The 57671-nt window shown below is 58.9% G+C and carries 39 protein-coding genes and 2 pseudogenes (1 of these 41 running past the window's edge); 5 read left to right on the forward strand and 36 right to left on the reverse strand.

From position 1 onward, the window contains the following. Positions 1-319: 319 nt before the first annotated feature. Positions 320-883: pseudogene (locus tag K359_RS0132440) on the forward strand (IS66 family transposase); the annotation flags it as partial. A gap of 269 nt (positions 884-1152) precedes the next feature. On the opposite strand, the gene K359_RS0132445 reads toward K359_RS0132440, so the two are convergent. From K359_RS0132445 to K359_RS0132525, 18 genes are all read right to left on the reverse strand, one after another. Next, complete coding sequence (locus tag K359_RS0132445) at positions 1153-1974, reverse strand: cyclic nucleotide-binding domain-containing protein (protein WP_165128393.1); 822 nt, start codon at positions 1972-1974, stop codon at positions 1153-1155. A gap of 151 nt (positions 1975-2125) precedes the next feature. After that, positions 2126-2728, reverse strand: coding sequence for a helix-turn-helix domain-containing protein (locus K359_RS59265; RefSeq protein ID WP_084518569.1), 603 nt, complete (start codon positions 2726-2728; stop codon positions 2126-2128). Between the two features lie 608 nt (positions 2729-3336). Beyond that, entirely contained in the window at positions 3337-3834 is a 498-nt protein-coding gene (locus K359_RS0132455; RefSeq protein ID WP_198031212.1) for a chromate transporter, read from the reverse strand. A 23-nt stretch (positions 3835-3857) separates the two neighbouring features. After that, positions 3858-4460, reverse strand: coding sequence for a chromate transporter (locus K359_RS53570; RefSeq protein ID WP_051346529.1), 603 nt, complete (start codon positions 4458-4460; stop codon positions 3858-3860). Further along, positions 4453-5355 (reverse strand): hypothetical protein, encoded by a 903-nt coding sequence (locus K359_RS0132465; RefSeq protein WP_063618970.1) that lies wholly within the window; start codon positions 5353-5355, stop codon positions 4453-4455. Before K359_RS0132465 ends, K359_RS53570 begins: the two co-directional genes overlap by 8 nt. A 145-nt stretch (positions 5356-5500) precedes the next feature. Next, entirely contained in the window at positions 5501-7213 is a 1713-nt protein-coding gene (locus K359_RS0132470) for a thiamine pyrophosphate-dependent enzyme (RefSeq protein ID WP_029083058.1), read from the reverse strand. A 245-nt stretch (positions 7214-7458) separates the two neighbouring features. Next, positions 7459-8745 carry an efflux RND transporter periplasmic adaptor subunit gene (locus K359_RS53575; protein ID WP_371261210.1) on the reverse strand — a complete coding sequence of 429 codons (1287 nt, stop codon included), beginning with the start codon at positions 8743-8745 and terminating at the stop codon, positions 7459-7461. 11 nt (positions 8746-8756) lie between these two features. Next, a complete protein-coding gene (locus K359_RS0132480) occupies positions 8757-8960 on the reverse strand; it encodes a DUF1656 domain-containing protein (RefSeq protein ID WP_029083059.1) in 204 nt (67 codons plus the stop codon). Beyond that, the gene (locus tag K359_RS0132485) at positions 8957-10915 is read right to left on the reverse strand and encodes an FUSC family protein (protein ID WP_029083060.1); all 1959 of its coding nucleotides are present in this window, start codon (positions 10913-10915) and stop codon (positions 8957-8959) included. Before K359_RS0132485 ends, K359_RS0132480 begins: the two co-directional genes overlap by 4 nt. A 128-nt stretch (positions 10916-11043) precedes the next feature. Next, positions 11044-12024 carry a cytochrome d ubiquinol oxidase subunit II gene (gene cydB / locus K359_RS0132490; RefSeq protein ID WP_029083061.1) on the reverse strand — a complete coding sequence of 327 codons (981 nt, stop codon included), beginning with the start codon at positions 12022-12024 and terminating at the stop codon, positions 11044-11046. After that, positions 12021-13424, reverse strand: coding sequence for a cytochrome ubiquinol oxidase subunit I (locus K359_RS0132495; RefSeq protein ID WP_029083062.1), 1404 nt, complete (start codon positions 13422-13424; stop codon positions 12021-12023). The genes cydB and K359_RS0132495 overlap by 4 nt, the downstream gene beginning before the upstream one ends. A 26-nt stretch (positions 13425-13450) precedes the next feature. Continuing rightward, positions 13451-15172 (reverse strand): ubiquinone-dependent pyruvate dehydrogenase, encoded by a 1722-nt coding sequence (gene poxB / locus K359_RS0132500; RefSeq protein WP_029083063.1) that lies wholly within the window; start codon positions 15170-15172, stop codon positions 13451-13453. Between the two features lie 91 nt (positions 15173-15263). Next, complete coding sequence (locus tag K359_RS0132505; protein ID WP_029083064.1) at positions 15264-15875, reverse strand: LUD domain-containing protein; 612 nt, start codon at positions 15873-15875, stop codon at positions 15264-15266. Further along, complete coding sequence (locus K359_RS0132510) at positions 15872-17392, reverse strand: lactate utilization protein B (RefSeq protein ID WP_371261212.1); 1521 nt, start codon at positions 17390-17392, stop codon at positions 15872-15874. Before K359_RS0132510 ends, K359_RS0132505 begins: the two co-directional genes overlap by 4 nt. Positions 17393-17415: 23 nt before the next feature. Next, on the reverse strand, positions 17416-18156 hold the full coding sequence (locus K359_RS0132515) for a (Fe-S)-binding protein (protein WP_029083066.1): 741 nt from the start codon (positions 18154-18156) through the stop codon (positions 17416-17418). 151 nt (positions 18157-18307) lie between these two features. Further along, positions 18308-19018 (reverse strand): AraC family transcriptional regulator, encoded by a 711-nt coding sequence (locus tag K359_RS66280; RefSeq protein ID WP_156928769.1) that lies wholly within the window; start codon positions 19016-19018, stop codon positions 18308-18310. Between the two features lie 342 nt (positions 19019-19360). Next, entirely contained in the window at positions 19361-24838 is a 5478-nt protein-coding gene (locus K359_RS0132520) for a trifunctional serine/threonine-protein kinase/ATP-binding protein/sensor histidine kinase (protein ID WP_029083067.1), read from the reverse strand. Between the two features lie 315 nt (positions 24839-25153). Further along, complete coding sequence (locus K359_RS0132525; RefSeq protein WP_029083068.1) at positions 25154-25789, reverse strand: response regulator transcription factor; 636 nt, start codon at positions 25787-25789, stop codon at positions 25154-25156. 400 nt (positions 25790-26189) lie between these two features. On the opposite strand from K359_RS0132525, the gene K359_RS59275 reads away from it, so the two are divergent. Continuing rightward, a complete protein-coding gene (locus K359_RS59275) occupies positions 26190-26507 on the forward strand; it encodes a response regulator transcription factor (protein WP_245284793.1) in 318 nt (105 codons plus the stop codon). On the opposite strand, the gene K359_RS0132530 is transcribed toward K359_RS59275, so the two are convergent. Then, positions 26454-29213 carry a PAS domain-containing protein gene (locus K359_RS0132530; RefSeq protein WP_029083069.1) on the reverse strand — a complete coding sequence of 920 codons (2760 nt, stop codon included), beginning with the start codon at positions 29211-29213 and terminating at the stop codon, positions 26454-26456. The two genes, K359_RS59275 and K359_RS0132530, sit on opposite strands and share 54 nt — an antisense overlap. A gap of 2767 nt (positions 29214-31980) precedes the next feature. Continuing rightward, entirely contained in the window at positions 31981-32274 is a 294-nt protein-coding gene (locus K359_RS59285; RefSeq protein WP_084518575.1) for a DUF2934 domain-containing protein, read from the reverse strand. 566 nt (positions 32275-32840) lie between these two features. Here K359_RS59285 and K359_RS0132550 point away from each other — a divergent pair. Further along, complete coding sequence (locus tag K359_RS0132550; protein ID WP_029083073.1) at positions 32841-33767, forward strand: LysR family transcriptional regulator; 927 nt, start codon at positions 32841-32843, stop codon at positions 33765-33767. 64 nt (positions 33768-33831) lie between these two features. Here the strand turns inward: K359_RS0132550 and K359_RS0132555 are convergent, their stop codons facing one another. Continuing rightward, on the reverse strand, positions 33832-34827 hold the full coding sequence (locus K359_RS0132555; protein WP_029083074.1) for an aldo/keto reductase: 996 nt from the start codon (positions 34825-34827) through the stop codon (positions 33832-33834). 419 nt (positions 34828-35246) lie between these two features. Between K359_RS0132555 and K359_RS53580 the strand changes: the two genes are divergently transcribed. Further along, a complete protein-coding gene (locus K359_RS53580; RefSeq protein WP_198031213.1) occupies positions 35247-35543 on the forward strand; it encodes an ATP-binding protein in 297 nt (98 codons plus the stop codon). Positions 35544-35657: 114 nt separating this feature from the next. Here the strand turns inward: K359_RS53580 and K359_RS53585 are convergent, their stop codons facing one another. The 15 genes and pseudogenes from K359_RS53585 to K359_RS0132650 form a co-directional block, all read right to left on the reverse strand. Further along, a complete protein-coding gene (locus K359_RS53585; protein WP_084518576.1) occupies positions 35658-36788 on the reverse strand; it encodes an alpha/beta hydrolase in 1131 nt (376 codons plus the stop codon). 47 nt (positions 36789-36835) lie between these two features. Further along, positions 36836-37012 carry a hypothetical protein gene (locus K359_RS61765; protein ID WP_156928770.1) on the reverse strand — a complete coding sequence of 59 codons (177 nt, stop codon included), beginning with the start codon at positions 37010-37012 and terminating at the stop codon, positions 36836-36838. A gap of 296 nt (positions 37013-37308) precedes the next feature. Then, the gene (locus K359_RS0132570) at positions 37309-37911 is read right to left on the reverse strand and encodes a PepSY domain-containing protein (RefSeq protein ID WP_029083075.1); all 603 of its coding nucleotides are present in this window, start codon (positions 37909-37911) and stop codon (positions 37309-37311) included. A gap of 255 nt (positions 37912-38166) precedes the next feature. Beyond that, the gene (locus tag K359_RS53590) at positions 38167-39054 is read right to left on the reverse strand and encodes a thiamine pyrophosphate-dependent enzyme (RefSeq protein WP_051346536.1); all 888 of its coding nucleotides are present in this window, start codon (positions 39052-39054) and stop codon (positions 38167-38169) included. After that, positions 39051-40898, reverse strand: a complete 1848-nt coding sequence (locus K359_RS0132580; protein ID WP_029083076.1) for a 2-oxoacid:acceptor oxidoreductase subunit alpha — start codon at positions 40896-40898, stop codon at positions 39051-39053. The genes K359_RS53590 and K359_RS0132580 overlap by 4 nt, the downstream gene beginning before the upstream one ends. Before the next feature lie 3 nt (positions 40899-40901). Next, the gene (locus K359_RS0132585) at positions 40902-41426 is read right to left on the reverse strand and encodes a flavodoxin domain-containing protein (RefSeq protein ID WP_029083077.1); all 525 of its coding nucleotides are present in this window, start codon (positions 41424-41426) and stop codon (positions 40902-40904) included. 36 nt (positions 41427-41462) lie between these two features. Further along, positions 41463-42170 carry a sensor histidine kinase gene (locus K359_RS0132590; RefSeq protein WP_156928771.1) on the reverse strand — a complete coding sequence of 236 codons (708 nt, stop codon included), beginning with the start codon at positions 42168-42170 and terminating at the stop codon, positions 41463-41465. 112 nt (positions 42171-42282) lie between these two features. Further along, on the reverse strand, positions 42283-42408 hold the full coding sequence (locus K359_RS65875; protein ID WP_256375184.1) for a hypothetical protein: 126 nt from the start codon (positions 42406-42408) through the stop codon (positions 42283-42285). Positions 42409-43489: 1081 nt separating this feature from the next. Beyond that, a pseudogene (locus tag K359_RS53595) lies at positions 43490-44926 on the reverse strand (catalase). A 368-nt stretch (positions 44927-45294) separates the two neighbouring features. Further along, complete coding sequence (locus tag K359_RS0132620; protein WP_029083081.1) at positions 45295-45999, reverse strand: hypothetical protein; 705 nt, start codon at positions 45997-45999, stop codon at positions 45295-45297. A 427-nt stretch (positions 46000-46426) separates the two neighbouring features. Further along, on the reverse strand, positions 46427-47359 hold the full coding sequence (locus K359_RS0132630; RefSeq protein WP_029083082.1) for a ring-cleaving dioxygenase: 933 nt from the start codon (positions 47357-47359) through the stop codon (positions 46427-46429). Between the two features lie 63 nt (positions 47360-47422). Continuing rightward, positions 47423-48250 (reverse strand): enoyl-CoA hydratase, encoded by an 828-nt coding sequence (locus tag K359_RS53600; protein ID WP_051346537.1) that lies wholly within the window; start codon positions 48248-48250, stop codon positions 47423-47425. Between the two features lie 206 nt (positions 48251-48456). Next, complete coding sequence (locus K359_RS53605; RefSeq protein ID WP_051346538.1) at positions 48457-53967, reverse strand: trifunctional serine/threonine-protein kinase/ATP-binding protein/sensor histidine kinase; 5511 nt, start codon at positions 53965-53967, stop codon at positions 48457-48459. A gap of 70 nt (positions 53968-54037) precedes the next feature. Further along, entirely contained in the window at positions 54038-55738 is a 1701-nt protein-coding gene (locus K359_RS53610; RefSeq protein WP_051346539.1) for a winged helix-turn-helix domain-containing protein, read from the reverse strand. Between the two features lie 407 nt (positions 55739-56145). Further along, a complete protein-coding gene (locus K359_RS0132650) occupies positions 56146-56607 on the reverse strand; it encodes a response regulator transcription factor (RefSeq protein WP_371261211.1) in 462 nt (153 codons plus the stop codon). A gap of 500 nt (positions 56608-57107) precedes the next feature. On the opposite strand from K359_RS0132650, the gene K359_RS0132655 reads away from it, so the two are divergent. Continuing rightward, positions 57108-57671, forward strand: partial view of a response regulator transcription factor gene (locus K359_RS0132655; protein ID WP_029083084.1) — the 5' portion only. 84 nt of this gene lie beyond the right edge of the window; 564 of the gene's 648 nt are visible here — the first part of the coding sequence; the start codon lies at positions 57108-57110; its stop codon lies beyond the right edge, outside the window.

The raw sequence follows: 57671 nt of genomic DNA on the forward strand, positions 1-57671 counted from the left end.
CTCAGGTTTCCTGGTGGCCCATCCCGTACCTTTGCCCTGCTCTGAGACCCCGGCCGAACCGGTAAGCCTGACCATAGCGGCTTTCCCAGTGCTGCCCCCGGATCCAACACGGCGAAGGCTTCAGCACGACCATGATTTCGAGGCTGCCACAGGGCTTCAGTACCCGCTGTCTACGCTTCACGAATGACGTTGCCGTCACCCATGCAAGACTCGCTTCCGGCTGGCGGGCTCCGCCTTTGCCGCGAGGGCGTCGAACCCTCTGGGTCACGTTGAAAGGTTTCAGGTCACATTCTTCCTCCTTTCCAGGACTTATCCTGACGCAAGTTGGGCTCACGCCAGACGCAAGTTCTATGAGGTGCAGCAGGCTACCCGCTCGCCTGTCGCGGCAGAAGCGCTGCGGCGCATCGCCGAGTTCTACGCGATCGAGAATGCCATCCGCGGCCATGCCGCCGATGCACGACGGAGCGTGCGTCAATCCAGATCGCTGCCTCTGGTCACAGCGATGAAGGCTTGGCTTGAGCGGCAGCTTGCTCAAATCCCGCCCCGCGGCAGCCTCGCCGACGCTATCCGCTACTCCTTAAGCCGCTGGGAGGTTCTCTGCTGCTTCCTCGTTGATGGCCGCGTCGAACTCGACACCAACACCGTCGAGCGCGCAATCCGTCCCATCACGCTCGGCCGCAAAAACCACCTGTTTGCCGGATCCGACGGCGGCGCCGACCGCTGGGCAACCATCTGTTCCCTCATTACCACCGCCAAGCTCAACGACGTCGAGCCCTTCGCCTATCTCCAGGACGTGCTCGAGCGCATGTCCAACGGACATCCCATGAGCCAGCTCAACGAGCTTCTGCCCTGGAACTGGCGGCCAGCAACCGTTGTCAATTAATTCGACGTGTCAGAAATGAACGCTTACGATCTGCCAACAGGGTCGGCCGTCATCAGTAGGCGAGTCTGCCAGCTGCGAAAATCGGGAATGGCCACGCCACGCCAAGGTGCCGACGCCGGGCGGCCGCTTTGCGCGAAAGCGCCCCGTTCCAAAAGCGCGCCATTCAGCGAACCTAGATAGCCAGCCGATCGCTGGCGACCCGTCAATGCTCCGTCGTCTGACATAGCTCCCCTCCCCTACGCGCCGCCGTCGAACCACTTCGGCACAAGCTACTCCGCAGCTAGGCTGGGACTGGCGATATCGCGCAATTTGGCGGCAAGATCCATGCTTACAATCCGCAGAAGGTTGGCGCGGAGTTCGGGTCTGCTCGCAGTGAACTCGCGCACGTGCTGCAGGTCCCACTTTGCGAGAATGCTAGGACCGAGAGCCACTATTTCCACCGGACTGGCCAATCCGCTGTAGGCGCTTACATCCCCGATCAGTTGACCAGGTCGAAGAGCCATTCTGGAGCTGCCGCTAATAATGGCTTCGAGGTCCCCGGCAATGACGACGATGGCCTCGGATATGTGCTGCCCTTTTTCGAGAATAATCTCCCCGGGCGAGCAGTCCACCCACCGAGCAAGACTGACTAGCCTTAAGAATTCGCGCTTGTCGATCGAGCTGAATGCGACGCGGTAGAGCTGCTCTTCTTTGTCGCTGAGAACCACCGGCCGCCGCTCCAAAGCGATCGCCACGATGCGAATCGCGTTGACGATCATGAACGCAGCTCCCCAGATAATCGGCGGCCACAGTTTTTCGTCCTGGAAATAGTAATATGGCAAGGTCAGCCCCTCACCGACGATCGCCAATATGCGCAGCTTAAGCACGTCTCGCACCGAGAACGCCACGAGAAACACAATGTTCGATAGGTTAATCAGCCCGTTGATTCCGACAACCTGACCAGCGACGAACTCGTACATCAAAACTCCAACGACGTTTTCTGCGCAACCAAGCCAGGCATCAGGAATTCGAACAGCCAAAGGCCGCGACGGCGGGGCCGACGACATCAGCAATGTCGACGGCGAATGTCCGAGATGCAGACGATCGACCATCCGATACTGCAGCGGTCGACTCCGGACTGGCGCGGCGACCACATCATTGCTTATTCGGCGTACGAATCCGATGGGAAAGTCGACCCATTGGTATAATGACGACATAAAGTCGGTTGAGGACCTGCGTGCAGTTAAGAGCTTTTTTCGCCCGTCATCGCGCTGATTGCTGATGGGATATTCTGGGCCATGCCGGTCCCTGAGGTGACCGGTCGGGCGTTTCACGCTCGCGTCGCCAGTTGGCCGGACTTTGACCAAAGACCCGTCTAAAGAGCCTGCATAGATGTGACTGGTCCGAAAAGCCTACACTCAAGGCAATTTCACTCAGTGATGCCGCCCCGGTGATCATCAGGTGGCAGGCTTTTTCGAGACGCCTTCTCACCACATAGGCGTGTGGCGACTCGCCAACAGCCAGTTTGAATTTCCGGGAGAAGTGCGCCGGGCTTCGACGCGCGATCGCACTGAGATCCTGGATGTGAATGGAACAGTGCAGGTTTTCGTCAATGTAAGCGCGCACGCGAAGGATTTGCCAGGCCGCTAGGCCGCCCCGCGAGGGGCCGTTAGCGCCGGAACAACGTTCGATCTCAGCTTGCAGGATGTGCGATGCCGTGACCAGCGACGCCTTGGCCGCCTTTTGGTCACGCCCCAACTCTCGCCTTGCCGTTTCGACCAGCCTAGCCACCCTGTTAGCAATCAGGTGAAACTCTTGATCGGTTGCAGAGGAAGACTCTGATGCGCTGGCTTGAAACCCTTCCATGGTCACTCCCTTGCCGAACTATCCGAAGCTTCGGATCGACAGGAACGTGCAGTAGGGGGGGACTTTTGGCTCGTTAATCAACGTTATGGAAGGTTAGTTCCTCAGCCGCGGATTGAGTGTTGAATATTATACCTTGCAGCCGAACCTGAGCTCGCGACAGTTCAGAACACCGCCAGGTCACTGAAATCCAAAATGGTACCTGAGACACGAGGACAACTTTCCTCGCCTGTCGCGAAAACATCTCCCACGAAAGCTTTCCACGCGACATGGAGCCCCGGAGACCCTCTCGGCCAAGCGCGGGAACTGTACGCTTCGCCGTTACGACGGGGTTCTTATCGCCCGCCCTGGTCATCGCTCAGACCAAATCTTCCGCGCAGCAGTCACCCGGCATGCGCGCAACATCACCGCTTGCCATGGGATCGGCAGGGCCGGCAGGAATTCCGCTCGGGGCAACCGAAATTGCAACGCCCGGCATAAGTCCGATCAGTCCCTCGCTCGGCGTGGGCATGGGAACCTGCGCTGGCTCCAACGCTGCTGCATTGTCCGGAGCTCCGTTCTCAGAAATTGATCCTCCACCGTCTCTTGTTTCCGTTGAAAACCGCAAGGTCTCATCGGTCGAACGAAAGCACCCCGACCACTGCCGCACTCAGAACCAGCAGTGCCGGATTGAATTTGGTTTGCAGCAGGATCAGCAGAACGCCAGCAGCGATCGCTGCGGTTTCATGCCCGACGATCGCGCCTTTCGCCATGGTGAAGCATCCGGCCAAAAGAAGCCCGATCGAGACTGGTGCAAGCCCCTGTTGGATGGACGTCCGCCATGGCCACCTCTCCAGCTTTATCCAGCAGCGGCCGACCGCGAACGTTAGCAGCGCCGACGGTCCGAAAAACGCGATCAGCACGAGGATCGAGCCCAGCGGGCCACCCGCCCAGTCCCCTATGGGAACGATCATCATCATGTTGGGACCGGGCGCCAACTGCCCCACGCTGTACAAATGGATCAACTGCGGGAAGGTTAGCCACTCGTGCACATCGACGGTCAAGGTCTTCATTTCTGGAAATGCCGCCATCCCCCCGCCAACAGTCAGCAGGGACAGATACGCGAACACGCGAAAAAGTGCCGGAAGCTCGCTTATTGTACCGCCTCCGCCTTCCCCTCGTTGCGAGGCCGATGCCAGAGAATTGCCATGAGACCTACGACGATCAGCGTCCGCAGCACGGATTGATGCAAGAGATCAACCGCAATCACGGTCAACGCGACGAAGACGAAGTCAATCCGCTGCGCAAACGACCTCCTGCTCAGCTGCACCACGGTGGAGAGAATCAATCCGACCGACGCTGCTGCCACCCCTTTTAACGCGGCCGTCGCCCACATATGGTCACCGTGCGCCCGGTAGACGATACCGGCGATGAACATCAGCACACCGCCCGGCAGACACATCCCGAGAACAGCAACGATTGCGCCCAACGCTCCCCTTAATTTCTGCCCGACCAGAATTGCCATATTCGTAGCGTTCAAGCCGGGAAGGCTCTGGCTGATCGACAAAAGCTCGACGAACTCCTTGTCTCGCAGCCATTGCAACTTGGTCACAAGACGGCCGCGTAGATAGGGCACGACACCGCCGAAGCTGCTCGCGCCGATGATCAGAAATTCAAGGAATACTCGGCCGAGCGAAACGCTGCCGGACGTTGCCTCGTCGCCAGTTACCTGCGGCTTCTCGTCAATCTCACTCATGGCTCTGTGGCGCAGCTCCCTTGAGCCGATAGACCATGGCAGTCTTTGTCACGCCGAGTGCAAGCCATCCCGCCACCTCGCGCTGCAACGTGACGTAAAGCTGAGCCGCGAGCTTTTTCTGCTTCGCTGCGATGGCTTCCTTTCGATCGAACTTGAGCTGATACGCAAACTCCCCCACTAGCGGCAACTGTTCACCACGAGTGCGCCACACTGCGACGTCGCATTTGGCTACCAACCCCTTCCCGAAATCCAGGCTTCCCAGCGGAAGGAGAACTTCCTCGACAATTCCTTCATTCACCAGGCCGACCCATTCCCTGTGAGGCCGCTTCAACCTGGTCAACGGTGGGAAGACCTTGTCCAGCGTGGCGATGGATATCTTGTCTTGTGCATGTGTTTGGCTCAGGGCGAACTGGCAATTGTGTGAATAGAGGATCCGATAGCCCCCGATCTCATCCTTCAAAGGCAGCGCCTCCGCCTTGAACTTGATCCGGTACTTGCCGTCGATCCGGGGGCGGACATCCAGGGCCGCCGCTTTCTGCTCATCGGGATGACGAAACTTGAACACGATCTCAGGATCGCCCACGGGAAAGCCGTCCACGTAGGAGACCCGCCGACGCAGAATGAACGCGTTGGTGTAGAGCGCAAAGTCGGGTGTATCGAGGAAGACAATTTCTCTGATTTGCGGTCGAAGGTCGGCTTTTTTGTCCTCGATGAAGCCGACGCCGACTTGCTTCGCCGTTCGCCGAACGATCTTGCTGAAATCGCGGAAGCCTTGCACCGACGTGAAGCCGTCCGGCTTCAGGATGAGCTTCGCTTCCAGATACTGGACCCGGTCGAATGGCGCACGATCGGCATAGGTCGTCACCGCTCCAGACGTATCCGGCGCTGAAGTCATTCTGGCCCACATCCTCTTCTTGGTGCCCGTTTGCACGATGCATGGACGGAAAGACGAACGGTCTTTGGCTAGGCGTTCTCTCAGAACGCCTAGATGCGATTTCCGGCCCTGGAAGCGTACTCCAGGCAGACAAGAGACGCCTCGATCAGAGGAAGTTCTCCTTCACCATTTCCCAGACGTCTCCGCCCCGTCCGTGCAAGACCGCGCGTGTGGTATAGAGCGCCATGCCGATTGCCGGTTCGACGGCCGTGAAAGGTGGCATGACCAGTTGCATGGGATTGACGTGGACGTGCAGCAGCGCCGGCCCCGGCTCCGCGAGCCACACCTTGACGGCGTCTTCAAGCTGCTCGCCCTTGGAAACGGTCTGGCCCCACAGACCCAAAGCCCGTGCCACCTCTGCAAAGTTCGGATTCTTCAATTTCGTGAAGGTATCGAGCATGCCCTCGGCTTTTTGCTCTATCTCCACGAAACCAAGCTTACCGTTGTCAAAGACCGCGATCTTGATAGGTAACGCCTGTTGGACAATAGTCATAAGATCGCCGAAAAGCATTGAGATGCCGCCATCTCCCGCCAGGCAGATAACCTGACGATCGGGCTGCGATTTCTGGAGGCCAATGGACGACGGCATTCCATTCGCCATGGTCCCGTGAAGAAGGCTCGCAAAGATACGACGCTGGCCGTTCGTTTCGATGTGGCGATAGGCCCAGGCGGCCGGGGTACCATCATCAGCCGTGAAAAGCGCATCTTTGGCGGCATGCTGACTGATCACCTTTGTCAAATAGCTGCCGGGAATGCTGCCGTCGCGACCTGCTGCGATCTTGACCTCGTTCGCTTCCTTGTATTTTGCGTAGCGCCTCAGGTACGCATCGCGGAATGACGAATCACTTCGCTCGTTGAGGTTGGGCAGCAATGCCTCGAGTGTTTCCTTGACGCCACCGACAACTCCCTTCGTGACCGGATGGCGTCGCCCGAGATGCGTGGGGTCGATATCAACCTGCACGATCTTCGCTTTGTCGGGATAGAACTGGCGCCAGGCAAAATCCGCGCCCAGCATCAAGAGTGTGTCGCAATTCAGCAGGGCATGGTAGCCGGCCTCGTTCCCAAGCATGCCGGTCATCCCGATGTTGTAGGGATTGTCATGCTCAAGGAAATCCTTGGCGCGCGACGTATGAGCGATCGGCGCCTTTAGCTTCTCGGCAACGGCCAGAATTTCCGTATGCGCTCCATGACAGCCGGACCCGCCATACACGGCGATATTTTCGCCTTTGTTGAGGATTTCTGCAATTTCCGCGAGATCACCCTTGCTCGGCTGGACCACCGGATCCGAGACATGCACTGCATAGGGAACGTCGTTGTGTACGGTTGACGGGGAAACGTCCGCGGGCACGATAAGAACGGCAACACCTCGTTTCGCCAAAGCTGTTTGGCAGGCAATGACGGTCTTGCGACGCGCCTGCTCCGCCGTATAGATCATGTCGCAGAAGACGCTGCAGCTTTGGTAGACTTGCTTGAAGTCGACCTCTTGGATGAAGTCAAAGCCCAGTTCGTCGCGAATGATCTGGCTTGCGATCAGAACTACAGGCGCACGATTTCGATTCGCCTCGAAGATTCCGTTGATGAAGTGCAAGCTGCCGGGACCGCAGCGTCCGGCAACGGCGGTCAAGTGACCGGTCACCTGCGCTTCGGCTTGCGCAGCGAACGCGCCCGCTTCTTCATGTCGGACTGACACCCACTCGATCGTGCTCCGTTCGAGCGAGCGAGCGATCAGATTGAGGGTGTCTCCTACGACGCCGTAACAATGCCTGACACCCGCGCTTTGCAGGGTTTCAACAATGATATCCGCGACCTGCTTGCTCATGACATTCCCTTGCTTGGACTATTCCCGATCGCAGCATGCGCTTTCGCGCGGACACAAGCTTGGATGTGGTTGCAAAGATTTGCATCCAACTGCGCCGACAAATGACATCCGCCTTGGGGATAGGATCAGAAACTGAAAGACTTGCTCGGCCTTCGACGAAACCCTCGGTACCAAACATCGCCGAGTGAAAGCGTCGCTCATGTGGCGCGCAAGCCGGTATGAAATCTGGACTGCATGGCGCGACATCAGCGATTGCGCGGTGACAAATCCATGCCGGGCGCTAGCCCGGGATTAATCTGCTCGGGCGACGTGGCCCCCGGCACCGTTTCGGCAGGAATTGATTCCGTCGGGACGCGCTGGATGGTCATCACGGGCAGACAATTTGGACGCGGCAGCGGGTCGTTGAAGAGATCGGTGAGCCGATCCACGACATCCCTGCGCATGCGCTCGAACCAGTTGGGACGAGCGACTTCTGCTGCCGGTCGCACCGTTACCGTTGCAGTCATCCCGGAAACCAGTGGCACGCCAGACGGGACTGTATCGATCGAAATACGAACCGGCACGCGTTGCGCGAGCCGCACCCAGGTATAGACCGGGTCGACATTGGGCAGCCCTTGCGCACCCGCGGCGGCGTTCGACACGCTGATGCCACGGGTCACCGTGCCCACGCGTCCGGTGACCGGCTGGCCATAGCCCATCAGTTTTGCTTCGACGCGATCGCCGACACAGATCCGCGCCAGCTTCGTCTCTTCGAAATAGCCGTCGATCCAGAAGCTGTCGGTATCGATGACCGAAATATTGCTCGTCCCGGCATGCGCAAAATCGCCAACGCGCATCAGCAAATTGGTGACGTAACCATTAACGGGACTGACAACGCTCGTCCTCTTCAGGTTGATCTCTGCTTGCGCGAGCTGCTGTTGCGCGGCGTCGAGCGCGGCCTTTGCCTGAACGGCGTTGCCGGCAAAGATTTGCTGCTCTTCGGCCGTGGTGGCCAAGTTGGTCAAGTGCTGACGGCGTTCGGACTCGACTTGCTTAACCTGGAGATCGGCGGCCCGCTGCTGGACCGTCGCAACGCCCGTCTGCTGGGCTACTTCAAAATCAAACGGCTCGATGGTGTAGAGTACTTCGCCCTTGTGGACATATTGGTTGTCGACGACCCGTATATCGTTGATCTGACCCGATATCTGAGGTGCGACGTTCGCAACCTGTACACGTACGGTGCCATCCCGCGTCCAGGGAGCCATCACATATTGCTGCCACGTGAGAAGGGCAATCAAAAGCGCGACGAGCGCGATGGCAAGGGTGGCGAGGCGCTTGCCAAGCGAAGCGAGGAAACTCGCGGCGCCACGGCGGGCCCCCGGAGAAACGGGAGCCGACGAACTCTGCTGTCGATCATGGTCGATGTCGGGCTCGCTGCGTGCCACGGGCTTTTGCACCGGTGCCGGATTCGGGCTATCGCTTCCAAGATCCTGCGTTGTAGCGAGTTGCGCATCATGCGTTGCGGCTCGATCTTCAGAAACAGACATTCCCAAGGCTCTCTCCTTTAGAACGATAGCGCCAGCAGCCCGACGATCGCGACATAGAGGCTGAGCTCCGCGATCGATGGATTGCTGAAAAAACTGGAAAATCGAATGAGATGCAGAAGCGGACGCAGCACTATGATGATCGCGACCGCCGCCACGGCATAGGAAAGGATGGGAGCGACCAACACGCCGCCAATGATCAGTTCCCGAAAGGTCTGCGTCATGATGATGTCTCCGCAAGGGATTCCACACCGGAACGCGGCGGAGTGAACGCAACGCTTGCGAGGACGAGCGCCGCGCTGGCACCGGCCACGGAAACATCCCGGAGGGACGCGGCTTCGCGCAGCGCCTGGGCAGCCGCAATCATGGATGCGGGATCCCGCCCCCCGATCGCTGCGTACGCGGCGCGGACCTCCGTCCGCAACGGACCCCGCATCAGGCGGTCCAGCTCAAGCTGGCCGAGGCGAAGGGCAGCAGCCTGGTCAAAAGCAGCCATCGCCTCTTCCACGGCCGCCTGATGCTCATGCGTACTGCCGCCAACGGCCAGAATTTCCGCGATCCGGCCCGCGTCGCGAAACATCGCCTCCTCCGGGGCAAGCTCCTGGTTTTGCCAAGACGGTAAGTGCCTGAGATCCCGACGTGCCGACGCCAGCAGCCGCTGGCGGTGGCGGTCAGGTGATACCGGAGGAATAAGAAAGTCCGCCGCGACCAGAAGGCTGGTCGCGAGCACGAGGAAGAGAACAGAAAACAGAAATGTCTGCGGATTGTAGGTTTCCGGATTGCTGGGCGCGAGAAGAACCAGGATGAAGACGAGATTGAGCCGGCCAAGCGCCGATACGATCCGATTCGGCGCGGTCATCAGGAGCGCGGCACCGATCATGAAGGGGGCCAGCGCGATCGCCAGCAGGGGAAACGCCGTGGCGCCGTCAAGAACGACGAACTCCAGTATGCCGGCCATCAGTGATGCGAGGGGCGCAACCACAACCGCGATCGTCGTGAAGGCCCGCGGATCTGGGGTCGTGGCACGCAACCCGATGATGATCGCGACGAACGACAGCGACACCTCGGTCGTGGACCAGCCGCTGAGCGCGAAGAAGGTTGCCACCAGCAGGAAGCAGGCGGCTGCTCGTACGCCGGACTCGGCCGCAATACGACGGGAACGATACAGAGGCGCGCGCCAGGCTCTTGACGGGCGCGTGCCGGCGACGAGCGCCGTGAGGCTTCCCCGCACTTCACCATCAATTCGGAGCATACGTTCGGTGAACCAAAGCGACGCTGAAGCCAACAGGTCGCGCGAATCCGTGTTGCGCTCGATTGAAACCGCTCCGTGCGGCGGTGCGACTATGCCGTTGGAATTCACCTCCAGTTGTGCAACGACCCGCTCGCACTCCCCAGGCGGAGCGGATACCGGCAACAGCTCCCGGGCACGTATTGCGAACAACTCGGCTACCATCCCTACCATCGCATCACGGGCGGCAGCGCTCCTCGCCGGACCATTGCTCGACTCCGCAGCGAGACTGTTGATCTCGGGGCGCTGCGCGGCGATTTCACGCAACAATCCCGCGGTTGTCATTGCAGGCACGGGTTCTCCGCGCAGAACGCGTTCTGCGTAGCCGGCTAGGCGGCGCCGAAGGGCTTCGAGTTGAGCCGCCAGGCGTGGATGCTGATCCGGCGCAACCAGGAGATCGTTGACGACCGTGACGGCGAGGACGCCGACGGCGATGGCGGCGCCGCGCGCTATGCCGGATTCGAAGACGTGCTGAGGGTTATCGATCTGCTGAACGGCGATGATTGCCACCGTGTAACCGCTGAGCGCCGCGGCGTAGGCACGATTGCCGTCCAGCAGACCCACCGCATAGACACAAATTCCCAACCACGCCGCGAATGCGCTGAGAAGCAGGGCTCCGGTCTGAACGAACATGCCAACGATGGCGACCGATGCCGCCACACCGATGACGGTCGCAATTAGCCGAAACGCCGCCTTTTCCAGCGCCTGACCGCGTGTCGGCAAAGCGAGGACGGCGACGGTTACCGCTGCAGAAGACGGTGCCTCCAATTCGAGCCAGAAGGCTGCGTAGAGCGCCACAACGATAGCCAGCCAGATCCTGATCGCGAAGGCCCACGAGCTTGCCGGAAACCCCGCAAAAGTCATTGGGCGACTGTCTACGGTAGTGCTCAAAGTGCTCTCCGACCTTCATATGGATTGCAGTGTTGAGCCGTGCGTGGCGCGCAGGCTGACATGGAAAGCATGGCCATCATTTTGCGATCTTCGATGCTGGTTAAAACGTAACGGCCCGAGTTGCCGTTTTATTCGTAACCCACATCCGCCACTTTTCCGCGAAAGAGCCTGTAGACCACGAACGTGTATATGAGCGTGAGCGGCATGACGAAGAGACCGGCCCCCCAAAAGATGAAGTTCAGACTTGCCGGAGGTGACGCTGCTTGCTCGACCGTGAGCGCGAACGGAATCATGAATGGCCAGAACGAGCAGGCCAAGGTGCCGAAGGCTGCGAGGAAGATCAGCGTGGAGAATCCGAACGGCGCCAAGTCTTTGCGCTGCTGTACGCTCTTCAGCAAGCAAACCGAAGATATCGCTCCGATCAGAGGGAAGATCAGGAGATACGGACGCTCGAGCCAGCGGCTCATCAAATGGAGATGCATGGTGAGCGCCAGCACAAAGGCCGTGGCCAGAAAAGCAAGGACGGCAACGGTCATCACAGGCAGCAACTGGTAGGCGCGCTCCCTTATCTCTCCCTCGCACTTCCGGACAAGCCAACTGGCGCCGAGAAGGGTGTAGCCAAGCACCAGCCCAAATCCGCAAAGCGCTGCGAAAGGGCTGAACCAGCCCAATGTCCCGCCGATATAGTGACCATCCTTCATCGGTAGGCCTTCGACCAAAGCGCCTACCGTCATGCCCTGGATGAATGTCGCGACGAACGATCCGCCGGCGAAGCCCAGATCCCAGAACCACCGAAATCCGAGCGATTTGTATCGAAACTCGAACGCCACGCCGCGCAATATCAACGCACACAGCATCAACACGAGCGGGAGGTAAAACGCCGACAGAAGCGCGGCATAGGCTGCCGGAAAGGCGCCGAACAGCACCGTGCCGGTGATGACCAGCCAGGTCTCGTTGCCGTCCCAGACCGGCGAGATGGCGCCGAGCATCTTGCGTCGATTGGGTTCGTCAGCAAACGCAAACAGGATGCCGACACCAAGATCAAAGCCATCCAGCAACACGTAGAGCAATGTGGTTGCCGCCAGCAGGCTTGCCCAGAACAGAATCATGCCCGGTTCCCTCCTTCTGTGGTCTCCGGAATCGGGGCGCCGATCACCGCAAGCGGACGCTTGGAATTGGTGCCAAAGATGGGCCCCGGTTCGACAGGCCCGGCCCTCAAGAGGCGATAGACATAGAGAGTTCCGAAGCTGAAGATGATCAGATAAACAGTGACGAACATGGCCAAGGAAACCATTACGGCTTCGACCGTCAGTGTCGGAGTGACGGCGTCGGCCGTGCGAAGCGCGCCGTAAACGCTCCAGGGCTGGCGCCCCACTTCTGCGGTGAACCATCCCGTTAGCGTCGCGACGAACGGAAGCGGAAAGCTCAGGAAGGTCGCCCACAGCAGGAGCCGCTCTCCCTTCCTGCGATCGACCACAAGCTGGAAAGAGCCCAGCCAAGCGACTGCCATCATCAAAAGACCACAGCCAACCATCAACCGAAAGGCAAAGAATGGGATCGCAACAGGCGGCCGATCTTCCTTCGAAAAGCTGGTCAGCCCGACCTCCTTGGAGTCGAGCCGCATCGAGGCGATGAGGCTGCCGAGATATGGAATCTTCAGCTCGAAATGATTTTCTTCCTTCGCTTCATCCGGAATGGCGATGAGGACCTCGCTGGCAGGCTGTTCGTCATGCCAGCGGCCTTCGATGGCTGCGAATTTCGCGGGTTGTTTCTCGTGAACGTAATCCCCGTTCAGGTGCCCCAGAAACAGTTGTGTCGGAACCAGAACCGCCGCCAGGAACAGACCCATTCGCAGCATCAGTCCGCCTTCCACCGCGTATGTGCCGCGCAAGCGATACCATGCGCCGGTCGCAGCAACACAGAAAGCCCCGGTCAGATAGGCCGCGACCAGCATGTGAGGGAAGCGGACCCACACGACCGGACTGAAGATGATCGCCTTCCAATCGGTCGGGACGAAGATTCCGTTCTCAATCGCGTAGCCTACCGGAGCCTGCATCCAACTGTTGTTCACCATGATCCAGAAGGCGCTGAAGGTTGTGCCAAGCGCCACCATCATGGTCGAGAACAGGTACACCAGCGGCGGCACCCGGTTTCGCCCGAAGATCAGCACGCCAAAGAACGAGGCCTCCAGGGCAAATGCCGTGAAGCTCTCGTAGACCAGCAACGGTCCCTGAATGGGGCCTGTCACCTCCGATAGCCGGCTCCAGTTCATCCCGAATTCGAACGCGAGCACGATCCCGGAGACGACACCGAGCCCAAACGTCACGCCGAATATCCTGAGCCAGAATTCGAAGAGACGACGATACACCGGCTTACCCGTGGACAGGTGGAACGCCTCGAGCACAACCAGCCACGCGGCAAGCCCGATCGTGAATGACGGGAAGATGATGTGAAACGACACCGTGAAGGCAAATTGCACGCGAGACAGCAGAAGCGCGGTCCACATCATGTCGTTGCTCCCGTCCCTGCCGAAGCTCAGCGAGTTAGATTGACCTTTGCAAGGTCGATGAGTTGAGCCGCGCGGCCGTCAAGAACCGCCTTCATCGTGAACATCCCGAAGTGGTAGGCCTCATCGATGGTCGTCTTGGGCGGCATGGCGAGCTCCTGCCGCGCACTCACCACGTCCAGCAAGACCGGCCCCTTGTGTGCGAGCCCGGCCTCGATGGCCCCCTTCAACTCCTGCGGCTTTTCGACCCGGATGCCGCGGACGCCCATCGCGTCTGCCATCAGAGCAAAATTCGGATTCTTGAGGTCACAGCCCGTGTCAAGGAAGCCGTTGGCCTTCATCTCCATTTCGACGAAGCCGAGCGTGCCGTTGTTGAGGACGATCACCTTTACCGGCAGCCCCATCTGGGTCAGGGTGAGAAAATCTCCCATCATCATGCTGAAGCCGCCATCGCCCGACATCGAGATGACCTGGCGATCCGGATAGGTCGCTTGCGCACCGATCGCCTGCAGCATCGCATTCGCCATCGATCCGTGATTGAACGAACCGATGATGCGCCGCCTGCCGTTGACTTTCAGATAGCGCGCCATCCAGATGATCGGGGTTCCGACGTCGCAGGTGAATACGGCATCGTCGGCGGCGAGTTCGCTCACCAGGCGGGTCACATATTGCGGATGGATGGTATGGCTGTTCGGACCACTCTCCGCCAGCGAATCGAGAGCTTTCCTGGCCTTCTTGTAGTCGATCAAGGCATCATTGAGATGGCTGGAATCGGTCTTCTCCCTGACCGCGGGCACAACGGCCCGCAACGTATCCTTGACGGTTCCGAGCAGGCCGAGATGAAGCGAGCAGCGATTGCCGAGCGCTTCCGGTCGCACATCCACCTGCGCGATCTTTGCGTGTTCCGGATAGAACGCGCGGTAGGGAAAGTCTGTCCCGAGCATCAGGAGAGCGTCGCAATTCTTCATCGCCGCGTAGCCCGACGCGAAGCCCACGAGACCGGTCATCCCGACATCGTAGGGATTGTCGTACTCGATGAACTCCTTGCCGCGAAAGGCGTGCACAATCGGCGCCTTGAGTTTGCGGGCCAGTTCGATGATTTCCGAGTGAGCACCTGCACAGCCCGCGCCGCAGAACAATGTCACCCGTGATGCTTCGTTGAGAAGGCCTGCCAATTGCCCGACCTCGGTCTCGCCTGGGCGGAGCACTGGCGCAGCCGGCACCATCCATTCCGGGACATCGGCGTCGATTTTCGTCAGCGCGACGTCACCAGGCAACACGATGACCGCAACACCTCGCTTTGCGATCGCGACCCGGATCGCCCGCTTGAGAATCTGTGGAAGCTGATTGGCACTCGAAACGAGTTCGACGTAGTGACTGCACTCCTTGAAGAGGCTCTCGGGATGAGTCGCCTGAAAATAATCAATCCCGATCTCACTGCTCGGGATATGGGACGCGATCGCCAGGACGGGCACGCCGCTGCGCTGGCAATCGAATAGACCATTGATCAGATGCAGATTGCCAGGACCGCAACTGCCGGCACACACGGCAAGGTTTCCGGTGAGGTGAGCTTCGGCCCCTGCAGCAAAAGCTGCAGCTTCCTCATGGCGCATGTGGATCCAATCGATCGATTTTCTTCTCCGCAGTGCGTCGGAAACACCGTTGAGCGAATCGCCAACCACACCGTAGACGCGCTTCACGCCTGCTTTCTCGAGGGCTTCGACCAAATATTCGGATGCCGTTTTGCTCATCGACTCTTCTTTCCTTGAGCGGGTCCAATGTTGAACTCGGATATTTTCGTCCTTCTCCGGCGGCGATCTGTCGGCAAACCTCTGGTCCGCTTCAGCGGATCGAGTTGCCTGATGCTCGCGCAACCGGCAGGACTGAAAGCGAGCGCACGCCCTGCGCGCCGTGGATCAGCACACCCTCGATATCCGCTGTCGCGGACGGGCCGGTATGGAAGCTGGCATAGTGCCTGTCGCGGAATTCGGGTCGGCAATAGGCGTGGTGCAGATTGACGACGATGTCGGCGGGATCGAGGAGCACGATCAGGTGTTGCGCTAGGTAGGCTACGCCGTTGACGCGGAGGTCGGCATCGCTCAGCAGGACGGAGCCGGTCTCCGCGACGGCGAACGATGCCCGGACGATGGCAAAATCGATATCCGCGAGATCCCGTGACGCACCGACGTCAGCGATCTGCCGGTTGCCCCCGATCTCCGGCACGGTAGAGCATACGACTTTCGCATCCGCGATCCTTGTCCGTACCGGCGCCAGGATATCGCCGGTGGCTGGCGGATCGAGGAATACGCCGCCCATGCGATGCAGATTGTCCTTGAATGCAGACAGGAGCGAAGCCGGTGGGTCGCTGTCAAAGAGGGGGACGTCAGGCAGCGGCCGGTCCAAGCGTGGCAGATTGGCTCGGATCGAAGCCAGGATGTCGTCGCGGCTGCTCATGGCTTCGATCCTCGACTCGCCTGATACCAGTTGTGGAACGTTTGCTGGGCCGGATGCGGCACTTCGCGGTGCTTACCCCAGGCGTTCAGGCCGTTGTAGATGACAAAGCGCGGCAGATGGGCGAGCGCCGTTTCGGCCGAGGCAACCGCGGCGCGGTAGGCCGCGGGCCGGGACAACACAGCGCCGGCAGCCTTCATGGCGGCCTTTTTGATAAGCGGTACCTCATGCTGATTCACAAGAACACGCCGCCATGCATATATCTGCTCGTGGATGTTGATCTTCACCGGGCAGACATTGGTGCAACTGCCGTTAAGCGAGGAAGCGAATGGCAGGTTGCTGTATTTCCGCGCGTTGAAGGTCGGATCGATGATGAGCCCGATCGGGCCGGAATAGGTGGCGCCGTAGCTCAGACCCCCGCTGCGGCGATAGACCGGACACGTGTTCATACAGGCGCCACAACGGATGCACTTCAGGGATGTCCAGAACTCCTCCAGGCCGAGGCGCTCCGACCGGCCGTTGTCAACGAGCACCACATGCATCTCGCCACCCGCCCGAGGTCCGCGGAAATGGGAGGTGTACTGGGTCATCGGCGACCCGAGCGCGCTGCGCGACAGGAGGCGGACGAGCACCGCCAGGTGCTCCAAGCGCGGAATGATCTTCTCGATCCCAATCGAGGCGATGTGCAACTTCGGTACGTTGGCCGATAGATCGGCATTGCCCTCATTGGTGCAGATGACGAATGTCCCGGTCTCGGCGACAACAAAATTGCCCCCCGTCATGCCCGCGTCGGCGTTGAGGATCAGTGGGCGAGTGGCCTCCCGTTGTGCTTCCGCCAGATAGTGGACGTCACTATTGCCGGGGTCGGTGCCAATCGTACGCGAGAATACCTCCGCGACATCGGTGCGCAGCTTGTGCACGGCCGGTACGACGACATGGCTCGGATCCTCGTTGTCAAGCTGCTGAATGCGCTCTCCGAGATCGGTCTCGATGACTTCGATCCCGACGGAAGCCATGTAATGCCGAAAGCCGCACTCCTCGGTCAGCATCGACTTGCTTTTGATCAACGACTTCGCACCGTGGTCGCGCAGGATACTGTGTACAATCTTGTTGTGTTCGGCGGCGTCGCGTGCCCAATGCACGTGGATACCGTTCGATCGCGCATTGGCCTCGAACTGGCCGAGATACTCGTCCAAATGGGTAAGCGTGTGTTCCTTGATCGCTGAAGCGAGCGACCTAAGTTCCTCCCATTCGGGAATGCCATGCATCTCGCGGTCACGCTTTTGCCGTAGATCCCAGAGCCGCTCGTCATGCATCTTCTCGTGCTCGGTAGCAGCGATAAAGCGCGCGGCAGCCTCCGCCTGGTCGATCGGTCGGTTGCCGCGGACCTTGGCACCCCGCGGCTGCGGCTCGGGAGCCGGCCGCAGCGGCTTCGACGTTCCTTCGGCGTGATCAAGGCGGCGGCCGTCGCGGATGATAGCATCGGGGTCGGCCTCAGCCCGCAGGTCGGAATGCAACATAGCGGCTTGCTCGCGTGTTGTACTCATGCGCCCGCTCCGTTCAGGATTTCGGCGATGTGAATGAACTTCATCGGAACGCCAATGCGCTCGGCGCAGCCACGCTGATGCATCAGACACGAGCTGTCGGCTGAGACGATGTATTCAGCGCCGGCCTGCGCATGGTCGCTGACCTTGTCGTAGCCCATCTTGGTGGAAACGACCTCCTCGAACACCGAAAAGGTGCCGCCGAAGCCGCAGCATTCGTCCGGGCGCGCCGGCCGCGCGAACTCGATTCCTTCAACTTTCGAAAGCAGGTTGATGGGTTTGGAGAAGAACGGCTCGCGCAACTCGGAAGGAAGCGCATGTTTGAGCCGGCGCAGCGTGCCGCAACTGTTGTGCAGGCCGACTCGATGCGGAAATTTGGCCCAAGGGAACGCGTCGACGTTCTCTATGTCATGCAGGAATTCGACCAGCTCGAAAGTCCGCGAGCACACCTCCTTGACCTCGTCGGTCTGCTCTATCGCGAAATTGTCCCGCACATGGTGAACGCAACTGCCGGACGGTGAGACGATGTAGTCGAAACTTGAGAAGTTTCGCACAAACAGCGCCTCGGTATCAGCGCATTCGGCGTCGAAACCACTATTGGCCATTGGCTGGCCGCAGCAGGTCTGATCGCGTGGGTAGTGGACATCGTGGCCGAACCGCTCCAGCAGTTCGAGCGTCGCGATGCCGACTTTTGGAAAAAAGGCATCAATGTAACAGGGGATGAAAAGCCCGATTCGCATTGGTATCTCCTTGAATTCACAACCGCGATCAGCAGTGTCCGGCGGTTGTTCCCAGCTTTCCTCTGAAGACGCTGTAGCTGAGGAGCGTGTAACCGTTCGCCTCACGCTGGTGCGCGACAAGTTTCAAGCAAGCGCCCCAAGAGTTTGTTAGCTACTCGGGACAGTGTTGCGCCCTTGGAAGGAGCGAGCGCTTCGCACCATAATCAGGCAACTGCTGCTCCGTTCTTATTGGTCGGATCATCCTAGCGTGCGATGATCGAGCATTCTTTCCCACCCCCACTCTCGAAATTTCCCGCGGAAACTGGTGTTCGCGTCGCCAAATCGACGGGCTCTGACCAAAAGCTTGCCGGAAAAGCCTGCACAAATGCGCCTGGTCCGAGAAACCGACGCTCAAAGCAATTTTGGTTAGAGTTTCCGTGCTCGTTACCATCAATTGACAGGCTCTCGCGAGCCGCCGTTTAACGACGTAGGCATGCGGCGGTTCTCCGAAGGCTCGTTTGAATGAACGCGAGAAGTGCGCCTGGCTCCGCTGAGCTACAGCACTGAGATCCCTCGCGCTGATACTGCTGTGTAGGTTCTCCTCGATGAATGCGCGCACGCGCACCATCTGCCAACCGGCTAATGCTGCCGGCCTCGAGCCGTTGGCTCCCGAGTGACGTTCAATCTCCGACCGCAGAATGCATGATGCCGCGGCCAGCGAGGCCTTCGCCGCTTCCCGATCGCAGTCGAGTTCACGCCGCGCCGTCTCAAGAAGCTGAACCAGGCTGTTTGCCAGATAGTGGAACGGTAGAACGGCTGCAGACGACGAGTCCGGTATATTGTTTTGACGGGTTTCTGCTAATTCACGAGCAACGGCTCTCATGCTCCGCTCCACCTTGTAGACACCATAGGCCCCCTGAATCAGACGGAGCGCGAGCGCATATCGACCGCACACCGCTGTGTAGGACCCATTGTGGTGCTTTCGGGCGCTGCAATAAATTACCCGCAGGTAGCTCGCGAGTACGCTCTGGTTTACTAAGCTGAATTCTTGAGGCGACCGAAACGGACAACGCTGAGTTTTGCGGCCGCGGCGCGTTTCAACGATCGAATGGTCTACCTGTTGCCGTGCCCCGTTTATGCCTAACGACGGCAACTAGCGATTATCTGCCAGTATGGTTTGGCAGATGCATTGAGTCTGACACTCCGCGCGCAACTTTCATGGATCCTATTCCGGGGTGGGCAACGTGAATTGAAATAGGGCGCCACGAGGTTCGTTTGGGGCAGCCCACAGCCGGCCTCCATGCGCTTTGATGATGGACCGGCAGATCGAGAGCCCCATTCCTAACCCACTGGATTTCGTTGTGTAGAACGCCTCAAAAACACGATCGAGCTGATCTGGATCAATTCCCGGGCCGGAATCTTTCACCGCAACGAGGGTACCATTTGTCTCGCTTGGCTCGGTTGTGATCAGTAGCTCTCTCTCTCCTGCTTCAACCGAGCCCATTGCTTCGACCGCGTTCAAGATCAAATTCAGCACAACTTGTTGCAGCTGAACGCGATCGCCCCTCACGGGTGACAGGCCATCCCTCAGCCGCGTTTGGACCGTGACCTCATTCTTGCTCAAGGCGCTGTGCGCCAGCACGACGATTTCGTCGATTGCGTTGTTGAGATCGAACCAATCCCTTCGCGGAGGGGCCTTCTTGATGTGATCTCGAAGACGATCGATAATGTCTGCGGTTCGATCGGCATCGCCAACCACACAGTCGAGGGCTTCCTTGACCTCGCCAAGGTCTGGCAAACGCTTCTTTAAGAAATTCAGTGCAGCTCGCGCGTTATTGCGCGCGCTGCCAATCGGCTGTTTAAGCTCGTGAGCTAACGAAGCCGCCAGCTCCCCCATCATGCTCAAGCGATTCATGTGCGCGAGATCTGACTCCAGTTCGCGCAGCGCTCGCTCCGCTCGCTTGCTCGCTGTCAAATCGAGCATGAATACGACACACTCAGCACCCCCGTCCTGGAACAACGCGCCTCCAACTAGGACCGGCACCCGGCGTCCATCCTTGCGCACGAACTCATCTTCGTACGGCTGCAATGTTCCCGTCATCCCTAAGTCCGGGATTCCTCGCCGTGCATTGCTATCAAGCGGTTCGGACGGCCTGAGATCCGTCCAAAGCAGCCGGCCGGTTACCAGATCGTCGCGATCATAGCCTACGGTACGGAGAAAGGCGTCGTTGGCCTCTCGGATGAGACCATCAAGGTTTCCGATCGCGATTCCTATGATGTTTGCGTCCACCAGTCGACGAATTCTCGCTTCGCGCTCCGCAAGATCGTTATACAATCGGGTATTCTCGAGCGAGATCGCCGCCTGGGACGAGAGGACCATCAGCACGGCTATCTTTGCCGGAGTGAATACGTGAGACGCCAGGCTGTTCTCGAGATAAAAAATTCCGGACAATTTGCCCTGCTTTACCAGGGGAAGGCAGAGCACCGAGCGCACGCGATTACGGCGTAGGTAGCCATCGGACGAGAACGGCGTCTTGGCTCGTGCGTCGTCGAGGATGACAGGCTGAAGGGTCCGGCGGACGTGCGCGAGGACCGTCGCCGGCAGGCCAGGCGCCGGGGCGTCTCCGCCAACAAGCCTGACGCTGACAGTTTTCGCTGCGCTCTTTGCCTCGGCCTCGACCCGCAAGTCATCGCCGTGCGGAAGGACAAGAAGGCCACGGTCGGCGCCGGCATGCTCGATCGCGATCGTCATGAGAGTCTCTATCAGCCTGTCCAATAAAAGCGTGCCCGCTACGGCGTGGGACATGCGGATGACGGTTGCAAGGTCGAGCTGGTCGAGCGACGTTTCGACGGTCGCGAAATGCGGCTGGGAGACTTTTGGCGCGGTTTCCGGGTGGTGCCGGTCGAACTGGACGACCTTGCCCAATGCGCCCCAACGGCGGTAATAGTCCCGTGCCTCGCATTGGTAGCTCTTGGCTATTTTCTCTAGCCCACGACTGGCAAAGAAGTTGGCTGCGAGCTCGGCGCCAAGAGCTGCGTCCTGGATGAAGCTCTTTTCCAAGGCGGAGCGAACGGCCTGCTCATAGAGGCGCATGGCCTCGAGGTCACGACCTTCCAGACCCGCGAACTCCGCGACGGCAAGGTCACGCTTGTGTGCGTAGATGCGCGGTGCAATGTCGGCGAGCGTTTGGAGCGCGGTGAAGCCTTCTTTAAGGTTCTCGCGGAGTGTGTTTGGCTCCGAAGTAGGTGCAATTCGAATGACCGCCGCGAGCGCCAATGTATGATAGAACTGAAAGGTACCTGCCTGGATGTGGTATCGCGCCGACCATAGCGACGGTTTGGCGTTTTCTGCGGCTTCGAGGGCGGCCACTGGATCCCCCATCAGATAGCGGAGCTGAAGCTGGAGAATCCAATAAAAGCACTGGACGACTGGGATACCTGTTCGCAGCAGGGTCGCTTTATCGCTGATCCGGCCGTCGTTCGATGTATCGCCTCTTAGCGTCGCTATATAGTGTTGAACCGCAAGTAGGATATCGATGATATGCGCATATCCTTTCTTTCGGACGAAGGTCAGGGAGTTGATTGACTCCGGCCAGATCAGGTCAAGATGATCGCCACGGGCCAACAAGTTTGTGATGCGGTGCTCGGCACTTAGGCAGGCAAACACGACCTCACCCGTCTCTGACGCGGCTTTGTCCGCAGCGTCAAGGCATGCCAGCGCTTCATCGATTGTGCGCGTCCAAAGAGTTGTCATCTGCAAGAGGACGTAAGCGGCGGGCCGATGCGCCAGGAAGTCGTGCCGCTCGGTAACCGCCACTGCCACCCGCGCAAACCGCTCGCCGTCTTCGAAGCGGCCGAACGCGGGACCGAGGATGATCCCCAGGCCGCTGTATCCGATGATGCCGGATGCACTATGTCCGAAGTCGATCGATAGCTTGATCATCCGGCAGGTAATGATGCCATAGAGATGGTGGTCGACGAAGTAGGAAGACTGGCCGAGGGTCAGCAATACGCTGCTGAGGGCGCGGATTTCAGGATCCTCCATCAGCGGAAGATCAATGAGGCTCTCGATCGGTCGAGATCCGATCCGGCGCTGCAGATCGTGGTATTCCTCGCGAACATCCTCGGCGGTCGGGCGTTCGGGAAACGTCATCTCGAACATCTTCAGGCACTCGAGCGCCGTGCGAACGGCCAACGCCATGTCACCATGGAGCAGCTGAAGCGTGATCCTGAGCCTGAAGCCCTCCGTGCGATCGGTCTTGGTTCGCGCGTTCGCGAGCAGCAATTCGATAAGTTCGGCGGACACTGCCAAATTCGCGTGAAGCAGTTCGCATTCAGCATTTTCGAGCAACAGCTTGTACGCAAGCTCGTAGGCCTGGTCCCAACCTTGGTCGCCGAGCGTCGCAAGGCCAGAGGCGAAGTAGCTGCAGGCAGACGCGTAAGCTGCGGACGCTTTTGCCCGTAATCCGGCCTGGAGATTGACCCAAGCTATACGCGCCTTCTCGTCCGGATCGCTGCAAGCAGTGACTCCCAGGTTCAGCTGGTTGACGACGTCGAAAATCCGTTCAGCGACCTCATCATCCGTCAATTCGGCCAGCAACCGTCGTCCCGCTTGGAGGTGAAGCGCTGGCCGCCGGGCGTCGGGTATGAGCGCATAGGCGGCCTCCTGGACGCGATCGTGAAGAAACCGGTAGTGCCCCCCACGCGAGACGATGATTCCGGCGTGGACCGCCACACGCAGGCTTTCATTGAGTTCGCACTTGGATGCGCCAAGTACCAGCTCCAGCATTGCGATCTCGGCATTGCTGCCAAGGCACGCCAGCAGCTTCAGCGCGTCCTGGGCGCTCGACGGCAGGCGCCTCAGCCGTCCGACCATGAGATCAACCAGGTTGTCGGTGAATCCTTTGGCGCCAATTCCCTCAAGGTCCCAGGTCCAGGCGTGAGTCTTCGGTTCGCGTCTAATGAGGGCCTCTTCGGCAAGATTGGTCAGGAACTGCACGGCAAAGAACGGATTTCCACCCGTCTTGCGGTAGATAAGGCCGGCGAGATTAAGGGCACGCGTCGGCGGACAGCGCAGCGTATCGGCAACGAGCTGGGTAATATCCGCGAGCGCGATCGGGCCCAGCGCGATTTCTTCGACGAGCGTTCCCGCTTGGCGAATGGCGGCCATCGCGCGAAAAAGCATGTGGTCCAGGCCGACTTCGGTGTCCCGGTAGGCCCCAATGAGCAGCAAATGGCCGATGTCCGGATCGGTCGCGAGTTGCTCAATGAAGGCGAGCGTCGCCGGATCGAGCCACTGGAGATCATCGATGAAGATCAGTAGAGGATGCTCCCGCTGCGCGAACACGCCCACGAAGCGCTGGAGTACGTCCTGGATGCGAAGTTGGGCATCGAACGGTGCGAGATCAGGCAAGTCTGGCTGGGGACCGATCATCCGTATCAGCTCAGGAATCAAGTCGGTGAGCAGACGACCGTTGGCCCCGATCGCCTCGAGAATGCCATCACGCCAACGCGCGATTTCGTCCGATTTTCCATTCAGGATTTGGCGGATCAGTCCCTGGAATGCCTCCGCCACAGTTGCGTAGGGGATGTCGCGGCTGCGTTGATCAAACTTGCCGGAGATGAAGATGCCACGCGGAAGGACGATCACCTTGTGCAGCTCGTTGACTACCGACGATTTGCCGATCCCGGAATAGCCTGACACAAGCACGACCTGCGTTTCGCCGCCGCTGGCCACTCGGTCGAAGGCCGTCAGCAGAGTCGCTACCTGACATTCGCGTCCGTAAATGCGCTCCGGTATAAAGAGGCGATCCGGCGCATCGCTCGCCGCAAGCGGGAATGGCTCGATCCGGCCGGTCTCTTCAAGCGCGGAAAGACATGTCCGCAGGTCGGCCTCTAGGCCGGCAGCGGTCTGGTATCGGTCTTCCGCGGCCTTGGCGAGCAGCTTCATCACAATTGAAGAGACCTGCTCCGGCGCGCGAGGCGCAAGCGCGTTTGGTGGCGCTGGCTCGCGTGCGATGTGACAGTGAATCAGCTCAATCGGATCTGAGGTCGTGAAGGGCAATGTGCCCGTCATCAATTCGTAAAGAGTGACGCCAAGCGCGTACAAATCGCTGCGGGAATCGGTCGCGCGGTTCATGCGACCGGTCTGCTCTGGCGCCATATAGGCGAGGGTCCCCGCGATGACATCCGGGGGCTCTGGCGCATGGTGCTCGCGGGATAAGCGCGAGGCCAGGCCAAACCCGGTGAGCCGTACCTCCGTGCCTCCATCCATCATCAGAATATGGGCGGGCTTAATGTCCTTGTGGACTAGCCCATGCTGATGAACCTTGCCCAGCGCTGAAGTGATGCTGGCAGCCAAACGCAAGAAGACTCCGATCTCCAATGGAGCTCCGAGAAATCTAGCCAGCGGCTGGCCTCCCCCATCGTTGAGTAACAGCGTGGTGCGCCCGCCTTCGCGCTCAAGAGCCAGAGGCTTCACTGCCCATGCCGGGTCCAGCATGTCCCGCAATGCGTATTCGTGAGCCAAGCGATCGAGGCTAGCGGGTGTCGGATGTTCTGTGGCCGGCAGAACAAGCAGCACGGCCTGCCGGCTGCCATCAGTGTTCTCGCGCCAACCTCGGCTGAACAGGAGCTCGCCGTCTTCCCAAGAATCCGAACGGCTGCCACCCCGAAACGGCGCGTTCAGCAAATGAGGGCTCATTATCCGATTTCCGGCGTGGGGCTGCTGAGCCCTACCTCGAAAACAAGGTTTAAGCCCCAATGCGCAGCGCATTGCGACCCCCTCTTCGTCGACCGTCTTCGTGGGGCAATCGCTGCGCGGCAGTAAGACGCTATGTGGATATGCTTGCGCTAGCTAAATCTTGGTTTAGGCAGGGCGCGAAGAGGATCGCGCGCCATCGTCCCTACTTCGGGCAGTTCGGTGAACCGAACAGGATCGTAAGCACTCCGGGGGATTCGGCTGATCGGTGATCCGGTGACGACAGGCTTTGGCGTTGAAGGTGAACAATTCGGCTGGCTAGGAGCGTTGCGATTTCTCAGGCACCAGGTTGAGCCTGGCCGCCATTTGGCCGAACTCGGGAAGCGAATGCGCGTTCATCTTCCGCATCGCCCTGCTGCGATGGACCTTCACCGTCGTTTCGGCAATGCCGATATCGCCGGCGATCTGCTTGCTAAGGCGCCCCCGCGCGACCTGAATCATGATTACTCGCTCCCTTGGACTTAGCGTCCCGAAACGCCTTCTGAGGTCGGCCGTAGCGCTTTCATTTTCTCGACGGACACGATCGCGCGTCAGGCCGAACTGAATTGCGTCAAGAAGCTCCTGATCCCGTATTGGCTTCGTGAGGAACTCAATCGCGCCACCCTTCATGGCTTGCACCGACATCGGAATATCGCCGTGCCCGGTTATGAAAATGATTGGTAGCTCTCTGCCCGCCGCGGCGAGCTCGCGCTGGAATTCAAGACCGCTTTGCCCGGGCAACCTCACGTCCAGCACCAGGCAACTAGGCCCCGTCGGCGCTTCAGATCCGAGAAACTCGGAAATGGACGCAAATAGCTTGGAATTCAATCCGACGGATCGCAACAGGCGCCCGAGCGAGTTGCGAAGATCGACGTCGTCGTCGATGACTAGGACAGTTGAAGTTGCGTCAAGCATAGCTGCCGCTCGAGCCTGCCAAAGTGAGCCTAAGTCTCCATTCGCTAAGATCGGCCAGTGGCGACGAGCCTAATCCCAATCCGCGAACGTGAATAGGCCCGGTTCGCCCCGCAGGGGCAGCATAGACCAAGATTTAGGCGGTGAAACCACCCGGTCGTTATTGTGGGGATGATTTGCTCAGTCAGCAAGCCGGCATACACCAAGGTTTAGGGAGGTTGAGATTGCCCGGCGGCGCACTTTGGCGCAGGTTGGGGTCTGCAAGTCTCATGCGGCCGCGGCACTATCTTCGGAACGCCTGTATGACATAATTGAACGTGCTGCTGGAGGCCGTATGCCGAAACGGTCGTTGGTCTCGGTCGTCGAAGATGATCAGTTCTTTCGCGAGTCAATGAGAAGGCTCATGAGATCACTGGGCTACAGGGTTGAGGCCTTTGCATCGGCAGCGGACTTCCTCGCCTCCCCTCGTCTTGGTGAGACTGCCTGCTTGATTGCTGACGTTAACATGCCGGTGATGACCGGCGTCGAGCTCCACAGACACCTCATGGACTCGGGTCACACGATTCCGACAATTCTCGTTACAGCCTATGCTGACGATGACGTCCGGACCCGCGCGCTGAATTATGGCGTCATTGGTTACCTTCGAAAGCCGCTCGACGAGAAGCATCTAAAGCGATGTCTTCATGCGGCGCTCCAGTCTCGTGAACGGCCTGGCAACTGATGATTTCGCTTCCGCGCTCGGCAAGGTGAGTTGAAATATCGCACCGCGAGGTTCATTCGCCTCTGCCCAGAGCCGCCCGCCATGGGCGTCGATGATAGACCGGCAAATCGATAGCCCCATACCCATGCCGCTGGACTTCGTGGTGTAAAATGCATCGAACACGCGCTCAAGATGCGACGGATCGATGCCGGGCCCGGAATCGCGCACTGTTACGAGGACGCCTGCGCTGTCTTGCTCGGTGCTGATCAACAACTCGCGTGCCCCTGCCTCTCGCGAACCCATCGCTTCGATCGCGTTTAGAAGCAGATTCAGGACCACCTGCTGCAATTGAACACGATCGCCGTGAATGGGAACCAACCCTTCAGAAAGCTGGGTCTGAACCGAGACGCCATTGTTGATGATTGCGCTTCGCCCCAATACAATCACTTCTTTGATTGCCGCATTGAGATCAAATTGCTCTTTTCGCGGAGGCGCCTTCTTAATCTGCTCACGGATCCGGACGATCATGTCTCCAGCGCGATCGGTATCGCCCACAACGCAGCTAAGGGCATCCCTGACCTCGCCCAAATCCGGAGGCTGCATGTCCAGAAAATTCTGGGCCGCACGGGCGTTGTTGCGGGCGCTGGCGATCGGTTGCGTAATTTCGTGAGACAGCGAGGCGGCCAATTCTCCCATCATGCTCACGCGATTCATGTGGGCGAAATCCGATTGCATCTGCTCCAATCGCGCCAGCGCTTGGGTGCGATCCTCAATGTCTGTCAGGAGGAGGTACCAGCGCGCGATGCGTCCGGAGTCATCGCGAACTGGAACGTGGCGGTTTTCAAACCACCGATATTCGCCGTCGAAGCGCCGTAGGCGAAGTTCGAAGTTGAAGGGAATCCCCGAGGCTATCCCTCTCTTAACAAGTTCAAGAACATGGGGAAGGTCTTCAGGATGCACCACATCGCTTGTTCCCCAGTTCTTTAGCCATTCCAGCGATCGGCCAAAATACTCGAAGAGTTGGCGGTTGGCGGTTTCGAGTTCACCGTTCGGGGCCAAGACCGCAAGCAGACCGGCTATCCCATCAATTGCTGAACGTGCACTTCGCTCGCTTTCACGCAGCGCCTCCTGGGCGTGCATGATTGCTGTCACGTCTGTACCGGTACCTCGATAGCCACGGAATTCTCCGTTTGCGTCAAACATTGGCTTGCCGCTGACCCTCACGTACATCGGAGAGCCGTTGCCGCTCAACCCGCGATATACGAAGTCGCGGAACGGTTTACGTGAATCGAGGGTTGCCCAGACAAGCCGCCACTTCTCGGGTTCCGTTTCAAGGTCGTAAGCGTGATCCCACCACGCCGTGCCGAGTCGGTGGGCCGCGGGTGCGCCAAACGCATTCTCGGTCAGCTGCGTGAATTTGTAGTCCGGGCCGATTTCCCAAAACCAATCCGAGGCGGTCTCGGCGTAGTCGCGGAACTTCCCCTCGCTCTCCCGCAATGCTTCTCCGGCCCGCTTGCGCTCCGTCACGTCGATCTGTGTGGCGACCACCTCGACCAGCTCCCCATTTGTGGAGAACACGGGTTTGCGAATCGATTCGATGTATTTGGTCGTTCCGTCGGGTAGTACGATTCTGAATTCGCTCGAAAAGCCTCCTTTTCCGTTCTGCGCGTTCTCAACCTCCGCGCGCACCCGGTTTCGGTCATCCGAGTGGATCCGTTGCCACACCGCTTCGCGGCTTGGGAGGCCGTCAAGCGGATCAAACCCAAAAATTCGATAGGTCTCCTCGGACCAATAGAGAATTGTCGACGCGTTGTACGTTGACGCACCGGTGTGGCTCAGCCTCTGTGCTTCAGCTAGATGGGCTTCACTGCGGCGTAGGCGATCTTCGGCCTTCTTGGCTTCATCGACGTCAACAGAGAAGCCGTACCACTGTACAATCCGCCCCTCTCGGTCGCGCAGCGGCTCACTGCGAGCATGGTGCCAACGATATTTGCCGTCCGCCGCCCCACGCAGGCGGTGCACAGCCTGGTACGATGCTCCGGTCTGAATTGCGTGATAGAAAGCCTTGGCGGTTTCTGGAAAGTCCGCCGGGTGGACGAATGCCTTCCAACCACCATGCTTAAAATCCTCAAGTCGCATGCCGCTGTAATCCAAAAGGCGCTGACTGACATGGGTCGGTTCACCATCGGGCCCCGCCGACCAGAGAAGGCCCGGCACCGTATCGATGATTTGGCGGAGCTTGTATTCGCTTTCCCGAACGGCTTGCTCTGCGCGCTTAAGCTCTTCAATATCCACGTTCACCCCGACCCACTGCAGCAGAGTCCCATCGGTTGCCCTGAGCGGTTCGACGCGGCTGAGGAACCAACGGTAGTCTCCTTGAGCGTTGCGAACTCGCTGACTAAACTCAGCCGCCTCGCCCATGCGCAGACAGGTTGACCAGGCCTTGCGCGATTCTTCGCGCTCGTCGGGATGCAACAGCGGGATATGGGCGTCCCACTGTGCGCCAATGTCGATGCCGAAACGTAAGGGATGGTCATTGGGAAGACCAAGGTAGTCCGCAGTTCGCCGATTTACGAAGGTGAGCCCGCCGGACGGAGCCGCGTACCAGGCATACGCCGGAATCACATTTAGGGTGGCTTGCAGCTGTGCCACGAATTTGGACTGTTCTTCGGCGTTCTTGCCTTCATTAACGTCGACAGTAATCTTCCGCTTTCGGGTTTTGTGCATCGACCGACCCTATGGCTAACTCTTTCGCTCTGGATACATTGCGTCAGGCAATCTTACCGGAAAAACCTCCTGAGAGCCGCGGTCCGAGTACGCGGCGTTCATCGAACTCGGCACCATCTGTCAGCTCTGGCGTTGATCTTCCGACTTGATTTCGGCAGAAGAAGGCCTTAGGGGCGCCACACACCGCGGCCGCCGTCCGCCCTGCGGAAATCTTACTGCATCGCCTGAGAATTGCCAGCCGTCGGTCGACCTCGCCCGAGTGTGTCGGACGGCGAGAGAGCCGTCGCGCTGGAACGACACGCAATCGGCCAAGCCGGCTTGGCTTGTGGCCAGCCTGACTACGTTGGTCGTGATGATGTGAAATCGACGCACGGCGATGAGTGCTACCTGATTGGATAGCAGGTAATGCCACGCTGCCGTCGTCGTTTGTACCACAACGAGGCCCAGCCCCTCTGCGGAGCGAGTTAAGCTCGCAACGCTCCTGCCTTCACGATGGGATCGTTTTCACATCGTGTTTGAGCGATTGCGAGCGCCGCAAATCGTGCCGCGCATAGCCAGCCTCCCCAACGGGCTCCGCTCTTCACGCTAGCCAGGCGGTGGTTGCCAAGCGGACACGATCGAAAGGCATCGATAAAGCTGACAGTTTGATAACTGAAAGCAGGAGTGGGCTCCGATCACTCCCGACTCACAGCAAACCGCGCGGTTGACGGACCCGCCGCGCAGTAGCCCCGCCAGTGAAGCGGCGCGTAAAGGCCGAGCGGCTGACCCCGGCCTACCAGTAACAGGGTGCGCTTATCCGAAGACTGACCGACGGCGTGGCCCGGTTTTCGAGCACTGTCTTACTCAGCAGCTTCGCCCTCGCAGGCGAAGCTGTGCCTCCCTCCGACGACCACGAATTTTCGAGACGGGCGCCGATCGGATAGTCTCACTGAGATGGCTAAATTCATGAGGAGACATTTAGTAGCGCAAAGACAAATCCTAGCGCTCCCGCAAACCGGAGACCACGGCGATCGCAGTAATCAGAGCGGCTATCAGCATCCAATACTGAACGTGGACGCCCAAGACGCTGAAACCTTCAACAAGCGTATTCAGATTGGACTGCCATCGTTGACCCAAAGAAAGGCCCAGCCGCGGGAAGGGATGCAGTGAAGGCCGCAAGCGCCATTACGCGCGTCGTCTCATCAGCACCAAAACTCTCCAGCGGCGAGAGGGAACCCGGTACGCGACAACGATACCAGACCGACCTACGTTTGGAACGGTGCTGATGTGGGTTCGCAAGCCGAAGTCATCAAATTCTGTTTAGAGAGCCCGCCTCAGTTCCGTCCAACTGAGTGACCTTAACTAGCTCTCCTCGTTCGCAATGACTGCAAAGATTGGAGCACGAACTAAAATCAAATTTGGCGGTGTCGTCAGATTGCGAACCTGCATCAGCTTCACGCATTCGGCGTTCTAATGAAAGCTCCACCATGGATTGTGACCGCTCCAGGCCCAACGGTACAGTGTTCGGCATACATGATTGACTTGACTATCTTTGGGATCAAGCGGCCACCTGTCGGAAACTTGTCCAGCAGGCCGACGATCCCCTCGTTAAAACTGAACTGCTTGCGTTGGCGTCGGTCTGCCAGGAGATCGCCGATAACATCGAAGATCATTTGACGGGCGGGGAAGGCCATGCGCCGCGCGGGCAAAGGCTGTCATGAAAGAGACCGCCAACTGAGACGACGTTACTCGCCCCGACCTAGTTCGCTTTTGAGCCCGCCCGCTTAGTTCTCGGTTTCATCGGCCCTCTGCCAGCGTCCTGTAGGCCAGTTCGCACTTGGGACATACAGGCGTGCACAAATCGGGACCAACCACGCTGCACTCGACATCGACCAGCATCATGCGAATTTCGCACTTGGGGCAGCGAGATCGCTCGATCATGCGAGGGGAATGACATTCCGGCATGTGATGCACTCTCCATGGGCCAGGCGGGAGCGCAACACTCTCGGTCACCGATAACAGCCGAAGGCAGGGTGGTGGTGGTGATGATATCCCACACCCACCCGCAATACCCCCGGAAGCTGACGAAAAAGTGCAGTCTCGGATACACTTGCCGCGCCCATGGCTTTGGCCCACTTCCCGGCACTTGCCCCAAAACAATGGGTGCACACAAAAAGAAAGGCCGCCTGCGTTGCCACAAGCGGCCCAAGTCTAGGGAGGAAACGCCCAAGAAGGGCAGCGATAGCGGGAGCGCTACCGCACACCCCAGTTAAGACGATCGCGATCAGCGGCTCAATTGAACGTAGGTAATCGTCGGGTATCCAGAGAGGTCGCCGGAACGATACGAAGGTTTATGGCGCTCGCCCTTAAAGCCGACCACTTCCGCAATGGGCCCATTTCCGTCGATTTTGTCATTTCGCTACATGTTCGGTTAGCATGGCAATCTCGGACACGACGGAGTGAAAAGTGGTTCCAAGGCTAAGTGCTTTGCTCGGGAATGCTGTTAGCGATCAACCAGCCCCTGTCTGCAGATGGTCTCGCCGGTCAAGTGAGCATCACACGCTGGAAATTCACGGCACGCGCATTCGCCGATGGTGCTTCGACGCGACGGAAAAGGAGCAACTATGTCGTGGATCAGGTAGCTTGGCAGGACGATGCGGCGCCAGGGCGGCGAACGGCCTTGATGCTTTCATCGCGAGACGGCCGGTGAGCTGCATCTCGATCTTGCCGGACCAGTACCACGGACGGTGGCGAGATGTTCAGTTGATGGCGCGGGATGGGCGGGCAGCTACCTCGAGCCGTGGCTGTATCGTTGCATGCATCTGGGCGAGCGGACGACCGCCGGATCGTTCAGATGATGCGACGGCGCATCCGGGCTAGTGACCGCCCGTCGGGACCATATCGCGCCGTCGTCGAGTGGTTCGACATTCGACGCGCGTAGCCCAGAATTCTCTCTCGCTCTTTCGGCTAATAGTTCTTTCTCTGCTTGGTACCAAAAGGCATCGCACTTGGTGGACCCACCTGCGGCCTTCCAAAGTTTGTAGGCCCGCGTCCGGATATCTTCCTCCGTTAAGGTGCGCATGGTTCCGCTCCCAACTTTCGAGTGCTGTGGAAAACTCGCGGGGGTGGAAATTCGTTCCTTCGATCTACCACCAACGGCGACACCTCTACCGCTCCCCGAATATCCTTGGGCTTGCGACCGAAGGATAACTGCACTTTAAAGCCCGATTTGCGCCGGAAGTCGCCGTTTCCATAACCGCCCACCAGAGACTTGGTTGCGTGCATTCGAAGTCGGCGGTTTCGATCTTGGCTTGGCGGACTCGCAACCGGGTCTCACAGCACCGCCAATCGGCTTCGCGCCCAATTGGGTAAGGTTGAGCAAGATCGAGATCAGGATGACCGGGAGCATGTCGCCGCTTGCAAAGGCGACGCTGGCCGCGATGAGAATGGCCTTCAGACTGACCAATATTGCGAGAAGCCTTGACATCGGACACCTCGCTGCCTTTCGGGCTCGATTCGGGCGGCGGGCGGCTCCGGTTAATGCTTGGGCCGCAACACCGGTTTGCGCTCCTGTTGAGATACGCCTCTTGTCTTGGCGCTATAATCCCGATTTGCTTTGCATGACCTTTGCGTTTTTCGAGGAAATCGATGGACCTTCTCGGCGCGCTCGGAATCCTGGTCCGCGTAGTGGAGACGGGCTCGTTTTCGGCCGTCGCCCGTGAGCGCGAGCTCAGCCAGGCTGCGGTCGCCCGCCAGGTCTCGCAGCTGGAGGAACATTTCGGGGTCCGCCTCTTTCACCGCACGACGCGAAAGCTCAGCCTGACCGACGATGGCGAGATGCTGCTGGGTCTGGCCCGGCCCGTGCTGGACGGTGTTGACGGGCTGGAAGCAGCGCTCGGGCGGCAGCGCGGCTCACCTGTCGGGCTCGTGCGGGTGGGTGTCACGGTGGCGGCGAGCCGCATTCTCGCGCAACGTCTGCCGATCTTGCTTGCCGATCATCCGGGTCTGAAGGTCGAACTTGTGGTAGGTGATCGGCTCGGCGACATGATCGAAGAGCGGCTCGACCTTGCCATGCGCGTCGGCGAGATCAAGGATGCGTCACTGGTGGCGCGCCGTAGCGGGACCGCCGTGCGCGTTGTCGCGGCAGCGCCAAGCTACATCGAGCGGCACGGCGAACCATCCATTCCCGCCGAGCTCGCAAACCACACCTGCATTGTGCACGACGTCGGACCGAATTCGGACGTCTGGACCTTTGTTACGCCGGATGGCCCCAAGGATTTTCGGGCGTCGGGCGGATTTCTCGCCAACGACGTACGCGCGGTGCACCTGGCCGCTCGGACCGGATACGGCATCGCTTATCTCGCTCTGTTCGAAGTAGCCGATGACCTCCGCAATGGCAGGCTGGTTCGCTTACTAAGGGACTTTCCCGCTCCTGGTGTTCCGTTCAGCCTGGTCTATCCATCGCGACGGCATCTCGCGCCACGCACGCGTCTTGTGATCGATTTCATCTGGGAGCAGGTTCGACAAGTCGAGGCGGAGCTTGCAACGGCATCCGATGAGGCGCGCACCGCGTAAGCGTGGCAATCCTTCGCTGGATATCATCGAGAGTGGCGACCAAGGGTCGTGGAGCGCAGCTCAATCAGCGACCAATCATCGCCTGCAGCTGCGGGGGATAGCGGTCCCCCTCGATCTGGATCGCAGCAGCTGCGCGTTCGATCTTGGCGAGATCGGCAGCGGTTAGCTCGACGGTCGATGCGCCGATATTCTCCAGCAGGCGATGGAGCTTCGTAGTGCCTGGGATCGGGACGATCCACGGGCGCTGCGCCAGCAGCCAGCCGAGCGCGAGCTGAGCCGGGGTGGCGTTCTTTTCGCGCGCGATCCACTTCAGCAAGTCGACCAGCGCCTGGTTCTTCTGCATTGCTTCGGGTGTAAAGCGGGGCAGAAGCTTTCGATAATCACCCTCCGCAATCTTGGTCTCCGATGACATGGCGCCAGTCAGGAACCCCCTGCCCAGCGGGCTGTACGGCACGAAACCGATGCCAAGCTCTTCGCAGGCGCCGAGGATGCCGTTGGTCTCAGGGCCACGCGTCCACAGTGAATATTCGTTCTGGAGCGCGGTGACGGGCTGGACTCCATGGGCACGGCGCAGCGTCTCGGCGCTCGGCTCGGACATACCGAAATGCTTGACCTTGCCTTCAGCGATCAGGTCGCGGACCGTGCCGGCGACATCTTCGATCGGCACGTTGGGATCGACGCGATGCTGGTAGAACAGATCGATGACCTCAATACCCAGTCGCTTCAGCGATCCCTCGGCGGCCTTGCGGATGGTGCCTGGATGACTGCTCAGGCCGGTGCTCGCCTTGGTCGCTGGATCGATTGCAAAGCCAAACTTGGTCGCAATAGTGACCTGGTCGCGCACGTTGCGCAAAGCCTCGCCGACAAACTCCTCGTTGGTAAAGGGACCATAGATTTCGGCGGTATCGAAGAAGGTGACGCCCAGATCGACTGCCGATCGGATCAACGTGATGCTCTCTTCACTGGCAAGCGCGTGGCTGTAAGTGGAATTCAAGCCCATGCAGCCAAAACCTATTTCAGAGACTTTGAGTCCGTCGGTTCCCAGTTGCCGCGTCTTCATTGCATACCTCGTCATTCCGCGATCAGATGCCGTTACGGCAGCACGAGAGAGGTTATGGCTGCGCCACAATTAGAAAAATACGCACGACGCTAGAAACACTTTCAAGCAAATCGACCAAATCGACCTGAACCCGCGCCTCCAAACGCGGGCAAACCACGCGACTGTGAAATGGCAGACAATCCGCATCGGAAGAAGCGCGGTTCGATGTCCGTTCCGGGTCAAACTCGGACCTGACGGTCCCGAAATCCTACTTCCGGACATGCCCTTGAACGGCAGCTCTGCGCCAGAAGCTGCCGTACATGTCGTCGGCGGAACGGGATGGCTGGCGGTCAGGACCACCCCGCCTTACGCAGCAGAGCGATCATCTCGGCCTTGTCAGCGGGCCGTAGTTTGCGCTCATGCCCATACAGCGGAGGCCGATGTCAGAGGTGCAACTGCAACAAGTCATGTTGAACCTGATCATCAATGCTATCCAGTCGATGAGTGGCGTTAAGGACGGTAACCGCGAATTACACATCAGCACCGAGAGTATCGAGCCGGAGGGCGTGTGCGTCGCGGTGCGGGATACCGGCCATGAGCTGCGCTCGGAGAGCCTGTCGCGTCTCTTTGAGCCCTTCTACACGACCAAGCCCGACGGCAGCTTTTGTGATCCTTCGCGGATATCGACTGCGCTAACTGGTTGTTGCCCCTATCACCACCATCAGACCTTATGGTAGCGCCAGAGTTGTGCTCGACGATCGAAACTAGCGATCTGGAAAAATGACTGGTTGCCCCGATAGTAGCCGGCATGGAACGAAATCAACCGGTTCCGTCTGCGGACTTGCAAACCGTCATTGCGCAGCCACCTGATCTCCGATGTCGATTGGCCGCAAGAACGTCTCATCGTCATCCACAAAGGTAAATGTACCAGCCGTGTTGCGATAACGCGCCACCTGGTCGTGTAGTCGTGAATAAAGCACAGCAACACTGACGAACTGGTCATGCCCCAGATCGTCGTGCTTTGCGAGCCTCGATATGTCGACGATTTGAACCTTTTCTTTTAGGGCAGCCTCCCGCACAACGGGATCGTCGACGTTGATATCACCGGCACGCACGATGCCACCGTCGAGAAAGCTGGACAGTTGAAGCGCACCATCATCTTTCGAAACGAGAACCAGCAAAGGTGGCTTGAGCGGACCGATAGCTTGTACCTGCGCACGGAACGTCTTCGCATTGATGTCGGGCGCCGCCAGCACAATACGGCCTAGCCGGGCGATCACTCGGTCTTTGCCTTCGATACGAAGCTGGCGCAGAGCGTCAACGGTCAACATAGCACCCATACTGTGGGCAACCACTACAATGTCGCTGACCTCGGGGCTGCTGCTCAACAGGGTTAGTAAACCCATCAGATAGTCGCGAGAATAGCTCGCCGATTGCTTGTCTATTTCGTAGGCCGCCACCTGACCCTGCGATGGCCAGGAGAACAGGATCGGAATCCCGTCGATTTTGATGTCCGCCTGCAATTGTGCGAGTCGGAACAGCGACTCTTGGAAGTTGTTGTTAAACCCGTGCACGAAAACGAAGGCTTTGTGCTTTTTCCGCCGAATATCGCCCTGCGGAGCGACGGCTTTGCGAAAGTCGGCTTCGCTCATCACGGCCTGATCCACCACAGCAAAGCTACTCCGTGGATCGGGGGTTGCGGTCGGCATTTCGACATTGCCGGACTTGTGGTTAGGGGGCACCGAGACGACAAACTTTGCAAAGTTGAGCGTATTAGCGCGGTTCGCAGTGAATACATTCCCCGACAAACTCTCGCGCTCACGCGTGGTCGCCACATAGATCTGCAGCGCCTTCTCGCCAGAGGAGGCGGCCACGGGCGTCAGCACCTCCGGGCCAGGTCTGGCAGCGCAACCGACCAAAACGAAGGCAAATAGAATAACGACTGCCCAATCCAGCCTGCGACCACGAAGGCTACTCCACATGGCAACTGACTCCCCACCAAGCCAACACGCACTTATCTAGTTGCTTGCTACTCCTTGAGCGCCTGACGCCCGGCGCGTGGGCTTACGCCAACGATCCGGCTGAACGTGCGCGTGAAATGACCTGGAGCGGTGAAGCCGAACGCAACGGCGATATGGGCGTCACAGAGCGCGTGCGTTTCTACTCGCAATCGCTCGCCAACCCGCCGTCCATAGCCTTCAGTCATCACTGCATCCATCGGAGGTCATCTTGCTCCAGCCCGCCATTGCGCGCGCTGTAACGCTTCCTCGGTGCGCACGCTAGTTTGAGGCAGCACCAATCGCAAAAAAGGAGCCGTTTCTTTCAAAGTTCAGCATTCGCATGCTCTTCCCCCGCTGCCGACGGGCAGATCTGTGTCCTGGAATTTACGGATCTGTTGCCGGTGCGTAAGCCGAGGGCTCAGCGTGGCCGATAGTGGGGGACCAAAAAAGGGCATTGAAAGGCCAACCCTCGGTTGCCGTCCGAGCGGCCTGATCCTTGGCATCAGTGCTGCTTTGAACGACGCGGAAGCGTTTCCCGGTTGTTGGCGCTCGGCGGTTCGAGCATGATCTGCTTGAGGTTTGTGCCGGACAGAACCACGATCACAAAAATCAACTTGCCAGCTTCGTTCATCAGTCCGCCACTGAGCGCTTTTCCTGACGTGTTGTTCTCGGCTACGAGGACTGCATCTGCAAGCTCTTGCCGGACAGATTGCATGGCGATCAGATTGAGCCGATCCTCTAGGGTTAACTCGCTCATGGACGACACTGTAGCATTGCCCGCAACCTGCCCTGTTTTGGCGTCGATCGTATCTTCCCAGATATGATCCTGCCGAAACGTCTTCACGCGATAAACGGATGAGCCGGAGCCGCCATCAAAACTGACATCCACGATCCTCGTACCGGGGTGGAGGCTGTCGGCTATCTTCAGCGCCTGGCGCAGTGATATTTTCGCGCCTCGGAACAACTCAAGTTCACGGCTTATCGCCTCGCCGCTTGCGCCCTGTTCCTGAGCCGTGCCGATTTCGCCATCCAACGTGGTGCCGGCATAGGAGGGCGCGCAGATCAGCGACGTTAATAGGGCTACGGATAGTTGTTTCTTTGACATTGGCCCACTCGATTTAGATCGACGAGGAACGGTTAAGAAGAGGCACGCCGGCCGACAGAATGACGCCGTCCAGCCGCAAGTTATCGACGGACACAACACCCCGCTTCGCGGACTCCCCAATCGTTGGCGCCACGGGAGACCCGACCATGAGCTACACCTATACGCGCCGGCGCCGCCGGCATTTCTCGAATAGACGGACGAAAGAAATGATTATGTTCGAAGCCCGCGCTGTCGCACGGCCAACGGTTAATTCGATTACACCAATTCCTTCCAATACTCGCTCACATCATACCTCCGCACCTCCTCCACGCAGGTCGTCTCGAGCCCTTGCCGCGGGATTAGCCGGTCATAGAAGTGGGGAATGTCTTCGCGTTGATAGAGAATGCCGCAGGCGATCCGATCCTGAACCTGCGCAGCGAGCGCCCTAGCCTGCTGCAGATTGCCCGGGTCGTGACCATCGGCATTTGCATCGAAGTACCTGTCCAGCAGATATTCGTGCGTCGCGAAGTGATTGTATGTCGGACACGCCTGGAGCATCTCGACGAAGGCAAAGCCGCGGTGCTGAATGGCGGCTTTGAGAATACGAGTCATTAGTTTGATGTCACCGCTAAAGCCCCGGGCAACGAAGGTCGGGTTGAGCGAGAAGATCAGGTCCATGCTCGCCAACGTATGCTCGGGGATCCCGTTAGGACTTGTGTTCATTGGCCGGCCTTGTGGAGTGAGCGAACTAGCCTGCCCGGTGGTTAGCCCGAAGTTTGTGTTGTTGTGCAGGACAAACGTGATGGGATAATTGCTCCTCACGCCATGGACCAGATGCCCGACACCTTCCGAGAAGGTCGCGCCATCCCCGCCGAAGGCGATCACCGGAACCTTCATGTTCGCAAGTTTCGCGCCTGCCGCAAACGGGATGACGCGACCATGCAGCCCGTGGAAGCGGTAGCCCTCAATCTTGTCCGAGCCGTTGCCGTTGCAACCGACATCGTAGCCAAGGCACACCTGCCACGGATGCAAGTTCAGCTCCACCAGCGCATACTTCACGGCCGTCCAGATGCCGTAGTTGCCACAGCCGTCACACCAGATGCATTTAGTTTCCGAATAGTACTCGGAAAGAGCGGACGGCTGGGTCTGCAGAGCGATATTCATGATGGGCCACTCGCTTGTTCGAAACCGGGGGTCTTCTCGTCGCTTTCCGAGGTGTGCGCACACCTCTCCTTCACCGACGAAAGGAGCTCATCGTAGAAGAACGGTCGACCGTCGTACTTGAGAATTTTGTCTGGGATATCCAGGCCACATTCCATCCTAATGAGCATGCCCAATTGCCCCTGATAATTCTGCTCCACCAGGACAATGCGTTTCGACCGTTTTGCCAATCTCTGAAGCTCCTGTGTGCGGAGCGGCCAGAGATACGTGAAGTGCAAATACGCGATCTTCCGCCCTCGCAGTTCATCGCTGCGCATGACGTCCTTAAATACCTCACCGGTGCTTCCCCAACCGACTGCGAGCAGATCGATTTCGTCGGCAGCATCTATCCAGTCGCTCGTCTTTACGCTACGACCGCCGATACTCAAGTGAGGTGCCGGAAGCCCCGCTTTCAATCCGTGAAACTTCCGCAAACGCTTTTCCATTTGCAACTTGGCGTTGAGGCTGGACTCATCCACGGCGCCCATGGAATTATGCTCATCGCCCTGCGCGCAATAGGTCGCCGCGTCGCTGCCAGGAACCCATCGTAGCGAAACACCGCCCTTGGCATGCGGGTCAAATCGATCGGAAGATTTCAGTAATTTCAGCTTCTCGGGGTCGAGAACTAGCCTGCCACGATCAATTTCGGCTGTTTCCAGATCATAGGGCTGTTGTGTATAGAGCGCCTCGGCGATCTGCTTGTCGGTGAGGACAATGACACTGATTTGATACTGCTCTGACAGATTGAATGCGACCGGCATCAAATCGAAGGCATCCTGGCTGTTGCTGACCGAAATCACGCACCGAGCAAATTCGCCGGCGGAGCAATTCGTGGCCTGTAAGAGACTTCCCTGAGCCGTCCAGGTCGGCAGGCCGGTCGCCGGGCCCGGGCGTTGCGCCAGCACGAACACCGTCGGGTTCTCGATCATGGCATTCAGGGACAGTGTCTCGCTCATAAGATCAAAACCGACACCGGAGGTGGCCGTGAGCGCGCGGGTTCCCATATACATTGCCCCACTCACGATCTGCGCGGCGGTGATTTCGTCTTCCGCCTGCTTGACCACCATGTGAGTCTTGTTTTCGAGTTCGGCGATGAATGACAGCAGCGGGCTGGAGGGTGTCATCGGGTATCCGGCATAGAGCCGCACCCCCGCATGAACCGCGCCGAGCCCCATCGCTTGACTGCCGGTAATCAAAAGGTGGCTCGCGAAACCCCTGTCAGGCGGCGGCAACGTGACGGAGACCGTCCCCTGCTCTGGATCGACAAAGGAGTATCCCTCTTCGATACATCGCATGTTGAGTTCGAGCAGAGCTTTCTTCTTCGCAAACGTCGCTCCGACGAGGGATTTGATGACATCGATATCCTTGTCCAGCATGGACCAGACAAACGCCGTCAGCAGCACGTTCGACAGAATTGCCCTCGCGCCGAGGCGCTTGAGAATGTCATCGACCGGAAAATAGATGACGCGAAGGCTTCGCTCCGCGATCAGATTCCGATGGTGCTCCGGAAACAGCCACCCCGGCGTCACGTGCAGTACAATCCCGCCCTGTTTCAGCTCCTCCATGTTCAGCTCGAGACCGTGATGGTTGAGCGCGACAAGCACGTTCACCTTGGTTTCCGTGCTGCGGATTTGGTCATTCGAGATGTCCAGTTGATAGCTCGCGTGTCCGCCTTTTATGAGGGAGGGATACTCGCGGTAGCCGAACACGCAGTAGCCGGATCTTTTGAGCCCCTTGGCGATAATTGCGCCAATGGAGTTTATTCCCTGTCCGGAAGCGCCGACAATTTTGAGAGAGACGCGGGGCATGGCCTAACACCGTTCTGTGAGTTTCAAGCCATCCACCAACTGTTTGCTCCAGGCTCCTATGGCCTCCTCCTGACCGTAGGGTTCGTCGATGAGTTTAAGCGTTGGAACGATCAGCCGACCGTGATGGGCCTCAACGTAGTGTTCCAAATGATCCACCGCTCGCGCTGTGTAGAAATATCGATGGTCTCCGAGACCGATGCACGCACACGGCTTGCCGGCCATATCCAGAGTCTTAGCCTTGTCATGGAGTAGCCCCCACATGTGCGGATTCAATTGCCCCTCGGTGCCCCCTGTATTCCAGGTTGCGGAGGCGAGCAGGAGAACATCTCCCCTCAGCAAATCCTGTGGTTGCGCTTTCTCGGCGATCGTAGCTTCGATCTCCCAGCCTAGGAGACTGTTTCTCAAGGAATCGATCAGCGCATCCACCACGTACTCCGTGTGTCCGCTGGTGGAGGCAAAGACGATATGGAGGACGCGACGCTGAGCGAACTGTGGGACAGCTCCCGCGGGATTGGCGATATTGTTCACGAGTTAGCTCCGCTTTCCATCAGTGACGTTTCCCCGCTACCTTGACGGCCCCAACCGCTGAGGGCGGCCCATCTTCCTCTGCTTCAAGACATGTTGAGCCGCCCCAGCGGCGCATTGCTCGGCCTCAGTCAACGGAAAGGTGAGAAGGAAGGAAGATCCTTCGGCAGCGCAGGACGTATGAACGTGCCCCCCCAGACTGCTGGCCAATTCGTCGACGATCGTAAGCCCTCGACCGCGCCGGATGGGTTCAGGCGCCGCCCCATTGTCACACACCCCGCACTTTACGACGTTGCCTGCAAGCATCAACCTCACCCGCAGTTCTGGATGCTTACCGTCAAATTGTACGTGTCGTGCCACATTGGTCAGTAGCTCGGATACAATCAGTCCAAGCTTCCAACAACGCTCTCCTTCAAGCCTCAGATCGTCTGCCGAAAACAAGACACGTATCGCGAGACAATCCAGTCGGTATTTCGTGATAGCGAAGCAAAGCTGCTGGAGGTATCTCGCGGCATCGGTGAGGCGCCCCTGATCCGGCATGTGCAGCGCACGATGAACATCGGCCCATCGATGCAAAACGTCTACGACATCGAGCAGCGTTGCCTTGACCACGACACTCTCCGCTTGCACTGCCTTGGTCGAAAACGCGCAGATGGCCGACGTGAGCTCGTTTTTTATTCTGTGGTCCAACTCGCGCAGAAGCAACGATCCGTCAGGATTCGGCAACTGCGCGGCGCGCTCTGTCATTTCGTGCTCCAACGAGTTGTTCTCTCTGACCAAAGACGTTCGACACGGCTTCGTTCGGATATCAATGCCGTTCCAAACGGCGTTCGCGGTGAATAGCTTCGGACAGGAGCATTCATAACTCGACGCCGCGACGCTCCAGTTCGGCCTCAATCGCGTCAAAGGCAATTTCGGCCGGCATTACTACGAAACTGGTCCAGAGGATGACCGCAACGCGCGCAGCAATTAGGTACTCGATCATGCAAGGTTGCTCCGAATGCGAGATGCCGGTTAGCCCGCTCGTCCTACTTAAACGAGATGTCAAATAGGCGGCCGATTTCGTCTTGATGCTGTAAAGGATAACGAATGCACTTCGGACGATCTTGTACGTTGTTGACTAATTTAGATTGTTGATGCGCACTTCCGTGCGCGCCTGCAGAGCTCTTTTGTCTTTCTAGTTCTGCCGATCGAGCGCACGTCAATCCAATTGCCATGACGACGCCGCGCGTTTGTGCCGCATAGCATTCGAGCTTGTTTGAGCGCTATCAACCCACCCTAACTGGCAACAGTCCCTGCTCATTACCGTTCGGCGGTGTATGACAGGACGTTTCGCTGCGCGCCTTGATCGAGCGGCCCTCGCCGTGCGGACCTCGGATTGCGGGGTTGGATGATTGATAGCGGCCGGCCGTGCATCTGGCTTTAGCAAGCTCGTAGTGTCAAAATTCGAATGATCCGGCGATTTGTCAGACGGTAGCGGGCTCGACAATTGGATCGTCGGGGCGTCCATGACAACGGGAGGTGTGATAGTCAGCTGACTTGTATCCAAAACGACCTTCTCCGGCCATTTGTTGGCTGACTTGATCCGGATAACCGCTCTATGCAGGGCGACGAACTGATCAGCGGACGTCGCTGGCGGGTTTGGCAAAAGCCAGTCGGAGATGAACAGCAAAGCGGCAAGCGCGCTCCCAACAAACATGAAATAGCGGGCTATGGGCACCGCTTATCGGTCCCGATAATTGAGAAATCTCGGTTCTGCTTTAATATTATCTGAATCGCCGGACCCATCACTGGGCCCGCGACTGCTCGATCGGCGAAGGCGTTGCAATGATGGAAACCGGCTTTACTTTGGTAACGAACGCCACGAAGCACAGCACCCCGATGGCGAATGTAGCCAGACTCAATACACTCCTCATATCAGCTCCTTTGCCCCTTCATTTCGCGCCGATGCCGCCAACTTCACTTTCCTCGGCACGTCGCGTCGCGACGACCTTGCTTCTACCGCAGACACGGTACGGCCGGCCGACGGCGCAGTGAGCGCCGTCGACGGGCGCGGAGGACGAGGCCTACTCCGCCGCAATTATGTACGATCTAAATTCGATGCCCAGCGCCTTCGCGACGCCCGCGCCGTAGGCAGGATCTGCCTTGGCGCAGTTGACAACATGACGCTCCTGAATGCGCCTAGCAGCGGCGCCGACCTGGCGAGCCGTATTGTCGAACAGAATTTGCTGCTGGGCAGGAGTCATCTTGCGAAAGAGGTTGCCGGTCTGGGGGTAATGATCATCGTCGACACGATGGTCCCAATGTGCAGCCCCGCCTTCGAGCTCGAGCATCGGCTCATTAAGCTGCGGCTGATCGATCCACTCGCCCCGGCTATTGGGGAAATAGGTGGGGGTTCCGCCGAGATTGCCGTCAGTGCGCATGGCGCCGTCGCGATGATAGCTCCGGAACGGGCATTTCGGTGCGTTGATGGGGATATGGTGGTGATTGACGCCCAGGCGATAGCGCTGCGCATCTCCGTAGGAGAAGAGGCGCCCCTGCAGCATCTTGTCCGGTGAATAGCTGATGCCCGGCACGATGTTGGCTGGCGAGAACGCTGCCTGTTCGACTTCGGCGAAGACGTTCTCGGGGTTTCGGTTGAGTTCGAAATGACTTGGATCAGCGGAAAGTCCCCCTTTGGCCAAACCTTGGTCAGATCGAACGGGTTGAAGGGGAACGCCTTGGCCTGAACATCCGTCATCACCTGGACGAACAGGGTCCAGCCCGGGAAATTGCCGGCCTCGATATTTTCGAACAGATCGCGCTGGTGGCTTTCGCGATCCTTGCCGACGAGGCCCTCGGCTTCCGCGTCCGTCAGATTCTCGATGCCCTGCTGGGTACGGAAGTGGAATTTGACGCTCGTTTGCAGCATTGAGGAAGCTGTACGCGTGACTGCCGAAACCGTGCATGTGACGCAAGCTTTTCGGAATGCCTCGATCGCTCATGACGATCGTGACCTGATGCGGCGATTCAGGCAGCAACGTCCAGAAGTCCCAGTTGTTGTCGGCGCTGCGCATACCAGTGCGCGGATCGCACTTGATGGCGTGATTGAGATCGGGGAAGCGCAGCGGATCGTGGAAGAAAAACACCGGCGTGTTGTTGCCGACGACATCCCAGTTGCCCCCTTCAGTATAGAACTTCAGGGCAAAGCCGCGGATATCGCGCTCGGCGTCAGCAGCGCCGCGCTCGCCCGCGACGGTCGAGAAACGGGCAAACATTGGTGTCTGCTTGCCGATCTCGGAGAAAATCCTGGCCTTGGTGTAACGCGTGATGTCGTGCGTGACGGTGAAGGACATGCGGCGCTCGGGGATCACTTCGCGGGCGAAATGGGCGAGCTTCTCGATCAGCCAGATATCCTGCAGCAGCGCGGGGCCGCGCTGTCCAGCGGTCTCAATGTTAAAGTTATCCGTGACGGGAGTGCCGGATGCATGGGCTAACGGCGGTCGTTTGGAAAGGTCGTTCAAGGGTATGCTCCGGTGGAGAGTTGGGGGGGCCGGGTGCTCAATGCTTCATCTAGAGAGAGCTGTCGTCACCTTGAGCCGAAACAGCTTCTCAAAGCCGGCATTTAATATGCCATGTCGCTGCCCGGTCGCGATTGAACGCTGCTGCGAAGTTGATGCCAATCATGCTCAAAACTGTCAGCTGACGAATTCGGGACGCGCGTTGCAATCGCACGCTCCAGTACAAGGTCCACCGCTATTTTGATCTTTGCAGAGTCTCTGTCACGAAAAGCAGCCAGGCGCATCCGGCTGAGAGACAATGCACACTGGTCCTGGATTGGCCTGGTGAGGCTCATTGCGCATGGCTCGCTGCCCTGCGCGCCGATGCGGGGTCATTTTGGCACAAGTTCTTTCTCAGCGAGGCTCGGGCTGGCGACGTCGCGCAATTTCGCTGCAAGATCCATGCTCACAATCTGCAGAAGGTTGGCGCGGAGTTCGGGCCTGCTCGCTGTAAACTCTCTCACGTGCTGCAGATCCCACTTTGCAAGAATCCCGGGACCGCGAGCCACTACTTCCGCCGGACTGGCCAAGCCGCTGTAGGCGCTGACGTCCCCGATCAGCTGACCGGGTCGAAGCGCCATCCTAGTGTTGTCGCTAACAATGGCTTCGAGATCCCCGGCCATAACGACAATGGCCTCCGATATGTGCTTCCCCTTTTCGAGAATAATCTCTCCGGGAAAGCAGTCGACCCACCGGGCAAGGCTGACAAGCTTCAGGAACTCGCGCTTGTCGATCGAGCTGAATGCGACGCGGTAGAGCCGTTCTTCCCTGTCGCTGAGAACTACCGGCCGCCGCTCCAAAGCTATCGCCACGACGCGGACCGCATTCACGAGCATGAACGCGGCTCCCCAAACAATCGGCGGCCACAGTTTCTCACCCTGGAAGTAGTAATATGGCAAGGTCAGCGCCTCGCCGACGATGGCCAAAATGCGCAGCCTGAGGACGTCCTGCACCGAGAATGCGACGAGAAACACAATGTTCGAAAGGTTAATCAGACCATTGATCCCGACGATCTGACCGGCGATGAACTCGTACATCGAGACTCCTACAGCATTTTCAGTGGCGAACAACTCGGGCACCCGCCAGTTCGAACAGCACAGGCAGCGACAGCGACCGAGGATGTCTGCAATGTCGACGAGGGATGTCCGAGATGCAGAGAACCGACCTCCCGGTAGTGTGGAGATCGCATCCGGAATGGTGCAGCGACCAAATCATTGCCTAATCGTCCGACGAATCCGATGGGGAGTTCGGCCTATTAGTATAACGACGAAATAAAGACGGTTGAGGGCCGCGGTACGTGCAGTTAGCAGATTTCGGCACCCCGCCGACGCAGCTGATCGCTGATGGGATACTCTTGTCCAATGCGCTTCCAACTGTGCCGATCGTCGCCGGCGAGAGCGCGGCCGCCCAGCGCTGGCGCGGAGCGCCAGCGCGGCACCACGAAGTGATAGGCGCACTCGTTAGTCACGAAGTCGCCATCTCGAGAACGGGTAGCGCGCTCTCGATCGCTTTGCGACGCGGTTCGAGAAAGGTCGGCAGCTCCAAGTTCCGACCGAGAGCTTCGATCGGCTCGTCGACCGCAAATCCGGGAATATCGGTTGCGATCTCGAATAGAACGCCGCCGGGTTCGCGGAAATAGATAGAGCGGAAGTACTTCCGGTCCTTTTGCTCGGTGGGATGCCTGCCGTGGCTGTGAATTAGCTTCTCGGTCATCTGCGCCTGCTGTACGTCGTCCGCGGCGCGAAATGCGATGTGATGCACCGAACCGCGTCCCTGCCGCCCTCGCAGAGCACCGGTAGCTTCGCAGATGTCGACGATGCTACCTTTCGCGTCGCCCGCCGCGGCGAAGCGGATCACCAATCCTTCGCGGGCGACCTCGCGGAAGCCGAACACGTCAGTCAGGATCGCGGCCGTCTTCTGCGCGCTGTCGAGAAGCAGGGTCACGCCCTGGAAGCCGCGGATCGCATGTTCCGAGGGAATGTCCTCGGTGCTCCAACCCGGCTCACTCTCGGCATCGGCGATGCCAACGAGCGCGAGCGCCATCCCATCAGGATCCGTAAACGGCAGCACGGACTGACCGAAGCGCTTCTCCAGTTTCTGGTGGAGAATTCCCTTCTCGATGAAACGCTGAGTCCAGTAGCCGATTGAGGGCTGTGGGACGCGGAAGGCGGTCAGGCACGTTTCGCCAACACCGCGCCGGCCGGCCTCGGCGTTTGAAGGGAAGAAGGTCAGAACGGTGCCAGGACTGCCGATCTCGTCACCATAATAGAAGTGGTAGGTTGACGGATCGTCGAAGTTAACTGTCTTCTTTACAAAGCGCAGCCCGAGATCGCGTGTGTAGAAGCCCAAATTCTTGGCAGGATCGCCGGCCATTGCCGTCACGTGATGGATGCTCATATTTGCCTCGTTGATTCCGAACCCTCGTGGCCGCTTTGATTAGGGACAGTTCGCTAGGACTCCTCAGCCGCGGCGATCGGCGCTACCGGGGTCGTATGTTCGCACCGATGCTATTGCTGAAGGGATGATATTCCTCGTGAAGTCAGGTTTGCGCTTTTCCATCAAGGCCGTAAGCGCCTCTTTTGCGTCTTCAGAGCGGACCAGCGCGCCAAATTCTTCGTTCTCGGCCTTCATTGCAGCCTTGATCTGCTCACGAAATGGTTGCTTCATGAGCCTCTTGCTGGCTTGCAACGCTTCGGTCGGCTTCGCGGCCAATTTCCGAGCCGTTTCGGTCGCTTTCGCCAAGACATCCGTGTCGGGCATAACTCGTGTAATGAGACCCAAATCCGCGGCTCGCCCGGCATCAAAAGGATCCCCCAGCAAGATCAGCTCTGCCGCACGGAGATGACCGATCCGCGCCGGCACGGAGCAGCTCGATCCGAATTCCGGCACGACCGCTAGACTAATGAATGGCATCTGGAACTTCGTGCTTTCGCCCGCGTAGACGAAGTCGCAGTGCGTCAGCATGGTAGTGCCGCCACCGATCGCGGCACCCTGGACCGCGACGACGATCGGCTTGTCGAAATTGACCAATGCATTCATGAGGCCGGCCTGCGGCGATTCGCCTGGCCCTGGAGGATTCTTGAGAAGATCCTCGATATCATTGCCCGCGCAGAACGAATCTCCCGCACCGTGCCAAAGCACGACCTGCATATTCTCATCATTCGCCACCTGATTGAAGATACGCGCGAGAGCCACGTACATGGATGACGTCATCGCGTTCCGCTTGGTCGGGCGGTTCAACTGCACGCGTAAGATGTTTCCTACCTCTTCGGTAATAATATCATCCATTATCGATAACCTCGTCTCTTGGTGAATTCAATGCAACTTCTGGCTTCTGGCGGTGTCCACCGCACCAAGTAGCGCGTTCCTTCTTTGACCGCTACTTTACCGAGAATAATTGCCGTCATATTGAATGGCACGATCGGCGTTGGAATGGTTGTGCGTCTCGTTGGCGTAAAGCCGGTCACCACCGATGATCAGGATGCCTGGTACACTCAACGTCTTGCCACGTCGTGGATCCGAAGCGGCATTCCGCTCACGACGCCGGTCGGATGAGCCGGCGCAGTGAAACGAAAAATAGCGCCGCGCTGCGGATTTGGGCTCGCCCACAAACGCCCGTTATGCGCTTCGATAATCGACCGGCAGATCGACAGCCCAAGTCCCAAACCGTTCGATTTAGTGGTGTAGAAAGCCTCGAATGCGCGCTCAAGATCCGCCGCCGCGAAGCCCGGACCGGAATCTCGCACCTCCACTGACACGCAACCCGGTTCGGCACCCGTGCTGATGAGCAATTGCCGCTCCTCTTCGCCGACGTCGCGCATCGCTTCGATGGCATTGATGATCAAGTTAAGTAGTACCTGTTGCAACTGGACCCGATCTCCCTGGACAGGCGGCAAGCCTTCCGCTAACTGCGCCTGCACCGACACGCTATTGTTTGCGGCCTCCGTACGGGTGAGAGCAATAACCTCAAGGATGGCATCGTTGATCTCTACGGCGTCCTTTCGTGCCGGCACTTTCTTAATGAGTGCGCGGACCCGCTCGACGACCTCGCCTGCGCGATTCCCCTCCTTCACAATAAGAGAGAGCGCTTCGTCCACCTCACGAAAATTCGGTGGCTTAGCGCTTAGGAAACGCCGTGCCGCCGACGCGTACGTGACTGCCGCGGCGATCGGCTGATTCACTTCATGCGCGATTGATGAAGTCAGCTGCCCCATCGTCGCGACGCGGTTGGCGTGCTCGAGCTCCAGTTGCGCCTCACGGTAGCGCCGCTCGCTTTCGCGTGCCTCAGCCTCCGCGCGCTTGCGCTCAGTCAAATCAAGCACGAAGGCCACACCGTGGTCTTGCTGCTCGTCGAACGCGGCCGAGCCCATCAACACAGGCACGCGGCTGCCGTCCTTGCGCCGGTACTCCTTTTCATAAGGTTGGGCCGCGCCAGTCTTGTCAACGCCTACTACGGCGCGGGCGGCGCTGGCGCGCCATTCCGGCGGCGTCAAGTCGGCCAAATGCATGTTGCCTGCGGCGATATCCTCTCGGTCGTATCCCATCATCTTAAGGAACGCGTCGTTTGCCTCGATGATCTCGCCTTTCCGACTTGAGATGAAAATCCCGATGATGTTGGCGTCGACCAAGCGCCTAATTTTCGCCTCGCGTTCTGCGACGTCACTGTACAACCGGGCGTTCTCCAACGCGATTGCCGCCTGTGAGGCGAGCAGCTTCAGCACCGCAATACGCGACGGCGTGAATACATGCGACGCCAGGCTGTTTTCGAGATACAGTACGCCGATCAGCTCGGCTTGTTTCAGGAACGGCAGGCAAAGAAGTGACCGTGCCTGTTTGCGGCCTATGTATTCATCTTCGGCAAACGGGTTCTCCCCGCGGGCATCATCCAAAATCACCCGGCCCTCGGTGCGGATGACTTGCTCAAGGACCAGCATGGGCAATTCCGATGGCGTCACCGGCGTTCCGAGAAGACGGACCCTGACGCCGTCGCGGCCGCTCCTCGCTTCCGCCTCGATCTGGTATTGGCCGCCGCGCGGCAGCATCAGGAGGCCGCGGTCGGCCCCGGTATGTTCGACCGCAATAGTCATCAGCGTCTCGATTAGCCTCCCGAGGACTATTTCCCCGGCCACGGCTTCCGACATCTTGATGACCGTGGCCAGATCCAACCGCTCGATAGACGTCTCGATAGTGGGTTTTGCGGTCAATGATGCTTGTTGTCGGATCCGGGGATGGCTCTTGTCGAGCTGAGCGACCTTGGCCCAGGCGCCCCACCGGACGTAGCAGTCGCGGGCCTCGTCCAAATAAGTGTCTGCTACCTTTTCGAGACCGCGAAGGCGGTAGAATCGGGCTGCCAATTCGCTCGCGAGCCCCTGGTCCTGAAGGAAGCCGCGCTCCGCCGCCAAGCGGATCGCCTGCTCGTACAGCGGCATGGCCTCGATGTCCCGTCCTTCGAGGCGCGCCCACTCCGCTGAGATCAACGTGTGTTTATGCGCGAACGTCGCCGGGCAACTGTCCGCCCATCGCTGAAACGACCCCAAGTGTGAGATAACATCCTCGCGGAGTTCTGCCCGTCTCTCCGGCGAAGACGCGGGAAAGACCGCGGCGATGGCGAGAGAATGATAAAAGCAATAATCCATCGACTGAAGGTTGGGACGGGCCGACCAGAGAATAGGTTTCGCCTTGCCGGCAAACTCAAGGGCTCTCTCGGCGTTGCCCAACAAGAAGTGTCGTTGCAACTGCAAGATCCAGTGAAAGCAGGCAACGAGAGGAACGCCTCCCCGGAGCACTCGTGCTTCGAGCGCCGGCTCGTCGAGGGGCGCGCCGCTCCCCGCTCCGCCGCGAAGGCTTTGGACGAAACCCTGGATGCTCAAGATGACCAACTGACCGAATTTGTATTTGCGGACGAAATCCAGAGCGCTTGCCGACTCGAGCCACACCTGGTCGAGAGGATCACCGCGCGCCATCAGATCGGTGAGGCGATGTTGCCGGTTCCAGCAGGCGTAGACCATTTCGCCGGTTTCCGCGACAGATCGGATCGCGGCCTCGAGGCAAGCCAGGGCATCTTCAATTGGACGCGTCCACAGGACCGCCATTTGCATCAAGAAATGTGCACCCGCCTTTTGCGCGGTGAACCCGTATCGTTCGGCAACCGCAACCGCCAACCGCGCAAATGCCTCCCCGTCTGCGAAGCGATGGAATGCCGGACCAAGGACTATGGCGACCGCACCATAGCCGATCGCAGAATACTCGCTTGTGCCATGACGACAGCTCAGCTTGACCATCCAGCAGGAAATCATCTGGTACAGGTCAAGGTCAGCGTGATAGGCTAAATTACCCAACCCACTAAAGAGCTTCATGACCGCCTGCATCTCCGGGTCGTCCATCATCGGCAGGTCGACCAGGCTCTCGATCGGGCGCTCGCCGAGGGCGCGGCGCATCTCCTCGTATTCCGCTCGCATCTGCTCGGGCGTCGGCGAGTCCGGTAGATCGACGCCGAACGTTCGCAGGCATTCCAGCGCCGTGCGGACCGCGGGGGCATAGTTGCCTTGCCTCAGTTGAAGCATGATGCGCAAACGACAGATCTCGGCATGATCGATCTTCGACCCCGCCTTGATGAGTAGCACCTCCACGAGTCCTGCCGCCTGCTCCAGGTTCGAGTTGAGGATCTCGCATTCCGCCCGTTCCAGGAACAGGCCTAACGTCAAGTCATAGGATCTTTGCCACCCGTCGTCCGACAGAACGGCGATGCCCGCTGCAAGATAGGTGGAGGCCGCGGCATAGGCGGTCGACGCTTTCGCCTTCCGACCTGCGACAAAATTGAGTTCGGCCGCGCGCACCTTCTCGGGCCACTCGGAAATGAGCGTCGAGCCCAGGTTCAGCTGGTTGACGAGGTCGTAGATCTTCTCCGCGACGTTCTCCTGCGCGGTCTCTGTGACAAGGAGACGTGCGATCCGCAGATGGAGTTCGGCGCGACCTTCGGCCGGAATCAGCGCGTAGGCGGCCTCCTGAACCCGATCATGGAAGAACCGATAGCTTTCCACCCGGGGGGCAGCGGCCCCGGCGCGGACCGCGTCGCGAAAACTTGCATGCATCGCCTCTTCAGATTCGCCGCGCAGCTTTGCCAAGGTCGCAAAGTCAGCGTGACTGCCGAGGCAGGCGAGCAGCTTCAACGCTTCCTGAGCCTCCGGAGCAAGACGCCGCAACCTGTCGATCATCAGGTCCACCGGATTGTCGCTGAACCTCTTGTCGACAATTGCGTCCCAATCCCATTTCCACGACCGCGAGAGCGGATCGAACTCGATCAACCGTTCTTCGGCGAGACTGGTGAGGAACTGTCCGGCGAAAAAGGGATTGCCGCCGCCGCTTCTGCCGTGCACCAGCTCTGCGAACGGCCGCATGTCGTCTGGCGCACGCCGCAACGTGTCACACAGCAGATGGTTGATGTCGTTGACCGAGAGTGGGCCGAGGACGATCTGATCGACTTTCACGCCGGCTTTGCGCAGATCCTCCAGCTTGAGCATCAGCGGATGCGCCGGGTCGACCTCATTATTGCGATATGCGCCGATGAGCAACAGGTGCCGCGTGTCCGGATGGAGGAGGAGATATTCGATGAGCGTCAGCGTGGCCGGATCGAGCCATTGCAAGTCATCGACGAAAATGACGAGCGGATGTTCCGCCCTCGCGAACACGCCAACGAATCGCTGGAACACGGTCTGAAACCGCAGTTGGGCGTCGACCGGAGAGAGGACTGCCACGGTCGGCTGCGGACCGATCAGCCGAACGAGGTTGGGAATGAGATCGGTCAGCAGACGGCCCTGATTTCCGACGGCTTCCTTGATCGCGTCTCGCCAGAAAGCGATGTCGTTCGCCTGGCCGTTCAGCAGCTGTTGAATCAATCCCTGAAACGCCTGAGCCAGGGTCGCATGGGGGGTATCGCGGAGCCGCTGGTCGAATTTTCCCGAAATGAAGATACCGCGAGGCAGCACGATCACCTTATGCAGCTCGTTGACGACCGACGACTTGCCGATACCTGAGTAGCCAGAGACCAGAACGAGTTCCGAACCACCATGCTTCACGACACGATCGAAGGCAGCGAGCAGGGTAGCGATCTCGGCCTCGCGTCCGTACAGCTTCTCCGGGATCATCAGCCGGTCCGACGCGTCCTGCAGACCAAGCGGGAACGGGTCGATCCGCCCGAACAACTCCCAAGCAGTCAAGCATTTGCGCAGATCCGCCTCCACTCCTGCTGCGGTCTGGTAGCGCTCCTCAGCTGTCTTCGCGAGAAGCTTCATGACGATCATCGAGAGCGGAGCCGGCAGCGCGCTTGCAAGCTCGTGCGGCGGAACAGGCTCTCGCGCGATGTGACAGTGGATTAACTCGATCGGGTCAGCGGCGGTGAAGGGTAACGCGCCGGTCAACAGCTCGTAAAAGGTGACCCCCAGCGCGTACAGGTCGCTTCGGGAGTCGACCGAGCGGTTCATCCGGCCTGTCTGCTCCGGCGCCATGTAGGCGAGTGTACCGGTGATAGTCTCCGGCGGCTCTGGCGCCTGGCGCTCACGCGGCACGCGCGATGCGATCCCGAATCCCGTCAGCCACACACCGCTACTTGCCGATTCCACTAGAATATTTGCGGGCTTGATGTCCTTATGGATGAGGCCACGCTCATGCACATGGCGGAGCGCACCCGCAAGCGGGATCGCAATGCGCAGGAAATGCGATACGTCCAGTGGCCGGCTAAGCAGTCGATCTAGCGGCGTACCGCCGGGATCCTCAAGCACCAGCGTAATACGGCCGCTATCGTGCGTAAGAGCGACAGGTCGCGCCGCCCACTCGGCGTCAAGTTCGGACTTGAGCGCATATTCGTGTTCAAGTCGCTCAACGCAACTGGGCGAGGTTTCTTCTGCGGCAACAAGCAGGATTGGGGCCAAGCCGTTGCCAGAGCCCCGGTATAGAGCGATGCTGCCTTCCCGCAGCAAAGAGAATGCGTAGCCCGAGAGCCAGTTCATAAAGGCTCCTGATGAAGTACTTTGAGGCTTGCTCGGCAATCACTCGCGTTACGGCCTGCACACCCGGCGGTCACCACTTCGTGACGCGCTTGCCAGAGGCTTCAGTCATTTCGGAACCTCCATGACTGTTCCGGTTGCTTCCGGTTGGAGCGTTCTTCGGGGTGGGACTTGCATCTACTGGAAGGCGCCGCCTTGTTCGTTGCCCATTCTCACCCGCCGCGCCAACGCATCCGCCCAGCTTTAGACGCATAGGTGTCTCAACGCTTCGAGGAACGTACGACGAGTTGTCCGCTTCTGCACACTCAGTTGCCAGCGGCGCAACTCTTTGTGATTCGAGGTAAGCAGCGGCGTATTCCGCATGCCGGCGGACGACTACATCAACCTCGGCATACTCCTCTAACTTTTCGAGTGCATATGCCCGCGTCGTGTCCAGCAACCGATACTGTGCCTGCGTTTCGTCGATCTGAGTTGCTATTAGTGACTTCTCAACCAGACCGGCGATCGCCTCAAGAATTTCTCCGGTACCTATGCCGACTTCGCCGGCGACATACCGCGCGCCATCAAGGGTGAATTGACCAGCGAAAGGGGCGATGCGTCGAAGAACAATCCTCTCTCCGTCAGACAGCAAATTGTAACTCCAATCCAATGTCGCCTTCAGCGTCTGATGTCTGGCAATTGCCGATCGATGCGCCAATTTCAGCAACTCCAGCCGCGCAAGAGTGTTCTTGAGGCCGAGGGCGGCCACCTGACCCGCAGCCAGCTCAATTGCCAAGGGTATGCCATCCAGCCTTCGGCACATTTCCGCAGCAAACGCCGCCTCCTCGTCCGTGAGAACGAAGCTTCCCGCCCTCGCCGACACGCGTCGTACGAGCAACTGCACTGACGGATATCGAAGCACGGCATTTACCGTTTGCTCCGAGCCATCTGGTGGAAAATCAAGGGGAAGAACCCGGCAACAATTCTCGCCCCCTACTTTCAGTAATTCGCGACTCGTGGTCAGAAGATGGACCTGCTCCGCTTCCTGGTACAGTTGCTCGGCAAGCAGGGCGACCGTCTCGATCAAGTGCTCACAGTTATCGAGAACGACCAGAATCTTCTGCGAGCGAACGAGGTCGACCAGCTCTAGCTCGGGATCACTCGATTTGAGCGCAAGTCCCAGCGATGTCGCGACAGCCTCCGCAACGTGTCGCGGATCGGTAAGGCTTTCCAAATCAACAAAGTGAACTTTCCCGGCAAACTCCTCGGCAACGGCGCGGGCAACGGCCAAGGCAATGGTCGTCTTGCCAATGCCGCCGGGGCCGAGAAGCGTTACGAACCTCTCATTTCGAAGCTTGTCGCTGACCTCGCTGACGACCTTTTCGCGCCCAATCATCATGACCGGTCGCACGGGGAGCCTGCCTTGGGGGGAGAACTTGGCATTCCTGTTTTCCGTGCCACCATCCAGGGGGGCGACGGTGCCGACGAACGAATAGCCCCGTCCCTTGATGTTTGCGATGTATCGATCGCCGAATCGGCCGTCACCAAGTGCCTTTCGGATCGCGGCCACGTGGACCCGGAGGCTTCCTTCCTCAACGGTTACGTCCGACCAGACGTGATCGATGAGTTTCTGCTTCGCGATGACTTCACCCGAGCGGTCGGCGAGATAGGTCAAAATATCCAACGCCCGATCCCCGAGAGGAAGCACTCGACCGTCGCGCCGGAGCACCCTCTCGCCAATTGAAAGTTCAAAAGGGCCGAACCTCAGCTTTCTGTGAACTACGGTGCCATGCATGTGTCAGCCAAACGTTGGATCCCCCGGCCCGACATCCGTAACGTCGGTCGGAAAACGCCGCAATTGTGCGCGCGTAAAGCTGGCCCCAACGAAGCTCGTAGTCCTTCCCTCACCTTTGGAAAGTACGAACGACACCTTGGTATAACTGAATCACCTTCAACGCGGAGGTGAGCCGAACCCCTGCGCCGCGGCGATCACAATGGCGGACAGGAGTTATGTGTGCTGGCTCCACTGTCCTGCAATGTGCGTCTAGTCGCTCAAACGTGTTGCACGAAGATCAGTCGGCAGATAATGGAGACAGGCCTAGTTCGCGCCCGCTGCGATGCCGATGTGAATTGAGCTGCATCGCCGATGGCTAGTGAAGGCCGCCTGTCGCGTGACTAGCGGCCATTGTGCCATGTAGGCAACTAAGGCGCGCCCCCATTTCCCTTGGTGCGATCTAGCGCAGCCTGAATGCAATTCAGGAGGTCACTCTCATCGAACGGTTTGGGCAGATAGCAGATGACCCCAGCCTGAAGCGCTCGGGCACGAATATCATCGCTCGGATAGGCAGTTATCAGTACAGTGGGAATCTCGTTGCTCAATCGAGACAAATTGTTGTGCAAGTCGAGGCCATTCATCTTGGGCATGTCGTAGTCGACAACCAGGCAGCCGGTCCGGCCCAGCTCGGGTGACCGCAGAAACTCCTCGCCGGACGAAAATGCTTTAGCGACCAACCCTACCGAACGCATTAAAACTTCGATTGCATTTCCAACCGCGGTGTCGTCATCGACTATGGCAACTATTGGTCTGGTATTTGGCACTTGGCACGACCGGTAACCGCGAGCAGCGTTTGGAGAAACGGATTTTGTCCACACACTTTTGCTCATCCAACCTAGGCGCAACCGCTACGTGGTTCGATTATACAATTGTATAGTAACTCGACCGGAAATCTTGTGATCCATGGAGAACGCCAGCGTCACAGGCATCGACTTTCATATCGCCCTAACCCTGTTAACTCACAAAAGCCCCTCCAGCCTGGACGGGCTGGAGCGGCGAGTGGAGGCCGCAGGGAGTAATCGGCCTCGGGACGGGACAACTTCACCATAATGGCACGCATTGGCGCTCGCTATTGAACTAGCGGAAAGATCGAGTATCAAATGGGAATGTGCGCACTATACGAAGGTTGCGCTCTGCGAACACTCGTCGGTTCGACTTTGATGGGCGGCTGGTCGCTTGATGCAAAACACGGCGCCGACTTCAAAAGGCCAGTTCACCGATGACTGCAGGAACCGAATTGGGCCGGTCGTCCCCTCTATCGCCCACGCGATAATCTCGCTATGCTTGGTGGCGGACTAGAAAAGCTGATGCGCATGTCAACGAGGCACATGTGGTAGAGCAACCGCCGACAGTGATGGTCATCGACGATGATCCGGGAGTGCGGGACTCCCTAGGTAAGCTGCTTCAATCAGCGGGCTTTCGGGTGCTCCTATTCGGGTCGGTGAGCGAATTTTGCGAGGCAGATCTGCCAGAAGGACCCACTTGCCTGGTGCTTGACGTACGGCTTCCCGGTCAGAGCGGACTCGAACTGCAGCGCGAACTGGCAGGCAACAAGAGAAGGCTGCCGATTATCTTCATCACCGGACATGGCGACATTCCAATGTCGGTGCAGGCGATGAAAGGTGGCGCTATCGAATTCCTGACAAAGCCGTTCCGGGAGCAGGATTTGCTTGAAGCGATTCAGCTCGGTCACGCTCGTGATCGAGCGCAGCTTGAGCAGGAACAAGCTATGGCGGGGCTGAAAGCTCGATTCGAAACGTTGACGCCCCGGGAGCGCGAGGTCATGGCGTTCGTGGTGACCGGGCGTTTAAACAAGCAGATCGCAGCCGACCTGAGCGTAAGCGAAATCACGATAAAAGTTCATCGTGGCCAGGTCATGCGCAAGATGCGGGCA

It is taken from the genome of Bradyrhizobium sp. th-b2 (genome assembly GCF_000426785.1).
GTDB classification, from domain to species: Bacteria; Pseudomonadota; Alphaproteobacteria; order Rhizobiales; family Xanthobacteraceae; genus Bradyrhizobium; species Bradyrhizobium septentrionale.

Bases quoted from the DNA above. Each gene is read 5' to 3' on its own strand.
- K359_RS0132445 (WP_165128393.1), bottom strand. From the start codon at position 1,974: ATGGTCGATCGTCTGCATCTCGGACATTCGCCGTCGACATTGCTGATG.
- K359_RS59265 (WP_084518569.1), bottom strand. From the start codon at position 2,728: ATGGAAGGGTTTCAAGCCAGCGCATCAGAGTCTTCCTCTGCAACCGAT.
- K359_RS53570 (WP_051346529.1), bottom strand. From the start codon at position 4,460: ATGAGTGAGATTGACGAGAAGCCGCAGGTAACTGGCGACGAGGCAACG.
- K359_RS0132465 (WP_063618970.1), bottom strand. From the start codon at position 5,355: ATGACTTCAGCGCCGGATACGTCTGGAGCGGTGACGACCTATGCCGAT.
- K359_RS0132470 (WP_029083058.1), bottom strand. From the start codon at position 7,213: ATGAGCAAGCAGGTCGCGGATATCATTGTTGAAACCCTGCAAAGCGCG.
- K359_RS0132480 (WP_029083059.1), bottom strand. From the start codon at position 8,960: ATGACGCAGACCTTTCGGGAACTGATCATTGGCGGCGTGTTGGTCGCT.
- cydB (WP_029083061.1), bottom strand. From the start codon at position 12,024: ATGATTCTGTTCTGGGCAAGCCTGCTGGCGGCAACCACATTGCTCTAC.
- K359_RS0132495 (WP_029083062.1), bottom strand. From the start codon at position 13,424: ATGATGTGGACCGCGCTTCTGCTGTCTCGCGTGCAATTTGCCTTCACG.
- poxB (WP_029083063.1), bottom strand. From the start codon at position 15,172: ATGAGCAAAACGGCATCCGAATATTTGGTCGAAGCCCTCGAGAAAGCA.
- K359_RS0132505 (WP_029083064.1), bottom strand. From the start codon at position 15,875: ATGAGCAGCCGCGACGACATCCTGGCTTCGATCCGAGCCAATCTGCCA.
- K359_RS0132510 (WP_371261212.1), bottom strand. From the start codon at position 17,392: ATGTTGCATTCCGACCTGCGGGCTGAGGCCGACCCCGATGCTATCATC.
- K359_RS0132515 (WP_029083066.1), bottom strand. From the start codon at position 18,156: ATGCGAATCGGGCTTTTCATCCCCTGTTACATTGATGCCTTTTTTCCA.
- K359_RS66280 (WP_156928769.1), bottom strand. From the start codon at position 19,018: ATGAGAGCCGTTGCTCGTGAATTAGCAGAAACCCGTCAAAACAATATA.
- K359_RS0132520 (WP_029083067.1), bottom strand. From the start codon at position 24,838: ATGAGCCCTCATTTGCTGAACGCGCCGTTTCGGGGTGGCAGCCGTTCG.
- K359_RS0132525 (WP_029083068.1), bottom strand. From the start codon at position 25,789: ATGCTTGACGCAACTTCAACTGTCCTAGTCATCGACGACGACGTCGAT.
- K359_RS59275 (WP_245284793.1), top strand. From the start codon at position 26,190: ATGAGATCACTGGGCTACAGGGTTGAGGCCTTTGCATCGGCAGCGGAC.
- K359_RS0132530 (WP_029083069.1), bottom strand. From the start codon at position 29,213: ATGCACAAAACCCGAAAGCGGAAGATTACTGTCGACGTTAATGAAGGC.
- K359_RS59285 (WP_084518575.1), bottom strand. From the start codon at position 32,274: ATGCGCACCTTAACGGAGGAAGATATCCGGACGCGGGCCTACAAACTT.
- K359_RS0132550 (WP_029083073.1), top strand. From the start codon at position 32,841: ATGGACCTTCTCGGCGCGCTCGGAATCCTGGTCCGCGTAGTGGAGACG.
- K359_RS0132555 (WP_029083074.1), bottom strand. From the start codon at position 34,827: ATGAAGACGCGGCAACTGGGAACCGACGGACTCAAAGTCTCTGAAATA.
- K359_RS53580 (WP_198031213.1), top strand. From the start codon at position 35,247: ATGTCAGAGGTGCAACTGCAACAAGTCATGTTGAACCTGATCATCAAT.
- K359_RS53585 (WP_084518576.1), bottom strand. From the start codon at position 36,788: ATGTGGAGTAGCCTTCGTGGTCGCAGGCTGGATTGGGCAGTCGTTATT.
- K359_RS61765 (WP_156928770.1), bottom strand. From the start codon at position 37,012: ATGACTGAAGGCTATGGACGGCGGGTTGGCGAGCGATTGCGAGTAGAA.
- K359_RS0132570 (WP_029083075.1), bottom strand. From the start codon at position 37,911: ATGTCAAAGAAACAACTATCCGTAGCCCTATTAACGTCGCTGATCTGC.
- K359_RS53590 (WP_051346536.1), bottom strand. From the start codon at position 39,054: ATGAATATCGCTCTGCAGACCCAGCCGTCCGCTCTTTCCGAGTACTAT.
- K359_RS0132580 (WP_029083076.1), bottom strand. From the start codon at position 40,898: ATGCCCCGCGTCTCTCTCAAAATTGTCGGCGCTTCCGGACAGGGAATA.
- K359_RS0132590 (WP_156928771.1), bottom strand. From the start codon at position 42,170: ATGACAGAGCGCGCCGCGCAGTTGCCGAATCCTGACGGATCGTTGCTT.
- K359_RS65875 (WP_256375184.1), bottom strand. From the start codon at position 42,408: ATGATCGAGTACCTAATTGCTGCGCGCGTTGCGGTCATCCTCTGGACC.
- K359_RS0132620 (WP_029083081.1), bottom strand. From the start codon at position 45,999: ATGTACGAGTTCATCGCCGGTCAGATCGTCGGGATCAATGGTCTGATT.
- K359_RS0132630 (WP_029083082.1), bottom strand. From the start codon at position 47,359: ATGAGCATCCATCACGTGACGGCAATGGCCGGCGATCCTGCCAAGAAT.
- K359_RS53600 (WP_051346537.1), bottom strand. From the start codon at position 48,250: ATGGATGATATTATTACCGAAGAGGTAGGAAACATCTTACGCGTGCAG.
- K359_RS53605 (WP_051346538.1), bottom strand. From the start codon at position 53,967: ATGAACTGGCTCTCGGGCTACGCATTCTCTTTGCTGCGGGAAGGCAGC.
- K359_RS53610 (WP_051346539.1), bottom strand. From the start codon at position 55,738: ATGCATGGCACCGTAGTTCACAGAAAGCTGAGGTTCGGCCCTTTTGAA.
- K359_RS0132650 (WP_371261211.1), bottom strand. From the start codon at position 56,607: ATGAGCAAAAGTGTGTGGACAAAATCCGTTTCTCCAAACGCTGCTCGC.